Annotated in this window: 59 protein-coding genes and 6 pseudogenes (2 of these 65 cut by a window edge); 41 read left to right on the forward strand and 24 right to left on the reverse strand. The window is 35.5% G+C overall.

Features of this window, described 5'->3' with window-relative positions:
• On the forward strand, window positions 1–74 hold the 3' portion of the coding sequence (cerA, locus tag AC3WVZ_RS01455; protein ID WP_000730997.1) for a phospholipase CerA. 778 nt of this gene lie to the left of the window's left edge; only the last 74 of its 852 coding nucleotides appear in the window; its start codon lies off the left edge, out of view; it ends in the stop codon at window positions 72–74.
• A gap of 76 nt (window positions 75–150) precedes the next feature.
• Entirely contained in the window at window positions 151–1,197 is a 1,047-nt protein-coding gene (gene sph / locus AC3WVZ_RS01460) for a sphingomyelinase C (protein WP_233935909.1), read from the forward strand.
• Here the strand turns inward: sph and AC3WVZ_RS01465 are convergent.
• A complete protein-coding gene (locus AC3WVZ_RS01465) occupies window positions 1,136–2,236 on the reverse strand; it encodes a tyrosine-type recombinase/integrase (RefSeq protein WP_098679598.1) in 1,101 nt (366 codons plus the stop codon). The two genes, sph and AC3WVZ_RS01465, sit on opposite strands and share 62 nt — an antisense overlap.
• A gap of 836 nt (window positions 2,237–3,072) precedes the next feature.
• Between AC3WVZ_RS01465 and AC3WVZ_RS01470 the strand changes: the two genes are divergently transcribed.
• Window positions 3,073–4,266: an AimR family lysis-lysogeny pheromone receptor gene (locus tag AC3WVZ_RS01470; protein WP_065485281.1), complete on the forward strand. Its 1,194-nt coding sequence runs from the start codon at window positions 3,073–3,075 to the stop codon at window positions 4,264–4,266.
• A gap of 254 nt (window positions 4,267–4,520) precedes the next feature.
• On the forward strand, window positions 4,521–4,673 hold the full coding sequence (locus AC3WVZ_RS01475) for a hypothetical protein (protein WP_023523059.1): 153 nt from the start codon (window positions 4,521–4,523) through the stop codon (window positions 4,671–4,673).
• A 7-nt stretch (window positions 4,674–4,680) separates the two neighbouring features.
• On the opposite strand, the gene AC3WVZ_RS01480 is transcribed toward AC3WVZ_RS01475, so the two are convergent.
• The gene (locus tag AC3WVZ_RS01480) at window positions 4,681–5,016 is read right to left on the reverse strand and encodes a helix-turn-helix domain-containing protein (protein ID WP_065485279.1); all 336 of its coding nucleotides are present in this window, start codon (window positions 5,014–5,016) and stop codon (window positions 4,681–4,683) included.
• Window positions 5,017–5,185: 169 nt separating this feature from the next.
• Here AC3WVZ_RS01480 and AC3WVZ_RS01485 point away from each other — a divergent pair, with 169 nt between their 5' ends.
• The 10 genes from AC3WVZ_RS01485 to AC3WVZ_RS01530 all read left to right on the forward strand — a co-directional run bounded on the left by AC3WVZ_RS01485 (window position 5,186) and on the right by AC3WVZ_RS01530 (window position 10,072).
• Window positions 5,186–5,392, forward strand: a complete 207-nt coding sequence (locus AC3WVZ_RS01485) for a helix-turn-helix domain-containing protein (protein ID WP_098679599.1) — start codon at window positions 5,186–5,188, stop codon at window positions 5,390–5,392.
• A gap of 67 nt (window positions 5,393–5,459) precedes the next feature.
• Window positions 5,460–5,648, forward strand: coding sequence for a helix-turn-helix transcriptional regulator (locus AC3WVZ_RS01490; RefSeq protein WP_023523419.1), 189 nt, complete (start codon window positions 5,460–5,462; stop codon window positions 5,646–5,648).
• Window positions 5,649–5,663: 15 nt separating this feature from the next.
• The gene (locus tag AC3WVZ_RS01495) at window positions 5,664–5,819 is read left to right on the forward strand and encodes a DUF6906 family protein (protein WP_233935911.1); all 156 of its coding nucleotides are present in this window, start codon (window positions 5,664–5,666) and stop codon (window positions 5,817–5,819) included.
• Window positions 5,820–6,160: 341 nt separating this feature from the next.
• Window positions 6,161–6,481 (forward strand): hypothetical protein, encoded by a 321-nt coding sequence (locus AC3WVZ_RS01500; RefSeq protein ID WP_233935912.1) that lies wholly within the window; start codon window positions 6,161–6,163, stop codon window positions 6,479–6,481.
• Between the two features lie 254 nt (window positions 6,482–6,735).
• A complete protein-coding gene (locus tag AC3WVZ_RS01505) occupies window positions 6,736–7,383 on the forward strand; it encodes a sigma-70 RNA polymerase sigma factor region 4 domain-containing protein (RefSeq protein ID WP_233935914.1) in 648 nt (215 codons plus the stop codon).
• A 215-nt stretch (window positions 7,384–7,598) separates the two neighbouring features.
• Window positions 7,599–8,489 (forward strand): phage replication protein O, encoded by an 891-nt coding sequence (locus tag AC3WVZ_RS01510; protein WP_233935916.1) that lies wholly within the window; start codon window positions 7,599–7,601, stop codon window positions 8,487–8,489.
• Window positions 8,437–9,264, forward strand: a complete 828-nt coding sequence (locus AC3WVZ_RS01515) for an ATP-binding protein (protein WP_233935917.1) — start codon at window positions 8,437–8,439, stop codon at window positions 9,262–9,264. The genes AC3WVZ_RS01510 and AC3WVZ_RS01515 overlap by 53 nt, the downstream gene beginning before the upstream one ends.
• Window positions 9,265–9,294: 30 nt before the next feature.
• Window positions 9,295–9,570 (forward strand): helix-turn-helix domain-containing protein, encoded by a 276-nt coding sequence (locus AC3WVZ_RS01520; RefSeq protein WP_233935918.1) that lies wholly within the window; start codon window positions 9,295–9,297, stop codon window positions 9,568–9,570.
• A complete protein-coding gene (locus AC3WVZ_RS01525) occupies window positions 9,567–9,833 on the forward strand; it encodes a hypothetical protein (RefSeq protein WP_065484912.1) in 267 nt (88 codons plus the stop codon). Before AC3WVZ_RS01520 ends, AC3WVZ_RS01525 begins: the two co-directional genes overlap by 4 nt.
• A 71-nt stretch (window positions 9,834–9,904) precedes the next feature.
• Window positions 9,905–10,072: a DUF3954 domain-containing protein gene (locus AC3WVZ_RS01530; RefSeq protein WP_065484910.1), complete on the forward strand. Its 168-nt coding sequence runs from the start codon at window positions 9,905–9,907 to the stop codon at window positions 10,070–10,072.
• A 171-nt stretch (window positions 10,073–10,243) separates the two neighbouring features.
• Here AC3WVZ_RS01530 and AC3WVZ_RS01535 read toward each other — a convergent pair whose 3' ends face one another.
• Window positions 10,244–10,714 carry a hypothetical protein gene (locus AC3WVZ_RS01535; protein WP_233935920.1) on the reverse strand — a complete coding sequence of 157 codons (471 nt, stop codon included), beginning with the start codon at window positions 10,712–10,714 and terminating at the stop codon, window positions 10,244–10,246.
• Between the two features lie 1,180 nt (window positions 10,715–11,894).
• Here AC3WVZ_RS01535 and AC3WVZ_RS01540 point away from each other — a divergent pair.
• The 4 genes from AC3WVZ_RS01540 to AC3WVZ_RS01555 all read left to right on the forward strand — a co-directional run bounded on the left by AC3WVZ_RS01540 (window position 11,895) and on the right by AC3WVZ_RS01555 (window position 13,565).
• On the forward strand, window positions 11,895–12,497 hold the full coding sequence (locus AC3WVZ_RS01540; RefSeq protein ID WP_233935921.1) for a DUF6944 family repetitive protein: 603 nt from the start codon (window positions 11,895–11,897) through the stop codon (window positions 12,495–12,497).
• Between the two features lie 152 nt (window positions 12,498–12,649).
• On the forward strand, window positions 12,650–12,781 hold the full coding sequence (locus AC3WVZ_RS01545; protein ID WP_142326415.1) for a DUF3983 domain-containing protein: 132 nt from the start codon (window positions 12,650–12,652) through the stop codon (window positions 12,779–12,781).
• 104 nt (window positions 12,782–12,885) lie between these two features.
• Window positions 12,886–13,050 carry a hypothetical protein gene (locus AC3WVZ_RS01550; protein ID WP_197235180.1) on the forward strand — a complete coding sequence of 55 codons (165 nt, stop codon included), beginning with the start codon at window positions 12,886–12,888 and terminating at the stop codon, window positions 13,048–13,050.
• A gap of 29 nt (window positions 13,051–13,079) precedes the next feature.
• Window positions 13,080–13,565 carry an ArpU family phage packaging/lysis transcriptional regulator gene (locus AC3WVZ_RS01555; protein WP_065484904.1) on the forward strand — a complete coding sequence of 162 codons (486 nt, stop codon included), beginning with the start codon at window positions 13,080–13,082 and terminating at the stop codon, window positions 13,563–13,565.
• 172 nt (window positions 13,566–13,737) lie between these two features.
• Here the strand turns inward: AC3WVZ_RS01555 and tnpC (AC3WVZ_RS01560) are convergent, their stop codons facing one another.
• Window positions 13,738–15,141 (reverse strand): IS66 family transposase, encoded by a 1,404-nt coding sequence (gene tnpC / locus AC3WVZ_RS01560; RefSeq protein ID WP_100910632.1) that lies wholly within the window; start codon window positions 15,139–15,141, stop codon window positions 13,738–13,740.
• Window positions 15,142–15,192: 51 nt separating this feature from the next.
• Here tnpC (AC3WVZ_RS01560) and AC3WVZ_RS01565 point away from each other — a divergent pair, with 51 nt between their 5' ends.
• A complete protein-coding gene (locus tag AC3WVZ_RS01565; protein ID WP_233935922.1) occupies window positions 15,193–15,735 on the forward strand; it encodes a site-specific integrase in 543 nt (180 codons plus the stop codon).
• A gap of 206 nt (window positions 15,736–15,941) precedes the next feature.
• Complete coding sequence (locus AC3WVZ_RS01570) at window positions 15,942–16,091, forward strand: hypothetical protein (protein ID WP_233935923.1); 150 nt, start codon at window positions 15,942–15,944, stop codon at window positions 16,089–16,091.
• 380 nt (window positions 16,092–16,471) lie between these two features.
• Here AC3WVZ_RS01570 and AC3WVZ_RS01575 read toward each other — a convergent pair whose 3' ends face one another.
• Both AC3WVZ_RS01575 and AC3WVZ_RS01580 read right to left on the reverse strand, forming a co-directional pair.
• Window positions 16,472–16,858: a DUF4183 domain-containing protein gene (locus tag AC3WVZ_RS01575; RefSeq protein ID WP_098148348.1), complete on the reverse strand. Its 387-nt coding sequence runs from the start codon at window positions 16,856–16,858 to the stop codon at window positions 16,472–16,474.
• A 70-nt stretch (window positions 16,859–16,928) separates the two neighbouring features.
• On the reverse strand, window positions 16,929–17,255 hold the full coding sequence (locus tag AC3WVZ_RS01580) for a DUF4183 domain-containing protein (protein ID WP_098148347.1): 327 nt from the start codon (window positions 17,253–17,255) through the stop codon (window positions 16,929–16,931).
• Between the two features lie 400 nt (window positions 17,256–17,655).
• Between AC3WVZ_RS01580 and AC3WVZ_RS01585 the strand changes: the two genes are divergently transcribed.
• Both AC3WVZ_RS01585 and AC3WVZ_RS01590 read left to right on the forward strand, forming a co-directional pair.
• Window positions 17,656–17,898, forward strand: coding sequence for a hypothetical protein (locus AC3WVZ_RS01585; RefSeq protein ID WP_425594307.1), 243 nt, complete (start codon window positions 17,656–17,658; stop codon window positions 17,896–17,898).
• Window positions 17,885–18,097 (forward strand): hypothetical protein, encoded by a 213-nt coding sequence (locus tag AC3WVZ_RS01590; protein ID WP_098148346.1) that lies wholly within the window; start codon window positions 17,885–17,887, stop codon window positions 18,095–18,097. Before AC3WVZ_RS01585 ends, AC3WVZ_RS01590 begins: the two co-directional genes overlap by 14 nt.
• An 82-nt stretch (window positions 18,098–18,179) precedes the next feature.
• Here AC3WVZ_RS01590 and AC3WVZ_RS01595 read toward each other — a convergent pair whose 3' ends face one another.
• Together AC3WVZ_RS01595 and AC3WVZ_RS01600 are read right to left on the reverse strand one after the other, a co-directional pair.
• Window positions 18,180–18,887, reverse strand: a complete 708-nt coding sequence (locus AC3WVZ_RS01595) for an IS6 family transposase (RefSeq protein ID WP_233935413.1) — start codon at window positions 18,885–18,887, stop codon at window positions 18,180–18,182.
• A gap of 86 nt (window positions 18,888–18,973) precedes the next feature.
• Window positions 18,974–19,480 (reverse strand): annotated as a pseudogene (locus AC3WVZ_RS01600) (VanZ family protein); the annotation flags it as partial.
• Window positions 19,481–19,651: 171 nt separating this feature from the next.
• Between AC3WVZ_RS01600 and AC3WVZ_RS01605 the strand changes: the two are divergent.
• Window positions 19,652–19,855 carry a hypothetical protein gene (locus AC3WVZ_RS01605; RefSeq protein ID WP_001268332.1) on the forward strand — a complete coding sequence of 68 codons (204 nt, stop codon included), beginning with the start codon at window positions 19,652–19,654 and terminating at the stop codon, window positions 19,853–19,855.
• 127 nt (window positions 19,856–19,982) lie between these two features.
• On the opposite strand, the gene AC3WVZ_RS01610 is transcribed toward AC3WVZ_RS01605, so the two are convergent.
• From AC3WVZ_RS01610 to AC3WVZ_RS01620, 3 genes and pseudogenes are all read right to left on the reverse strand, one after another.
• Window positions 19,983–20,270 (reverse strand): antibiotic biosynthesis monooxygenase, encoded by a 288-nt coding sequence (locus AC3WVZ_RS01610; protein ID WP_233935925.1) that lies wholly within the window; start codon window positions 20,268–20,270, stop codon window positions 19,983–19,985.
• Between the two features lie 179 nt (window positions 20,271–20,449).
• Window positions 20,450–21,262 carry an undecaprenyl-diphosphate phosphatase gene (locus tag AC3WVZ_RS01615; RefSeq protein ID WP_000434794.1) on the reverse strand — a complete coding sequence of 271 codons (813 nt, stop codon included), beginning with the start codon at window positions 21,260–21,262 and terminating at the stop codon, window positions 20,450–20,452.
• A gap of 136 nt (window positions 21,263–21,398) precedes the next feature.
• Window positions 21,399–21,929, reverse strand: a pseudogene (locus tag AC3WVZ_RS01620) (methyl-accepting chemotaxis protein); the annotation flags it as partial.
• Between the two features lie 631 nt (window positions 21,930–22,560).
• On the opposite strand from AC3WVZ_RS01620, the gene AC3WVZ_RS01625 reads away from it, so the two are divergent.
• The 5 genes and pseudogenes from AC3WVZ_RS01625 to AC3WVZ_RS01645 form a co-directional block, all read left to right on the forward strand.
• Window positions 22,561–23,841 (forward strand): 3D domain-containing protein, encoded by a 1,281-nt coding sequence (locus tag AC3WVZ_RS01625; protein WP_059304140.1) that lies wholly within the window; start codon window positions 22,561–22,563, stop codon window positions 23,839–23,841.
• A gap of 112 nt (window positions 23,842–23,953) precedes the next feature.
• A complete protein-coding gene (locus AC3WVZ_RS01630; RefSeq protein ID WP_000154019.1) occupies window positions 23,954–24,172 on the forward strand; it encodes a helix-turn-helix transcriptional regulator in 219 nt (72 codons plus the stop codon).
• Window positions 24,165–24,638 carry a DUF2178 domain-containing protein gene (locus AC3WVZ_RS01635; RefSeq protein WP_053565231.1) on the forward strand — a complete coding sequence of 158 codons (474 nt, stop codon included), beginning with the start codon at window positions 24,165–24,167 and terminating at the stop codon, window positions 24,636–24,638. The genes AC3WVZ_RS01630 and AC3WVZ_RS01635 overlap by 8 nt, the downstream gene beginning before the upstream one ends.
• A 116-nt stretch (window positions 24,639–24,754) precedes the next feature.
• Entirely contained in the window at window positions 24,755–25,387 is a 633-nt protein-coding gene (locus AC3WVZ_RS01640; RefSeq protein WP_233935926.1) for a class A sortase, read from the forward strand.
• Window positions 25,388–25,527: 140 nt separating this feature from the next.
• Window positions 25,528–26,391: pseudogene (locus tag AC3WVZ_RS01645) on the forward strand (YHYH domain-containing protein); the annotation flags it as partial.
• 116 nt (window positions 26,392–26,507) lie between these two features.
• Here AC3WVZ_RS01645 and tnpC (AC3WVZ_RS01650) read toward each other — a convergent pair.
• Complete coding sequence (gene tnpC, locus AC3WVZ_RS01650; RefSeq protein WP_100910632.1) at window positions 26,508–27,911, reverse strand: IS66 family transposase; 1,404 nt, start codon at window positions 27,909–27,911, stop codon at window positions 26,508–26,510.
• 102 nt (window positions 27,912–28,013) lie between these two features.
• On the opposite strand from tnpC (AC3WVZ_RS01650), the pseudogene AC3WVZ_RS01655 reads away from it, so the two are divergent.
• A pseudogene (locus AC3WVZ_RS01655) lies at window positions 28,014–28,238 on the forward strand (YHYH domain-containing protein); the annotation flags it as partial.
• A gap of 21 nt (window positions 28,239–28,259) precedes the next feature.
• Here the strand turns inward: AC3WVZ_RS01655 and AC3WVZ_RS01660 are convergent.
• Window positions 28,260–29,654, reverse strand: a complete 1,395-nt coding sequence (locus tag AC3WVZ_RS01660) for a peptide MFS transporter (RefSeq protein WP_233935928.1) — start codon at window positions 29,652–29,654, stop codon at window positions 28,260–28,262.
• A gap of 252 nt (window positions 29,655–29,906) precedes the next feature.
• Here AC3WVZ_RS01660 and brnQ1 point away from each other — a divergent pair, with 252 nt between their 5' ends.
• Together brnQ1 and AC3WVZ_RS01670 are read left to right on the forward strand one after the other, a co-directional pair.
• Complete coding sequence (brnQ1, locus tag AC3WVZ_RS01665; RefSeq protein WP_065212086.1) at window positions 29,907–31,208, forward strand: branched-chain amino acid transport system II carrier protein BrnQ1; 1,302 nt, start codon at window positions 29,907–29,909, stop codon at window positions 31,206–31,208.
• A 140-nt stretch (window positions 31,209–31,348) separates the two neighbouring features.
• Window positions 31,349–33,070 (forward strand): DUF2339 domain-containing protein, encoded by a 1,722-nt coding sequence (locus AC3WVZ_RS01670; protein ID WP_233935929.1) that lies wholly within the window; start codon window positions 31,349–31,351, stop codon window positions 33,068–33,070.
• Window positions 33,071–33,191: 121 nt separating this feature from the next.
• Here AC3WVZ_RS01670 and AC3WVZ_RS01675 read toward each other — a convergent pair.
• The 3 genes and pseudogenes from AC3WVZ_RS01675 to AC3WVZ_RS01685 form a co-directional block, all read right to left on the reverse strand.
• Window positions 33,192–34,561, reverse strand: a pseudogene (locus AC3WVZ_RS01675) (IS1182-like element ISBth7 family transposase); the annotation flags it as partial.
• A 128-nt stretch (window positions 34,562–34,689) separates the two neighbouring features.
• Entirely contained in the window at window positions 34,690–36,237 is a 1,548-nt protein-coding gene (locus AC3WVZ_RS01680) for a DUF2194 domain-containing protein (protein WP_233935931.1), read from the reverse strand.
• Between the two features lie 181 nt (window positions 36,238–36,418).
• A complete protein-coding gene (locus AC3WVZ_RS01685) occupies window positions 36,419–37,810 on the reverse strand; it encodes an amino acid permease (RefSeq protein ID WP_001164897.1) in 1,392 nt (463 codons plus the stop codon).
• Between the two features lie 281 nt (window positions 37,811–38,091).
• Between AC3WVZ_RS01685 and AC3WVZ_RS01690 the strand changes: the two genes are divergently transcribed.
• From AC3WVZ_RS01690 to AC3WVZ_RS01700, 3 genes are all read left to right on the forward strand, one after another.
• Window positions 38,092–39,384, forward strand: a complete 1,293-nt coding sequence (locus tag AC3WVZ_RS01690) for an NCS2 family permease (protein WP_000487192.1) — start codon at window positions 38,092–38,094, stop codon at window positions 39,382–39,384.
• Between the two features lie 131 nt (window positions 39,385–39,515).
• Window positions 39,516–39,716, forward strand: coding sequence for a helix-turn-helix transcriptional regulator (locus AC3WVZ_RS01695; protein WP_000301182.1), 201 nt, complete (start codon window positions 39,516–39,518; stop codon window positions 39,714–39,716).
• Window positions 39,717–39,720: 4 nt separating this feature from the next.
• On the forward strand, window positions 39,721–40,149 hold the full coding sequence (locus AC3WVZ_RS01700; RefSeq protein ID WP_000706637.1) for a hypothetical protein: 429 nt from the start codon (window positions 39,721–39,723) through the stop codon (window positions 40,147–40,149).
• A gap of 39 nt (window positions 40,150–40,188) precedes the next feature.
• On the opposite strand, the gene AC3WVZ_RS01705 is transcribed toward AC3WVZ_RS01700, so the two are convergent.
• Genes AC3WVZ_RS01705 through AC3WVZ_RS01715 form a run of 3 tightly spaced genes read right to left on the reverse strand, consistent with a single transcriptional unit; the run spans window position 40,189 to window position 42,780 of the window.
• Window positions 40,189–40,626 (reverse strand): GNAT family N-acetyltransferase, encoded by a 438-nt coding sequence (locus AC3WVZ_RS01705; RefSeq protein ID WP_233935933.1) that lies wholly within the window; start codon window positions 40,624–40,626, stop codon window positions 40,189–40,191.
• Window positions 40,627–40,640: 14 nt separating this feature from the next.
• Window positions 40,641–40,898, reverse strand: a complete 258-nt coding sequence (locus AC3WVZ_RS01710; RefSeq protein ID WP_000926991.1) for a DUF4022 family protein — start codon at window positions 40,896–40,898, stop codon at window positions 40,641–40,643.
• A 52-nt stretch (window positions 40,899–40,950) separates the two neighbouring features.
• Window positions 40,951–42,780 (reverse strand): monovalent cation:proton antiporter family protein, encoded by a 1,830-nt coding sequence (locus tag AC3WVZ_RS01715; RefSeq protein ID WP_233935935.1) that lies wholly within the window; start codon window positions 42,778–42,780, stop codon window positions 40,951–40,953.
• Window positions 42,781–43,086: 306 nt separating this feature from the next.
• Between AC3WVZ_RS01715 and AC3WVZ_RS01720 the strand changes: the two are divergent.
• A pseudogene (locus tag AC3WVZ_RS01720) lies at window positions 43,087–44,456 on the forward strand (IS1182-like element ISBth7 family transposase); the annotation flags it as partial.
• A gap of 133 nt (window positions 44,457–44,589) precedes the next feature.
• Here the strand turns inward: AC3WVZ_RS01720 and qoxD are convergent.
• The 5 genes from qoxD to AC3WVZ_RS01745 all read right to left on the reverse strand — a co-directional run bounded on the left by qoxD (window position 44,590) and on the right by AC3WVZ_RS01745 (window position 50,059).
• Entirely contained in the window at window positions 44,590–44,901 is a 312-nt protein-coding gene (gene qoxD / locus AC3WVZ_RS01725; RefSeq protein ID WP_000068425.1) for a cytochrome aa3 quinol oxidase subunit IV, read from the reverse strand.
• A complete protein-coding gene (gene qoxC / locus AC3WVZ_RS01730) occupies window positions 44,902–45,504 on the reverse strand; it encodes a cytochrome aa3 quinol oxidase subunit III (protein WP_000729317.1) in 603 nt (200 codons plus the stop codon).
• Between the two features lie 13 nt (window positions 45,505–45,517).
• The gene (qoxB, locus tag AC3WVZ_RS01735) at window positions 45,518–47,452 is read right to left on the reverse strand and encodes a cytochrome aa3 quinol oxidase subunit I (RefSeq protein WP_000762366.1); all 1,935 of its coding nucleotides are present in this window, start codon (window positions 47,450–47,452) and stop codon (window positions 45,518–45,520) included.
• Between the two features lie 33 nt (window positions 47,453–47,485).
• On the reverse strand, window positions 47,486–48,361 hold the full coding sequence (locus AC3WVZ_RS01740) for a cytochrome aa3 quinol oxidase subunit II (protein ID WP_001176165.1): 876 nt from the start codon (window positions 48,359–48,361) through the stop codon (window positions 47,486–47,488).
• 282 nt (window positions 48,362–48,643) lie between these two features.
• The gene (locus AC3WVZ_RS01745; RefSeq protein ID WP_001075757.1) at window positions 48,644–50,059 is read right to left on the reverse strand and encodes an amino acid permease; all 1,416 of its coding nucleotides are present in this window, start codon (window positions 50,057–50,059) and stop codon (window positions 48,644–48,646) included.
• A gap of 376 nt (window positions 50,060–50,435) precedes the next feature.
• Between AC3WVZ_RS01745 and AC3WVZ_RS01750 the strand changes: the two genes are divergently transcribed.
• From AC3WVZ_RS01750 to gerLB, 6 genes are all read left to right on the forward strand, one after another.
• Entirely contained in the window at window positions 50,436–51,146 is a 711-nt protein-coding gene (locus AC3WVZ_RS01750; protein WP_000734490.1) for a C39 family peptidase, read from the forward strand.
• Window positions 51,147–51,278: 132 nt separating this feature from the next.
• Complete coding sequence (locus AC3WVZ_RS01755; RefSeq protein WP_000382128.1) at window positions 51,279–52,454, forward strand: amidohydrolase; 1,176 nt, start codon at window positions 51,279–51,281, stop codon at window positions 52,452–52,454.
• 1 nt (window position 52,455) lies between these two features.
• Window positions 52,456–52,653 (forward strand): DUF3311 domain-containing protein, encoded by a 198-nt coding sequence (locus AC3WVZ_RS01760; protein ID WP_000719833.1) that lies wholly within the window; start codon window positions 52,456–52,458, stop codon window positions 52,651–52,653.
• The gene (locus AC3WVZ_RS01765) at window positions 52,650–54,122 is read left to right on the forward strand and encodes a sodium:solute symporter family protein (RefSeq protein WP_000125937.1); all 1,473 of its coding nucleotides are present in this window, start codon (window positions 52,650–52,652) and stop codon (window positions 54,120–54,122) included. The genes AC3WVZ_RS01760 and AC3WVZ_RS01765 overlap by 4 nt, the downstream gene beginning before the upstream one ends.
• A gap of 222 nt (window positions 54,123–54,344) precedes the next feature.
• Window positions 54,345–55,823, forward strand: a complete 1,479-nt coding sequence (gene gerLA, locus AC3WVZ_RS01770) for a spore germination protein GerLA (RefSeq protein WP_002023287.1) — start codon at window positions 54,345–54,347, stop codon at window positions 55,821–55,823.
• Window positions 55,824–56,565: the 5' portion of a spore germination protein GerLB gene (gerLB, locus tag AC3WVZ_RS01775; protein ID WP_000802003.1), read on the forward strand. Its footprint extends 383 nt past the window's final position; the window shows 742 of its 1,125 coding nt (coding positions 1–742); it begins with the start codon at window positions 55,824–55,826; its stop codon lies beyond the right edge, outside the window.

Below are 56,565 nucleotides of genomic sequence, written 5' to 3' on the forward strand. Positions count from 1 at the left end.
AGCGTTTAATGGATGCACAACGTGTTACTGCTGGATATATTCAGCTTTGGTTTGATACGTACGGAAATCGTTAAGTATTTAAAAAAGGTCAAATCTCAGAATAGAGTATTTGGCCTTTTTATCACTATACAATACATGGAGGTATGAAACGTGAAAGGTAAATTGCTAAAAGGTGTACTTAGCTTAGGTGTTGGTTTAGGAGCTTTATATAGCGGAACGTCAGCTCAAGCAGAAGTGTCTACAAATCAAAATGATACATTAAAAGTGATGACGCATAATGTATATATGCTATCAACAAACTTATATCCGAACTGGGGACAAACTGAGCGTGCTGATTTAATCGGGGCGGCAGATTATATAAAGAATCAAGATGTAGTTATATTAAATGAAGTGTTTGATAATAGCGCTTCAGATCGTTTATTAGGGAATTTGAAGAAAGAATATCCAAATCAAACAGCAGTATTAGGTCGTAGTAGTGGAAGTGAATGGGATAAAACGTTAGGAAACTATTCATCTTCAACTCCTGAAGATGGTGGCGTTGCGATTGTGAGCAAATGGCCAATCGCTGAAAAGATTCAATATGTATTTGCAAAAGGATGCGGGCCAGATAATTTATCGAATAAAGGATTTGTATACACGAAAATTAAGAAAAATGATCGTTTCGTTCACGTGATTGGGACGCATTTGCAGGCTGAAGATAGTATGTGCGGAAAAACTTCACCAGCATCTGTACGTACGAACCAATTAAAAGAAATTCAAGATTTTATTAAAAATAAAAATATACCAAATAATGAGTATGTGTTAATTGGTGGTGATATGAACGTAAATAAGATAAATGCAGAGAACAATAATGATTCAGAGTATGCATCTATGTTTAAAACATTGAACGCTTCTGTACCATCTTATACTGGACATACAGCGACTTGGGATGCAACGACAAACAGTATTGCAAAATATAATTTCCCTGATAGTACTGCCGAATATTTAGATTATATTATTGCAAGCAAAGACCATGCGAACCCATCGTATATAGAGAATAAGGTGTTACAGCCGAAATCTCCACAATGGACTGTTACATCATGGTTCCAAAAATATACGTATAATGATTACTCTGATCATTGTGAAGTGCACGTTATCAACTCTTTAAAGAGATTAGGTCACAAATTGGTAACGAAAATGATAAATCTTGTTCCATAAATGCAACCACTTCCGCTTGTTTTGAAGGATATAAATGACTATATGTATTTAACGTTGTTGAAACATCCGAATGTCCTAGGCGTTGGGCTACCACCAGTGGACTTACCCCTTTATTTATTAAATATGATGCATGGGAATGTCGAAATTCATGAAGTAGAATTTTGGGTATTCCAGAAGCAACAATATATTTGGCAAAACGTTTATGAAGGGTAGCTGTCGCTATACTTGTATAAAATTCACCAAATACAATATAATCATTTTTTATCGGTGCCCTTAATGTAGCATGTTCTTTTAATGTTTTCAATAAGTCTATGACAAGAGACGGTAGCATAATAATGCGATTTGATGCTTTGGTTTTGGGTTTTGTAATTTGTCTGTTATAGTTGGTTTTATTAATATCAATCGATTTTTCTTCAAAATCAATATCTGCCCATGTTAAGGCTAGCAATTCGCCAGTTCTTGCCCCGCTATAATAAAGAGTCGTAAAAAAAGCTTGATACAGTAAATCATCTACTACATGAATGAATTGTTTAAATTCATCAAATTCCCAAAAGTTTAATCGTTTATTTGATTCTTTTTCAAAGTTGCCAGCAATTCTCGCAGGATTACTTGTGAGACCATAAAATTTTATTGCGAAATTAAAAATTGAGGACAGCACGGTATGAATCTTTTTTAAATAAACAGCTGAATACTTATGAATAATTTCATTTTGGTAGACCATGATATGTTTAGCAGTTATATTGTTAATTTTTGATTTCCCGAATTTTTCTAGTAAATGATTTTCAAGGATGGCTTTAATGGTGTTAATTGAAGACTGTTTCCTCCTCTGACAATACCAATCAAAATAACTATCCGCAACTTGAGCAAAAGTTAAACTAGAGTTCGTTTCTTTTTCAACTAACATTTTAGCTTCCGCTTCACGTGCTTCCTTTTTTGTTTTAAACCCACGACGCTTTACTTGCTTTTGAGTACCATCAAACTGACGGACTCTGACAACGAAGAAATATGTTCCACGTTCTTTATCTTTGTAGATCACCATAGGAATCCCTCCTGTATGTATAAAGATTGATGATTCAATTATTGAGTAGATTATAACTTGTTTGTTACCAAAAGAAAAGGCTCCCAAAATAAATTGAGAGCCTCTCTTTGACTTTAACCACTTTAATTTTAATAACATATTACCTACATGAAAATAAAATTGCCGTTTAAAACAGTATAGCATATTTAAATCCGAAAATACTCAAAAAATAAAATTCCCCACTAGGATTAGTGGGGAGATTGGTGAGGGACACCAATCAGGATGATACAAGTAAGGATAAAATCATAATACCATAAAAATAGGTTGACACATATTGAGAAAAATACGAATTTGCTCATTGCAATATTGTAATTAGAATCGAAATTGGTTGGGTACAATCATCAGAAATTGGCTGACTTCTGGATTTAATTTCGGTAGAATATAATAAAAATGAACCAAGATTCATTAAAAATGGAAAATATCCCAAGATATTTTTATGGAAATAGAACAAATTTCTCGAGACATATATTTATCAAGTTGTAAGGGGTTGGAAGGGAATATAGGTTCGTGATAACATTAATCTTGTATACAGTATAGGGGTTTCTGTTAGTCAATTAGACAGAATAATCATAAAAAAAACAAAATAAATTCAAACATAAAAACTCGCAGAGCGTGTGTAAGAGGTACATCCTACAAAACTTCTCACACCGTTCATCCTAGCTACCTTAGGACAAACATTTGCATCATACGAGTTCCTCGTCAGTGTAACACACACCTAGTAAATTTAGAATGTGTCCTGTATTGAGAAAATTAAAGCTGAGGGCTTTTATGTTATACTGGATGGAGGAAAGATTACTTTGAAGTCGTTACATGTTGAAGTTTGTGAATTAATTGACAGTAGACCTGAGTTAACATATGCGAGTGTTGCTGAGGCTATTGGAGTAAGTCCTCAATATATGTCTAAGTTCAAAAAAAGTGGGACCATTAGTTTTTGCGGTCTCTTGAAATTGTCGCAAGTATTAACGTTGCCTGATGAAAACTACAAAACTACCATGCGTGATTTTTGCTTGAAAGTTGATACCACTGAATTAATCAAACAAAGCTTCGAGTATGCTTCGATTATCAGGGATATGGAATTGTTAAAGCGTTTGATAGGAAAATATCGAAAAGATAAAGGGAGTATTCAGGAATTTGTGGACGTTTATGAAATACTGTATCGATATATGTTAAGAGAGATTGATGGGGAATCACTGATTAAAGAAATAAATAGCCTACGCCAACCTACGGATTGTTGTTTGAGAATATTAATTAGTATTATGAAATGTTATGGTTACTATTTTTCTAAAGAGTTCTCAATGATGATTGGACTTGGTAAAGAAGTAGAGCAGGGGCTGAAACAGTTAAGCGGTGGGCGCAAAGATTTTATCCAACATTGCTATTTTTATAAGGTATATGAGGTTTTAGCGCCTGTACATCTGCGCTCAAATAATAGGGATATGGCGAGAAAATATGCTTATATTATTAAAAATGCAAACGTTGGCCTCAAGGCTAGTTCAGATGCATCATATATAATTGGCATGTCTTATTTACTTGAAGATAAGCAGAAATGTTTATCAATGCTAAAGGAAGGTTATGATTTATCTAAAGGGATTGGTGATCAAGGCTACGAGAATGAAGCATTTTATAATATGAAAATGGTAGAAATGTATTATGCTGCGGAAACAGAAGGAATGGCTAGTGTATTGGCTGACGTTGATAAATATGCTCAAGTTTTTTATCAGAAAGACAATGAAGATTTCATTGTTTTATTTAGGGCAATGAAAGATGGATCAAATGAAAGCTTACATAAATGTCTTCAGCAATTCTTTACTCAAGGTAATTACCTTTTTTCCAGTTTAAGCGCAAGAGAATTATATAAGCGTGGGGAAGATTCTGCTATAATTAAGTGGATGATGGATTATAAACAAGAGGTTGGAGGGAATGAGTTTGAAGAAGCAAATATTGATATTTTCAGCGATGTTGACTTTAATACTGATACCATTTGTCTCTAATAAGGGATTAGAAGAAAGAAATTTATGTAAATCTGTTAATTATATGGATGTTAGGCCAGGCGGTTGAATTATAGGGAACCACTTAATGTATCTCATTAAGTGGTTTTTTATTTGTCAATATATTTTGCTGAAAAAAAACAATTTGTTTTTGGGTTAATCTGAAGATTTTTATCGGAACTAGTAATAAAATTATAGAAAAGGGGCTAATTTACAGTAGGTGTTGAGATAATCGTTTATAGAGGAGATTAGATAATATGAATAAAGTAAACGGGGAAAAAATTCAACAGGAATGGCAAAACGTAGAAGAAAAAATTAAAACGATGTTAGTACTGGAACAAATTTTTAGTGAGGATGAAGAGTTTATACATATGGTCAATAAAATTAAAACCATGATTAATACTCAATAATCATGGTTTATTTTTCGTGTATTTTAAGTAAGTCATCAATTAAATTTATAATCGTTTGCTTTGTTTCGGATGGCATATTATCAAGACGCTTCATAAGTTGGGCAGTTTCAGAATTAATCTTTTCAGTTTGAAAAGAAGGCTCGGTTTGTAAACCTAATAAATAATCTATCGATACACCTAATACGGTAGCTATTTTATAGGTATTTTCTCTCGAAGGGCTTTTTCTATTAGTTTCGTATAAGGATATTGCAGAACGATTAACATGTAAAGCGTCTGCTAACTCTTGTTGTGAGATATTTTTTTTAGTACGAATCGCTTTGATACGGTCTCCTAATGTTACCATTACTAACACCCTCCGGTTAACTGAATTAAACATTTCTATGATTATAATAACTAAAATAAGTAAATGAAGCAATGCTTTTTTAGTAAAACCATTAAAGTACATAAAAAAGGTTTGCAGAAGAAAGTATTTTGTTATATGATGTTAACAGAAGTAACTTAGGGGGATGAAGATGAAAAAATTTAATGGTAAGAAGCTTTATTTATTAAGGAAAAATAAAGGTTTTTCACAGAGAGAATTAGGAGAGTTATTAGATTGTAGTCATTCTTTAGTAAACCTGATGGAAAATGGTAAATTGCAACCCACAACTGCGAAGTTATTGGGGATTTCAAGTATCTTTAAGGTTTCTATAGATGAGTTGTTTATTGATTTTTTTTAATTTTATAGTTAACAGAGGTAACTTAAACTGTAGAATCTAGAAATTATTTTTAAAAGGAGCGATCCCCATGCATAAAAACCTATACATCGCTAGAAAAGAACAACGCATGACACAAGAGAAAGCAGCAAATTTGATTCACATTGCACCGAGAACCTATTTTGCTAAAGAACACGGTAAAAGTGATTTCACCCTAAAAGAGGCTCAAAAACTAGCAAAATACTTCAAAACAACAGTGGACGAGCTGTTTGAGAAATAGAGGGAGAGGAAACAAGTGAAAAACGGTAAACGACCAACGAAGCGAGAGAAGATACATATTAACTCGTATAAGTTAAATCTAGAAAATTGGTTGATCTATAAGAAAGCAGATGGACGACTACATTTGGTGCATCGTCATACGAACTCAAGACGAGTTATTCCAAGTGCGTAGGGTTTGTGAAAAAGAAAAAGGACTCTAGCGGAATGCTAGAGCCGTCAACATGGAATGTGAGTATTCTACACGAATGTATTATAGCATAACTTTTCTAAACCTATATAGATAAATAATATGCAATTATGCATGAATCATAAGAAAAAGCCCTATAAAGGGCTTTTCGATACCATCTAATGGGCGGTTAATGAGAATATGGTATCTATGCAATAGAATACAAGTTAAATGAGTGTCAAAGTATTCTATTTATTTTTAAATTATCATGAATTCTTTTAAAAAGACACTGGTAAAAGTGTCCAATTAATGTGTGCTATTGCATGTAAAGAAGAGGAGAAACCATCATGACTAAACCAGTTCTAACAAAAGACTTACAAAAGAAACAAATACTCGATGAATTCTTACAGCACTGTGAAAAGAAGCAAGTCGAAGCGCTAAAAAAGAATAATCCCTATCAGTTTTGCATCTGGCTCAAAGAAGCTCGATTAGCTCGAAGGGAATTGGCGGCACTCTATCGTGCAAAAGAAAAGTATGATGAGGAACGTACGCATATAAAAGGGATTGTAACACATTTAAGAAGTAGGGGGATTGATGCTTCAGTTGTGGAGAGAACACATTTTAGTACGCTTTGTAGGAAATCAGTTGCATGTGAAAAAGCCCTATAAAATAGGACTCCTTCTGTACATAAGTCATACTACTTGAATTGCATTGACATTCATCACAGTTAGTATATCAGATATATTCTGAATTATCTTCATGTAAATGCTTCCAGAATGACGAAAAGACCTAGAATTAGGTCTTCTCATCGGCAATATCAGTCTAGAGCAGTATACCTAACAGGAGTGAGTTAAGTAACCGGAATGCTCTTATAGTATAGCAAACTATGATAACTAAAAACAAGAAAGGATGGTAAAAGGAAATGACGGCACAAGAATTATTTGAAGAAAAACAACATGTAGTAATTGCAGCAATAAAGCAACAATTTGGAAGTATCGCAAGAGCTAGGCAGATTGCAAAAATGAATAATATGGAGTTGGATGATTTAATGCAAGTTGGCCATATGTATTTATGGGAGCATTGTGTGAGGTCTGATCCAGAGAGAGGAGATACCTTCAATGCATACGTGATGAAAGGCATGAAATGGGCAATGAGTGATGAAATTCACTTGAAAGGAACGCCTTTTAAAATCAGCAGACGAGTGAGTTATGAGGATAGGAATAAAATGAATATTCATTCGATTGATTTGCATCGAGAGGAGGAAGTAGAAAATGGATTTTATGCCGTATCACCAATTAATGTGGAAAAAGAAGTAATGGTATCAGTAGGAATTCAGGAAGTCACAAGTATATGGGAAGAAGAGGAAAAAACAATTATTATGCATGTTGGGTATGGTTTTACCGAACAGGAGATTGCTGTGAAATTAGAGATGAAAAAATCTACTGTTCATACGAAAAAGACACGTGCATTTTTAAAAATGAATCCAAATTATAAGCCAATGAAACAAAAATCCTTTTTTTCAGGGAAAAGGATGATAAAGAGAAACCACCAGTTGGGGCTGGTAATCTAATAAAAATATATGTGTTGTTCATCATAACACATGTTGCATGCGAGATGCAAAAAAGACCTGTTTTCACAGATCAAGAGAAAGGGTAATTCGTGAAAGAATACGATTTAATCATGATTGTAACAGAAAGAATATTCAATTGATTGGGTCGAGAAATATGAAATAACTAGAGAATAAAAATATCTAGAAAGATTGTTGGTTAGAGAAGGGTGACGGGGATGAATATCAATGTGCTGAAAGTCGCAAGAATAAACCTCCAAGGTAACACCTTAGATCAGGGGTGGTTTAAGTATCTTACTTTAGAAAATGGTAAGCCCTATATGGTTGCAATTACAATACTTAGCGAGATTTTTTATTGGTATAAACCAACTGAAATAAAGGATGAAAGAACGAATGAAATCCAGTATAAACAAAAATTTAAAGCAGACAAACTTCAAAAAAGTTATCAACAATTAGCTGATTCATTTGGTTTTACCAAAAGACAAGTATTAGAGGCGTGCAAATACTTAGTGAAAAGAGAATTAATCGCCATTGAATTTCGTACGATCATAGTTAACGGAAAGAGGCATAACAACGTGATGTATGTAGAACCAATCGTGGAGAGTATTGAAAAAATATCTATTTTATATCAAGACCCTATCACATCAGAAAGTGACACCCTCCCACATTATAACGAGAGAGGCTCCCGCATTAAAACGGAGGAGGCTCCCACATTGAAACGTGGGACAAATACAAAGAATACTACAGAGATTACTACAAATAAAAAGAAGTATTGTCACAAGTTTGAAACTTGCGACGTCAATGCAGCAAAATATTTGTTTGAAAAAATTAAAAGTAATAATCCGAAGCAAAAAGAACCTAATTTTGATTCTTGGTCTAATGATTTTAGATTAATGCGTGAAAAGGATCAACGTGAATTACAAGAGATAAAAGATGTGATTGATTGGTGCCAAGTAGATTTTTTTTGGCAAGGAAACATCTTATCTCCTAAAAAGCTACGTGAAAAGTTTGATCAACTAACAATCCAAATGAATGCTAGAAAAGGGGCAAAAAATCATGGAAGCGGTAGGAAGAGCGATGACGAGGATTTTGAATACATCGGCTTGTAAAGAGGGCGACGAAGGTTATACTTGTGAACACTGTAGCGCTTTTATTAAAGCAATCGTAGTAGAAGTACCAGCATTACGAATAAAAAATAAAGTATTTCCCACGTGCGAATGTGTAGTAGAGCGTGCAGAAGCGAAAATAAGAGAGTATCAAAATTTCTCGAAGCAAAGGGAAATTGAAAAGATATTTAGCATTCATAACGTGGGAAATCGTTTTGATAAAAGTACATTCTCAGCATTTCTAGAGCGAAATGGTTCAGAGACGGCGTGCCAGTTAGCGACACAATATGTACAAGTTTTTCCAGGATGGCAAGGAGAATCACTTTGGTTATGGGGAGAACCTGGCAATGGGAAAACACATTTAGCAGCCGCCATTACAAAAACATTGACAGAGCAAGGATACATCGTCGTATTTCAAAGTGTCCCAGAATTGCTTCAACGTATCCGTAGTACGTTTAACAGTGAAAACAAGGAGAATGAAACGCAAATTATGAGAGCACTATTAGAATGCGATTTACTTATTCTTGATGATATCGGAGCTGAGAAAGCGACGGAATGGGTGGAAGAAAAGATTTTTAATATCATTGATGGACGTTATCGAAAAGAGATGCCTACTTTGTATACAAGTAATTTAAAGCCGAAAGAAATGTTACAACAAGTGGGGAAGCGATCTTATGATCGTATGGTGGAAACGAGTTTGACAATTGAAAATAAAGCAACAAGCTATCGAAGAGAGATTGCTAAACAAAGATTACAGCGTTTCGGAGAGAGTTCTTAATATATGCCAATAGGAGAGGAGTGTAGGCTTATGAAGGGTTTACAGTTAGAAAACTATACAATTTCAGCTCAGCAACGAAAGTACATGAAGAATGAGCGACGTAACTTGTACATTGCTTTAGAAGAGCTAGACATGCTGTGGGATGAAGATGAAGTAGTGCAAGTGAAAGAAGCATGGAACAACAATGAAAGTGTATTCACAATTGGTGAAAAAATGCAACGTGATCCAGATGAAGTTGCGCTACTGATTATGGATTTAGCAAGAAAAGGTGTGATTGGAAAAAGGGCGTTGGGGTTAGGGGCATGAAACAGCTAACCTTTGAAGATGTTGTAGGAAACCTGGATTATGCTGCATGCAGCACGTCTGAACAACTCCTTTCTAGTCATTTGGTTACACCAACTTACGCAGTAGAATTTTTTGACCAAGATGAAAAGCAGAAGTTACATTGGTTTGAAGTAAATACAGAGGCTGAAGCAAAAGAAGAAGCGGAAAAAACGTACGGGAGAATTCAAATCATTCAAGTATATGTGTCCAATCGAACGTTGAAAGAAATTATGGAGCTAGATTAAGGTTTTTTTTCATCAAGAGAGCTCTTGTATTTCGTGTAATAGACAAACATATGCAAAGGAGACGGATATAAATGAAAAGTGAAATAGACATGAAAACAAATGGCATCTACATTGTGGAAGATGGGAAAATCATTTTTTTTAAACCGCCAGAAAGCAGATATGGACAACAAGTTGTTCATTGGGTAGATGGAAAAGTGTCTCATACACAAACCACATCTACTGTTAAGTTTAAGCGATAAAATTTGAATTTTATATAAAAAAAGATGAATCAGCAATTGTTCTAGCTAATTCACTAGTTCTATCAATTTAAGTAATTTTTATATGTAGTTATATCAAAGTTCTAAGAGACGAGTTAAAAAAACCTCAACAAGACTACAAAGAAAAATTAATATAGAAGGAATAAGGTTTTATTAGGTTAATGCTACAACAGCAAGAGTTAACCCCAAAGTATTTAATGAATCAGAATAAGGTCCTACATGAACAGTAAGTGTACTTGTTATACCTGAAGGTGTAGTAAAAATGGCGGGTGCTGATACAGAGGTATATCCTGCAGTGTATCCTAAAGAAGTGCCTGAGCCAATGAGGGCATTATTATTCAGATACATAGTGATACCTGCGAAATTGCCTCCGGGTTGAATAATTACTTGTACTTCATAGATTGCCAAATAGGTTCTTCCACCTTCTAGCAAAACGGTTGTTGGTGGTGTAAATGAGATTGCCGTACCATTAGAATGTACCACGGTATCTAGTGGAATTGCAGAATTTACAGAAACGATTGTTGGGGTAGTCTGAACAACATTTAAGCTGTTAGCTGTAGGAGGTGGACAAGAGCAAGGACAAGGTTTATGAATTTTTGAGTTCTTATCATTTTGATCATTCACAAATAATCAAGCTCCTTTTTGTGTATCTATTTTATTTTTAATGCGTTTGTAAAGATAAACCGAATTGTATTGGTGAGTCAGTTCTTAAAAATATTTGATATATTAGGGATCTCAAATTGTATTCAATACATATATATGAATGTTTTTTGAGAGCAGTACTGTAAATTAAAAACACAATAAAAGAGTTATTTTATACAGAAAAATAAAAGAACCCGCTGATGCTAAACGGATTCTTTTGTAACAGGAACACAAGGAACACCAGGAAGCTGGTCCAGAGCAACCCAGGTATTCACTTGGATGATATTACTATATGTAAATTGGATAAAACGGTTCATGGAAATGAAATTCTTATTTGGCATAAAAAATAGGAGTGCTTGACCAGAGCACTCCATGACGCTAACAACTATACCTATAAGAGTATATGAGTGCTGTAATTAAATATTCTTAATTCTTATTCAAACAAGAAAGAGCGCACGGAAAAGCGCTCTTTGATCAAGATCTATATGAAAAAGTATCGGCAATTAAATCTTATGTATGCTTTCAGTTTATGTGCAAGTTTAAAGAAAATTTTTATTTCATAACAAGCGAAAAGGGCACGCATATAAGCATGCTCTTTGACAAGAAAGGTAGATTTTTATGAGTGGAGAGTTTCCTCATACAATAGCATATGCTTGTCTAGTTAAAAGGTGACAAGTTTTTAATGAAAACATAAATGTTTGTTTGTAAAAAGTGTGACCGAAATAATATCAAAAATTTATTTTATACAACAAAGCAAGCTAGCCGAAATAGCTAACTGCCCTGTTGTACAATTTTAGAGGTTTCAATCAATACAGATATATGTTGTAACAAAAAGTTACATCTATAGTATAAACACATGTCAAAGTAATATGCATGAAAGAAAACGAAACAAAAATTTCATTTTGTTTTATTTTAAAACCAAAAAAGAGCACTTAATAAAGTGCTCTCGTGACGAGTCTCATTTTATAACGACTATTTTATAAAGAAAGGAGCTCAGCATAGTATATGTTAGTCCAGTTAATTGAGTGCTTCTTACAAATAAAGAGCAGCTAGCAAAAGCTAACTACTCGTTTCTCCAAGGGGGAGAGAAGTAGGCCATTAACATGAAGCTGTGCCAATTCATATCCTGTAAGTACTAAATTAATGACGGAGTAGATTGAGAATGGATGATCCGATTAAGGAGATAGTTGGCGCTTGGTTTGTTGCAGTAGGGACAATTATTGCTGCGATTGGGAGTACACCTTTAAAAAAATTGAACAGCGGATTAAGAAAAGACTTGAATGTATGGGGGAATGTATTACAGGCAACGGGGAATGGTCTGGAAGCTGATGGACAAGGAGAAATATCCCTTGAATTGATTGGGAACGAAATCCAATCAATTGGTAATGTAACGGTTCTAACAGGACTCATTATAGAATTTGAAGATGAAACACAGAAAAAATTAGTGATTGCAGGAAATTGGATACAAGCATTAGGTGGTGTTACATCAATAGGTGGGGAAATAGAGGAGAGTTCCAATATAGATGAATCTTATAACATTATCGGGAATTTGTTACAAGCGACTGGTAATTCATTACAGGCAATAGGTGGAATAGATGAATTGAAAGCTAGTCGGGATAAAGTAGAGAAAATTTCGGAAGGCGATGAGGAGGGTGGCCAGCTTATAGTGATTACGGGGAGTTGGGTCCAAGCGGTCGGTTCAGTAGTTTCATTAATCGGTCAAATAAGAGAAGAAATCCAAGAGATAGAGGAAAATAATTCATAGAAAACCTAATAAAATAATCCTTTTGTGAGGGAAAGGAATTTATAAAATAGGTACAATTCACATTTTAATTATTTTTGAATGTAATGGTATCAAATTAGTTAAAACGCCCGAAAATGGACAGTAAGGGTGTTTAAAGAGAAGGAGTGATGGGTTTGAATAAGATGAAGAAAAAGAAATTAAAAAAAGCAATCGCTCGTCGTACAAAGGCTGTACAAAAAGAAGAGCAAGAAAGACTAGATAAAGCTTGGAGAAATCTTTTTATACAGCCTAGCATCATGAAATAAATATAGTCCGGCTAGAAAACTAGAGGACACCAATTTTTAGAGCAGCAATCAAGCTGTTTTAAGAAATGGTGTCCTCTTTCTTATTTTGTAAGGGGGATGGAAAAATGAAAGCACTAAGAGATCAATTACGTAAATGGGAAAAACAAACTAAACAAGCAAAAAAGAAAAAAACAAAAGAGAATTTTAGCACGCGTGAAATTGAGGATTTAATGGGGATGCATAGACCTTGTTATGAGCGTAGACGTGGAGCGTTAAGGCAAAAGCAATAAAAAATAAAAAATAAAAGGAGTGGTCTGGAATGACGAAGCAATTATCTTTCTTACCAAAAATCGATAGAGCAGCAACACAAGAGAAAGTAGAGGGTATTCTTGAAAGTGTACGTATATATAAGCAATTTGGAATGATGCGTAAGGAAATGAAAGTCACTCCTTCTTATGAAAGGAGAGAGCATGGTCCTACACATGCAGTTGGCAAACCGTTAGAGGATGTAGCAATCTCTAATATGCAACAAAGTAAGCGGGAAGAATGGTTAGAGAAAATGGCATTTCGAGTGGAACAAGCATTAAGTCGATTCGGAAACAGTACAGCTGGAAAAAATCAGAGGGACATTATAGTTAAACGGTATTTAGAAGACGAAGATGTGTGCGATTATATGGTGTATAACGAAATTGGCATGAGTGAACGTACGTATCGACGTGTGAAAGCGAGAGCGTTTTATAAATTGGCCTTTGCTCTTAGATTAGAAGTTTATGAAACTGAAGAAACTGGAGGGAATGAATCATGAATTTTGTTCAGCCCATACGTGATTCAGAGCAAATACAACAAATCAAAGAATATTTGTAACTACTCAGCTTCTTCAAATAAAAAAACAGGCCAAATACATGTTTCCGATTCGAAAACATGAAAAGAAAATACTCCAATCAGAGAAAGAATCTATGCCAAATAGAGAAATTCTCTTATGAAGTCGTGTTATTCCAAGGAACCGTTCTAGTTTCTATGACTTGGTTTATCGCTTGTAAGACCGATTGTTTTTGTTTTTTCATGGTACTCATAAAGCTTCGTATCTGACAAAAAGATTCTGCGCCTTTCTTACTTCGGAAAGTCCCAGACACTTTCTGTTTTACTTTCGTCATCCGAATATCCCGTTCTGCTTGATTGTTATCAAATGGAATGGCTGGATGTTCTAAAAACGCTAGAATTCTGTCAGAATACTTGACGAAGCGATTCCATAAATTTTGAGAAGGCGTCTGCTTTCCTTTCTTCTTTTGTTTCGTGGAAAGAATCTGTTGTTCTTTCAATATGGATTGATACATAATAAACAGATTCTTTTGCGTCGCTTTTGGCATGGTACCTTCGGATTGCTTTTTCATCGTCAACGCTTGCGTTAGAAATTTCTGCATCTGTTGTGCCCATTGTTCTCCAGTACTATCTATAATTCCTTGTAAATCTCGTAAGAGATGGGCATTACATAAAACGTGACGACAATCTGTATACGCATCATACGATTTCCAACCATCATGCATCGCAATTCCAGAAAAAGATGGCAAGATTTCTCCAGCATCCATTGCTTCTTTTCCACGTTTTTGATGAATATGTTGCAATGTCACCTCCGGTGTACTGGCAGTATGTAACCATTGTGTTTTGTTTTCTACACGCATACCAGTTTCATCAAAATGGACAACAGGAGACTGCAGAATCTTTTCCTTTACTTCTTTTATGAATGGCTGCAATTGAGAAGCGAAAGCCTGTGTATGATTTACCAGGGTTCCTTCGCTTATAGAATGTCCAAAACAATCCTGAAAGAATTCTTTTGTTCGCTTCAAAGAAATGCATTGATAATGCGTTAAATAGGGAATCAGTCTTTTTATATTTGGACCATATTGAACAGGACGAGATACTGTCGAAGGAAATTGGGCTTCTTGGATAGAATGGCAATGTGGGCATTCTTTCTGTTCTACTTTATGTTCTGTCACTTCGATCTGAATAGGTGGTAAGTCATACACTTGGCGAATGCGATACCCTTTTACAGGCTCGTGGTTCAAGGAAGTATGACAACAAGTACAATATGTAGGAGAATGTGTAATCGTATGATCTGGAGTCGCTGTCAAACCAAGAGTATGTCCCTTGTGGCCCAACTGGCCACCCGTTTGACGATGAGACGGTTTGCGCAAACTTTTTGTAACGGGCTTACCCAAACCATCTGTAGAAGGTGGCTTATGACTATTTTTGGAGTTTTTTTTTGAAGCATTTTCTAGTTCTTGTATACGTTTTTCTAACTTAGAAAATGTTTCTTCGAATAAAGAAATAACAGCTTCAGGTCCTTTTTTATATGTATCTAAAATAATTTTTCGATCGACCATAAGATTCACCTCCCCTGTTTGATATACTCAGTATTTACAAATGGGAGGCATATGAAACTAGTAAAATTTAAAAAAGACACCGAAAGGTGGCTGAGTAGTTACGAATATTTAAAAGAAAAGAATGCACGTAACTATATTTTATTTGTAATGGGAATCAATACAGGGTTACGTATCAGTGATATTTTAAAACTAAAGGTTGGAGATTTAAAAGGTAGTCATATCTCAATGCGAGAAATGAAGACAGGTAAGCAGAAACGCATACAAATAACAGCAGCACTAAAGAGAGAGCTTCGATGGTTCAATGAAAACAGAGAAGATGATGAGTACCTATTAAAAAGTAGGCAGGGAAAAAATCGTCCAATCGGTCGTAGTATGGCATATAAGATACTAAGTGGAGCGGCAGCAGAGTTCGGATTAGATGAAATAGGAACGCATACGTTGAGAAAGACGTACGGGTATCACATGTACATGCAAACGAAAAACATAGCATTACTCATGGAGATATTCAATCACTCGTCAGAGAAGGTCACACTACGTTATATAGGTGTAAACCAAGATGCGATGGATAAAGCAATGACTAGGTTTAAAATCTAATCATTGCTTTTTTCTTTTTAAATCTATACAGTTACTCATAAATTTCGTACTGTGTAACTCAAAAGAGAAAGTGAAATGAAATCAATGATACCAAGGGATTTGGCGAAGGGGTCAGTTACACACAATTAAACATATGGGTAATTGGAAGGTATAAAATATGCACATGACGTATAAAAGTTATATAGAATGAATGAGAGGTGGAACAGATGATGTGTGAAGAGTTATTACAAGCATTGGTTCAATATCAAATGCAACAGAGAGAAAACCCTAATACATTAAGACTAAACCCAGATTATTATAGAATGATACTTGAGCAATTGGCATATCCAGAATGGCTAATTCAAAAAAAATCATGAATTTGGAACAAACATTTTTAGGAGCTTCAGTAGAATTAACAAATGAAATTAAAAAGTTTGAAATAAGTGGATAAAGAGTGGCAGAATCGTGACCACTTTTTGGCAGGAAAAGTGTCGGGTGTTTTGGAAGAAACGTGTTATATTTGTATGGTGAGAAGATTTGGAAAATGTAATTCATAAAAATTTCGTTAATCTTTTATCTAGACGGTTCATGATGAAAGTTTCTAGATTTGAAATCAACTGTCCATGATACAAGGGGAAAGGTATGCGTGATAAAATGGTGTAGAATAAGATTACACAGAAGAAAATAAGTATGGGTGCAAATTTCTATCTGAAAAACTGTTGCAACATAAGAAAAGGGCCTTTTACAGGCCCTTTTCTTATGTTGCAACAGTCGTAGTTGAATTAGGAGTGAATTGTACAATTTCTAGTACGATAGGTGTACCAGCTAATATAGTGTCAGTTACTGTTCCCGGAACGGCAATTGCTAATGAACCAACGCCTGTAGCTCCTGCTGTATAAGTTGAAATTCCTTCCATTTGCAATACGCCATTGACATATACGTTAAAATAACTATTGTCTGTAACCAAGGTTGGTAAAGTAGTTACAGATGCTCCAGTATCATCTAAAAAATCAGCTGCATCAATTGTTAAGGTACTGCCGCCTGTAATAGGTGCTGTTGTGACGTAAAAGAAACGAGAATCCGCTGGATCAATCGTAGTTGTAGTAGAACCAGCGACCGCGATTTTCATAAGTTGTAAAGCCATCGTATAACCTCCTTTTCTCGCAAAAATTGTTTTCGTTACAATATATGCTAGTCAAGGTATATTGTGATTACTAATACAGAGTAAGAAATTGGAGGGTAAGGGGTGTCCCAGGTATAGGTGCTGTTTCGGATAATAGAGTTAACTTTCCTGTTTCTACCGAATACGTATTTAAAGGTTGAATGACACCATTTACAAAGAAGTTGATATAAGATACAGCGCTCGGTGAAAGGATAGGAGAGCTATTATAGGCTGTTATGCCGTCAGAGTTTGTATAGACTAATTGATTTTGTTTTGCAAGAGCATGGTACATGACATTTTGAATAGCGTGATGTGTAGGGAAAATAATAGAAAGTGGCCGTTTTGGATTACAATTAGAATATTTAAATGTATTCTTCATAAGAATCATCCCCTTTCAGACAAGGATACAATATTGTATGAAAAAGCATGGAAAACATGTATATGTTAAATGGAAACAATGAAAGTTAATTATCATGCTATATGCATAAAATATGGTATAAAATATGGTATAAAAAAATTAAATTAACCAAATATAATTAGTTCGAATTCAGATTATGGAAATTATGATAGTGGTAGCCATGCATCTTTTTTTCATCCCATTCATAGTATGATGCAGGAAGTTCATTGGATAGTTCGTCAAGTTGCGAGTAAGTAGCCGAAGGACTATTTTTTACTTTAGGAGGAGTATGAAGGAGGGGAATAAAACCAACAACATGAAAGGTGGAATTGTTGAATTAAGAATGCAAGTTATTGGACTACAACAAACGATTGAAGAATGAATACAAAGAGTAACAATATTGGCGGATAGATTAGCAACGAAAGCTGATATAACTTATGTTCGAGGAATAGTCAAAGAATCTGTAGGAATTAAAAAGATTGAATATATCAAAGCGGTAGGAATGGATTGTAAGGTTGGTATTTCATTAGGCGGGAAAGTAGTAGCTGACTCTATAATTGAACACACAGCTGATCCCATCCAAGGTCGCTTGATTAAAGGAAGTGAGATAAATGAAATTAACTAAACAAGAACAAGCGGTTGTAATTGGTACATTCATTTCAATGTTAGGACAGGATCTTGTAAATGAGCGTATCGATAAACAGAAGTTAAAAAGTGCAATTCCAATCTTTAATGAGTTGGAAGATAACACAACACCAAAGCAAAAGAGAGAAGCAATGATTAGTTTACTTAATAAAGCGGTGGATGAATTCTTAAAACAATAGCCATAAAAAAGGAAAAGCGGTTCTGGTGCAAAGAAAGGATACGTTCCCAAGAAATAATGAGGATTCCTATTGGAATCATTCTTTACGCTGTTAATCCAAATAATTGATGAATAAATTCTTTTTGATTTTGAACAGACTGATCCCGTAAATCAACCTGTTCTTTTTTTATCATATGCATGGCTTCTACTCCTGCAAGTATACATGTAGCGGTGCCAAAAGATTTAAATCCTAACATAGAGCGTACACGTTTTTTAATGAATCGATGGTCTTGCTCCACTACGTTATTTAGATATTTTATCTGCCGAATTTGAGTGCCTAACGGCACTTTTTTCTCGCTCTTTAATTTAGTGATGGCAACTGGATAAGCAGGATTTTTATCAATTGTGATTGTACGAGGTTTTGAGACATGAAAAGACTGCAAAGCCTTTTTAAAGAATCGCTTTGCAGCCTTATGATTTCTAGTTTTACTGAGATAGAAGTCAATCGTATTTCCTTCAGAATCAACCGCACGGTATAAATACATCCATTGCCCTTTTACTTTTATATACGTTTCATCCACTCGCCATGAATCATTTGTTTGTTTAAGATGACGTCGGATCCGTTGATCCAGTTCCGGTCCGTATTGATGGACCCAGCGCATAATCGTTGTATGAGCTAAAGATAATCCTCTTTCTTCCATCATTTCCACCAAATCTCGAAAACTTAGATTGTACCGTAGGTACCAACGTACAGTTAATAAAATTATATCTGGTTGGTAATGCTTCCATTTAAACAAATTGTCCTTTTTCATACTGATCACATCCCTTTTGTAGAGTAATCGTATCAGTATGTCCAAAATTAGAAGATTACTTGCAATTAACCTAATTTTTTGCACCAGAACCCACAATTGTATATACCGTATAATCCAGTCACTTGTGTTAGCTCGAAAAATAGTGAAAGGAAAAAGGAAATGCAAATTGTTTGTAAGAAACTACGTCGGAAATAATAACGTAAGTAAATACCGAATGGAACAGTTAATAGAACATTAAATGCAACTTGTAAAAACGCAGACTCTTTTAATAAGTAGAAATAAGTAGCTGGTTTCGTTAAAACTGCCGATGTATGACTACTAATCTCTTGTATGAAATAAAATGGTGAGAGTTGCATGTGTTGTGTATTAGCTGGTTGTAGGCTACAAGTATCAAACGTTTGTGGTAACGGCAAAATAACAAGAAAATAGGCATTTAATAAGTAAAGTAATAATGAGTATAAAATAAATGAGCGCCATTTATTTAAATAACCGTATTTTCGATAATTAAATATTAAAAAAGGGATTAAAAGAAACATTGCTAAAAAGGGGAATAAAATAAATGCTGTTTTTACTGGAAATAAATATGCAGTCAAAGTAAAACTCCTTTCAATGAAAATTCGTTTATCATTATAGCGCTAAAAATATTTAAATACAAAGTTAAAATCTTTCGAAATAGAAATAATTACTAATTTTATAGGAATTAAGTTATAATAAATTTAATATGAGGATATTATGATTATGTAAGTTGAGAGAGGGTACAAGAGATGCGATATGAACTTTTTTCTGTAAGTGGGGATCATATTACGACTTTTGAAAGTGCATGGCGTTTTCAGGAGGGAGAACAGATTTTTGTTCATGATGATCAAACAAAAAGAAACTTTATTATTATTCGTCTGACGCATGATGTATTTCAACAAAATAAACATGTTATTCGTTTGTATTGTCAAGAGAAGAAAGTGTATGCATAAGAGAAGCCCTCTTACAGTATGAAAAGTAAGAGGGCTCTTTATCCCGCTATTTGTGGGAAGCACAATTGGTGAGGATTAAAGTTTCACTTTATCATTTTGCCCCTCGTAAGGAATAAAAAGAGAAGGGTTAATGCACATAGGTAGCATTTGATTTGGAAGAAAGTATATAGCCTTGTATTTTGTGCTTCAAAGTTACATGGCCTTCTCTTTGAGAAAGCCATGTATGGTAATCTTGTTGTGTTTTCCATAACAGACGAATCATATATTCTGCCTTATCATTTGTACGATGAACATGTGAAAACTCTATGTTAATACAACCGTTCGTTCCGGGAGAAGGATAATATTGTTTAAGCCCATAAAGAAGCTCACTTTCATATCCGTACTTAATATGAATGAGTTTAGTAACAATAAACATATAAACACCTCTTTTACGATAATAGTAGGAAAGATAGCTTTACTATAATAGTGAACTTAAATAATATCATACTATTCAGAAAATTCAAAGTAAATGATAGATTTTAACTTAATACAGGTGTAAAAAAGCGAGTCATTCTATTACACTAGATGACTCGCTTTCAATTTGTAAGTTTTACTTTATAAGAAAATAAGAGTAAGTACACCTACGATAATACAATAGAAAGAGAAATATTTTAAATTTCCTTTTGCCATAATGTTCATAAACCATTTTAGTGAAATATACGTCATGATAAATGTTGCGATGAATGCAACGACATATGGTACGAATAATGTGTCTAGATTTGGATCATTTGCAATGTCTGTAATGCTTAACAATAAGCCACCTAAGCTAACAGGAATGTATAGTAAGAATGAGAAGCGAAGAGCTGTTTCTTGCTTCATACCAAGTAACATTGCTGCTACGATTGTGGCACCAGATCGGCTTATTCCGGGAATCAGTGCGCAAGCTTGTGCTAATCCGACGATGATTGCATCTTTCATAGAAAGGTCGCCATCATTTTTACGACCGCGTAAATTTCTAATAATCCAAAGGCCGACAGCAGTAATAAGAAGGGAAATCCCAACCATCTTCACACCTTTTAAGTACTGATCGATGTAATCTTTAAATAAAACACCAATAACACCTGCTGGAATGGTTGCAATAACAAGATAAATAATAAAGAAGAAATCTGATTTTGCGTCTTCTGCTCTTGTAAATATATAAGAGAGACCATTCTTCGTTAGACGAATTAAATCATTTCTATAAATAAGTAATACAGCTAATAATGAAGCTGAATTAACAAGTAGTTCGAAGCTAAACCCTTCTATTTTTAGTCCTAGCAAATGTTGTGCTAAAACGAGATGACCACTTGAAGAAATCGGAATTGGTTCTGTTAGTCCTTGGAACAGACCGAGAATTAAATATTTTAAAACGTAGTAAAATTGTTCCATAATAACCTCCTTGTTTATTAGTTGAAAGAAACAACTTTTCCATTATAACAAAGATATGGATGAATATTGAAAAGAAATAAATATTCGAAATAAAATAAAAATCCCTCATAGCAGTATAAGGGATTTTTATTTTTAATTAAGAATTTACTGTTCCTTGAAGACTTTTAGACAATTGAACATCGACTTTTTCAGCATCATGAATATGATTCATAATAGTAGTATTTAATTTTTGGAACATTTGTTGTGTGTTAGCGAATTCTCGTAATATGTCATCATTACAAGATTTTTGGTTTTCAATAGCCTTAATAACATTTGTAGCACCATTTTGTAACGTTTGAATCATAACTAAAATATTTTCAATTCTAGCGTTTGTATCGGCGCTCATTTCTACACCTTCATCGACTAAATGTAAATTATCTTTTGTGTTATCGTATGCTTTTTCAATTTCTTCTTGAATTTTTTTCGTTAAGTTGCCTATGTTTTTTGTACTTTCTGCTGTACTTTCTGCTAGTTTTCTTACTTCATTGGCAACGACAGCGAATCCTTTACCGTGTTCTCCAGCACGTGCGGCTTCAATACTCGCATTTAAAGCAAGTAAATTTGTTTGTGCTGCAATGTTTTGAATGACTTCTACAATTTGCTCGATTTCCTTTGAGCGTTCGCTTAGATGATTCATACTATTAGACGTGCGTTGGGATTGTTCACCTAATTTATTAATTACAATAAGTAAGCGGTGAACGGATTCTTTTCCTTCATTAGAGCAGTCAATAATTTCTGCAATAGACTGAATTAAGCTTTGTTCCTTTTGCAACATTTCATTATTTAACTCATTGGAATGTGTCGTACGTGTTGAAACATTTTCGAAACATGAACTTAATTGTTGAACTAAATTTTGAAGTGTATTGTGTTGGTTATTTACAAGTTGATGCTCTTGGACAACGCTTTGTACACGATCGTGGATAGTAGAAATAGTCTCTTGTTTTTCAATATCTTTTTGTTTTAATTCTGCTTCTAATTCTTGTATACGCTCTTCTAATTGAGCAATTGTATGTTGGAGTGATTTTTTTTGAGTAAACATGTATTTATTTCAACCGCCTTCGAAAGTTATATTTTCTCTATATTTGGATTTTAGCATCTTTTGTATTTTTTAAATATAGGAATTGTTAAATATTTAAGAATCTATTACATTTTATTCATAATTCTCTTTTTTTCGTCACGAAAAATAAACTGTATTTAATCGTTTTGTAAACAAACTGTAAAATAAATCATGTATAACTGTATAAGAAGGGAGTCGGATTATGAACTATTTTAAGCGAATCAGCTGTCTAGTATTAGCAGGAATTATCGGTCTTTCTAGTACAGTCGCTGTTAAAGCAGAGTCAAACGACGAGAAACTTAACAACATGCAACAGCAATTGCAACAAAACGATGCAGAAATGCAAAAGAAAGAGCAAGAGAAGCAAGCTGTTAGTAAAGAAATTAAAGGTATCGAAAACGAACTACATAATTTAAATAATACAATTGCAAAAAATAAAGAGGATCAAGCTGCTATTCAACGTAAAATCGATGAAACACATAAGCAGATTGAACAAAAAAAGGAAGAAATTGTCGTTTTAGAGGATAAAGTCCTTGCTCGTAAAGATATTATGAGAAAACGTATGGTTTCTGTTCAAAACAGCTCAAATACAAGTTTAGTAGTAGAAGTTGTAGTAGAGTCAAAAAACTTTGCAGACTTCTTACAACGTATGAACGCAGTTTCTACTATTCTAGAAGCTGATAAAGAAATTTTACGTCTACAAGAACAAGATCTTCGTCAAATTGAAGAAGATAAGAAAACAATTGACGAAAAAGAAGCATCTTTAGTAGTAGACAAACAAAAATTAGCAAAAGCGCAAGCTGAACTGCAAGATAACTTGAAAAAACGTCAAGATAACTTACAAACAGTTCAAGCTAAATATAATGAGGTTGCAAGTCAACTTAATTTAGCAGCGGAAGAAAAAGCTAAAATTGAATCAAATATGAAGGCAGTACAAGAAACAATTGCTCGTGAACAAGAAGCAGCAAGAATTGCGGCGGAAGAGCGTGCAAAAGCAGAAGCGGCTGCAAAAGCAGAGCAAGAAGCTTTAGCGAAAGCACAAGCGGAAATTGCTGAAAAGCAAAAGCAAGAAAAAGCTAATAAACCAGCTGAACCAGTTGCTAATAATAATTCGAAGGTAGAACCTGCAAAACCTGCACAACCTGAACCATCTTCTAAGCCAACTGCTGGTGGGAAAGAACTTTATGTACATGCAACAGCTTATACAGCAGATCCAGGTGAAAATGGCTATGCACCAGGTCAACAAGTATATTCTGCATGGGGAGGCTATAATCTAACTGCAAACCCAGGAATGAAGTTGATTGCGGTGGACCCATCTGTTATCCCATTAGGTTCTCGTGTATATGTTGAAGGATACGGAGAAGCAATTGCAGCAGATACTGGTGGCGCGATTAAAGGTCACAAAATTGATGTTTTAATGCCAGATAAAGCTTCGTCTAGTAAGTGGGGCAGAAAAAATGTTAAGCTTACAATTTTAAACTAAAACGTAATCCAACTTTACAATACGTAAAGTTGGATTTTTTTGTAAGAATAATGTTAAGTTGGGTTTACATTTTGTTAAGGATAGCATACAATGATGGTGAGAGGTGGTAAATTTGACCATTTTAAACAGAGTAAAAGAATTAAGAGCTCGTTTTAACTTTACACAAAGCGTATTAGCAGAAAAGGTTGGAGTAACGAGACAAACAATTGCAGCAATTGAAAAAGGGGATTACGTTCCTTCGTTGTTATTAGCACTTACGATTTGTGATGTGTTTCAGTTAAAGATGGAAGATGTGTTTGTTTTAAATAAGGAGGGGGAAGAGGATGAATAGAATTGTTTTTTCTTATATTATAAACGTGCTTTATACTGCTTTAGCATGCTGGACACTTGTTGAATTTTATAGTGTCATTACAGAGTTAGCAGATATAATTAAAAACGAGAAATTCCCGTTTGAAGTAGCGGTTAATGGAGTACCATTCATTTTATTATTTATTGGAGCAATTATAGTTACAATTTTTTATAGAATTCAAAAGAAAAAATATAAGAATTTATCTTTTTGGATGTATCCATTATTATTTCCACTAGAAGATGAACGTGAAAAAGCGATTACGGATAAAGCTTGCCGAACAACATTTGTATCGTTATGGTTTGTGTTACCTTGTGCAGTTGGATTTTTAACTTTTTCGCCTATTATTAATGAATATCTTCCTGGATACCCATTATATATTCTATTTTCGATTTTCTTTATTCAAATGACAGTATTTCACGTATCACTATACAGAAATAAATTAGCTTAAAAAGAAACCTTCTTGCACCGGCAAGAAGGTTTCTTTTTAGCTAATACTTGTACATATGGCGATATTATTTTATCATTTTATATAGAGTAAGATTTTGTAAGGGAAAGGAATTGTATATGAATAAGCAAAGAATTTATAGTATAGTAGCAATCCTTCTATTTGTTGTAGGTGGCGTGTTAATTGGAAAGCCATTTTATGATGGATATCAGGCTGAAAAGAAACAGACTGAAAATGTGCAGGCTGTTCAAAAGATGGATTATGAAAAGCATGAGACGGAATTTGTAGATGCTTCCAAAATTAATCAACCAGACTTGGCGGAAGTAGCGAATGCATCATTAGATAAGAAACAAGTAATTGGTCGTATTTCGATTCCAAGTGTTTCAGTAGAACTGCCTGTTTTGAAAGCTTCTACTGAAAAAAACTTATTATCAGGTGCAGCGACAGTAAAAGAGAATCAAGTTATGGGAAAAGGGAATTACGCACTAGCAGGACATAACATGTCTAAAAAAGGTGTTTTATTTAGTGATATAGCTTCTTTGAAAAAAGGCGATAAAATTTATTTGTATGACAATGAAAATGAATATGAGTATGCGGTTACTGGTGTATCTGAAGTAACTCCTGATAAGTGGGAAGTTGTAGAGAATCATGGGAAAGATGAGATAACACTTATTACATGTGTATCTGTAAAGGATAATTCTAAGCGTTATGTTGTTGCTGGTGATTTAGTAGGAACGAAGGCGAAGAAGTAAAAAAAGAAGGTGAACTCTTTAAAGAGTTCACCTTCTTTTTTACTAATGTTGAGAAATTATAGAATATTTTGGTTGATATTTAAGTATTCTTCTATTTATGTATAATAAAGTTAGAATTCTACATTTTGGGAGGAACAAGAGTGAGACAACAGGTGAAGAAACTTCTTTTAACAACGAGTATAGCGTTATTGGTAGCTCCAATTTCAGCTTATGCGCATCCAGGGCGTACAGATGCTAATGGCGGACATACGTGTCGTACAAATTGTGAGAAATGGGGATTACAGTACGGGGAATATCATTATCACAATAAACCAGCTTCTAGTAGTGGTGCAACGAGCCCAGCTCCTAGCCAGAATAATAATAGTGCTGTAGAAGCTGAGAGACAAGCAGAAGCACAGCGCAATACTGAGGCTGAAAAACAACGTAATGCAGAAGCACAGCGTAAAGCTGAAGAAGAGAGACAACGTGTAGCCGAGGAACAAAGAAAAGCTGAAGAGGCACGTAAACAAGAGGAAGCGCAGCGCCAAGCTGATATGGAAAAAGGTCAACTTGAAGGTCAAAAGAATGGAGAAACTGATTTTAAAGCAGGAAAAAATGATGCAGAAGTGCATGTAGCTGGAAAATCTGATGCATATAAACAAGCGTTTAAAGCGACTTATGCAGCCGCATGGTCTTTAGAAGAGCAGAAGAAAACGCATTTTGAAAAAGGAAAAGAACAAGGTTTAGCGCAAGAGACGATGGACGATAGTCAAGTTGCTCCAGAGTTTAAGGTAAACTTTGCAGACGGGTTCAAAGTAGGGAATAAAGAAAGAGTAGAAAAAATTGAAAAAGAGCAAGCTGAATTAGGGGAAAAGACAGGGAAAGAATTAGCTGAAAAGAATCCTGGAAATAGAGAGAAAGAAGTATACGTGAAGGCATATGAAACAGCGTATGAAAAAGGCTATAAATCTACAAAAAAGGCAGTAGAAAAAGCTGGCTATAAGTATGCATTTGAAAACTATGAGTAACTACTCAGCTTCTTCAAATAAAAAAACAGGCCAAATACATGTTTCCGATTCGAAAACATGAAAAGAAAATACTCCAATCAGAGAAAGAATCTATGCCAAATAGAGAAATTCTCTTATGAAGTCGTGTTATTCCAAGGAACCGTTCTAGTTTCTATGACTTGGTTTATCGCTTGTAAGACCGATTGTTTTTGTTTTTTCATGGTACTCATAAAGCTTCGTATCTGACAAAAAGATTCTGCGCCTTTCTTACTTCGGAAAGTCCCAGACACTTTCTGTTTTACTTTCGTCATCCGAATATCCCGTTCTGCTTGATTGTTATCAAATGGAATGGCTGGATGTTCTAAAAACGCTAGAATTCTGTCAGAATACTTGACGAAGCGATTCCATAAATTTTGAGAAGGCGTCTGCTTTCCTTTCTTCTTTTGTTTCGTGGAAAGAATCTGTTGTTCTTTCAATATGGATTGATACATAATAAACAGATTCTTTTGCGTCGCTTTTGGCATGGTACCTTCGGATTGCTTTTTCATCGTCAACGCTTGCGTTAGAAATTTCTGCATCTGTTGTGCCCATTGTTCTCCAGTACTATCTATAATTCCTTGTAAATCTCGTAAGAGATGGGCATTACATAAAACGTGACGACAATCTGTATACGCATCATACGATTTCCAACCATCATGCATCGCAATTCCAGAAAAAGATGGCAAGATTTCTCCAGCATCCATTGCTTCTTTTCCACGTTTTTGATGAATATGTTGCAATGTCACCTCCGGTGTACTGGCAGTATGTAACCATTGTGTTTTGTTTTCTACACGCATACCAGTTTCATCAAAATGGACAACAGGAGACTGCAGAATCTTTTCCTTTACTTCTTTTATGAATGGCTGCAATTGAGAAGCGAAAGCCTGTGTATGATTTACCAGGGTTCCTTCGCTTATAGAATGTCCAAAACAATCCTGAAAGAATTCTTTTGTTCGCTTCAAAGAAATGCATTGATAATGCGTTAAATAGGGAATCAGTCTTTTTATATTTGGACCATATTGAACAGGACGAGATACTGTCGAAGGAAATTGGGCTTCTTGGATAGAATGGCAATGTGGGCATTCTTTCTGTTCTACTTTATGTTCTGTCACTTCGATCTGAATAGGTGGTAAGTCATACACTTGGCGAATGCGATACCCTTTTACAGGCTCGTGGTTCAAGGAAGTATGACAACAAGTACAATATGTAGGAGAATGTGTAATCGTATGATCTGGAGTCGCTGTCAAACCAAGAGTATGTCCCTTGTGGCCCAACTGGCCACCCGTTTGACGATGAGACGGTTTGCGCAAACTTTTTGTAACGGGCTTACCCAAACCATCTGTAGAAGGTGGCTTATGACTATTTTTGGAGTTTTTTTTTGAAGCATTTTCTAGTTCTTGTATACGTTTTTCTAACTTAGAAAATGTTTCTTCAAATAAAGAAATAACAGCTTCAGGTCCTTTTTTATATGTATCTAAAATAATTTTTCGATCGACCATAAGATTCACCTCCCCTGTTTGATATACTCAGTATTTACAAATGGGAGGCATATGAAACTAGTAAAATTTAAAAAAGACACCGAAAGGTGGCTGAGTAGTTACAACTATGATTTAAAAGTTCCTGCTAAGTATGAAAGAAATGAATTGTTAAAGAAATGGTTTACTGAAGGATTTAAATCGAATAAAAAAGCAGCGGAAATTCGAGAAGAAGGGTATAAAAAGGGAGACAGCTGGTTCTCATTCTTCTATAAGAGTTTCGTACCAAGTGAATATAAAGAACATAAAGAGCTGTACGAACAAGCAATCGAAAAAGGTAAAACAGCATAAAAAAAGATGAGGAGAAATTCCTCATCTTTTTTTATCCATCCATTTCACTAATTTCTTAGAAATTAATAATAAAACACAACCTAGTACAATTGCCACAGCGCCAATAACTGTGAATACTTCAGCGTATCCAAGTGAAGTTGTGAAGCTTGCAAGTTGTCCGCCTAAAATGTTGGCGATACCTGAACTTGCTAGCCATACACCCATTAGTAAAGATGCTAATTTTACCGGAGCAAGCGCACTAACCATTGATAGTCCGACAGGTGATAAGAATAGCTCACCTAACGTATGGAAAAGATACGTAAAGACGATAAACAGTAAGTTTGCTTTTTCTGTAATGTTATGTTCATCACTACCTGTTTTTAATGTAGCGATAACGAGAATGATATAACCAATACCGAGCAAAATCATACCAAGTCCCATTTTAGTTGGGATTTTTAAATCACCCTGCTTGCGAGTTGCAAGTTTTGCCCATAATGCAGAAATGACTGGAGCAAGTAAAATAATAAATAATGGATTGACCGATTGGAACCAAGATGTTGGAACTTCCCATCCGAACACAGAGCGGTCTACAAATTTGTTTGTATATAATGTTAATGAGCTACCAGCTTGTTCAAAGCCAGCCCAGAAGAAGACAACGAAGCATGTTAAAATGACGATAACTGCGGTACGTTGTTTTTCTTTTTTTGTTAATGGTGTATCTCCTACTGATGGTTGTCCAGCAGCTGTTTGTAAATCGCGAGTTGGTTTTTTACCGATATTACCAAGGAAGCGATTTGATAGTGTTGTAAATAAAATTTGTCCAATGATCATTCCGATTGAAGCGGCTAAGAAACCGTAACGGAATCCGTAATGTACAACGCCATCAACTGTTGTTTTGAATAAATTTTCTGATAAAAATCCGCAAACGAGTGGAGCTAAAAATGAACCGACGTTAATACCCATATAGAAAATGGTAAATGCACTATCACGTTTTGGATCGTTCTCTTCGTATAATTCTCCAACCAGTGTAGAGATGTTCGGTTTGAAGAATCCGTTACCGATAATAATAAGCGCTAATCCGAGGTATAGGCCTAATTGGTTTTGCAAGGCAAATAGTGTAAGGTTACCGATTGCCATTGTTATACCACCAATTGTGATTGCTTTTCGTCTACCTAGAAAACGGTCTGTTAAGTATCCACCAATCATTGGTGTGAAATAACAGGCTCCAGTATAAAATCCGTAAATAGAGAGTGCCCATGCGGGACTAAACCCAAGACCACCGCTTACTAAAGCTGTCGTTAAATATAATGTTAATAATCCTCGTAATCCATAGTAACTAAATCTTTCCCACATTTCTGTAAAGAAGAGTAAGTATAAACCTGGAGGATGTTTCTTTTTTCTTTGTTGTTCTCTTTCTAGTTGTATCGCTGATTCCATGTTATTTTCCTCCTGACACAAACAAAAACAAAGTTAATAATTTTGTACATTTAATATTTTACTTTATTAACTATTATAAGTCAATAAAGGTTGATTTTTCAGAAGAAATTGGAAAAGAGGAATAGCTATAGAATGGGTGTTTCTTTTGTGATAGACTATGGACTATGTTTTCTTTGTAAGGAAGCGGGTTATTGTACTTTTTTATATGTGAAATTGATTTCATAAAAGATGAAATTAAAGAAGGAGAAAGAAATGAAATTGTTACAGAAAAAAGAAATTTTACTTATTAGCCTTATGTTATTCTCTATGTTCTTTGGAGCAGGGAATCTGATATTTCCACCTTTCCTTGGGTATGAAGCAGGAGAACATGTTTGGATTTCATTAGTAGGGTTTATTATATCAGCAACAGGTCTTCCTATATTAGGTGTTATCTCTATTGCAAAAGCAGGAAGTTTTCAAACGTTAGCGGGTAGGGTTCATTCTTCATTTGCAATTATTTTTCCATGTATCGTGTATGTATTTATTGGACCTGGGCTTGGTATACCCCGTGCGGGAAGTTTAGCTTTTGAAATGGGGCCAGGTCAGTTATTCCCTGAAGCAGGAAACGGATTATTATTGTTTTACACAGTTATTTTCTTTAGTATTGTTTACTGGTTAAGTTTATCCCCATCTAAATTAATGGGGTTGTTTGGAAAAGTCTTGACGCCGTTATTATTATGTATGATTGCACTCATTTTTATAAAGAGTATGTTTACAACAGTAGGAGATATGAAAGAACCAATAGGGAACTATGGCCAAGCTCCTATGTTTCAAGGGTTTTTAGATGGATATTTAACAATGGATGCGTTAGCTGCTTTAATCTTTGGAATTGTTATTGCAAATGCATTACGTGCAAAGGGTATTGAAGATGATAAAGGTTTAGCGAAATATATGAGTATTGCTGGAATTGGGGCAGGACTATTATTATCTATTATTTATGTCATCCTTGGATATGTGGGGGCAATTAGTGGCTCATTAGGAACATTTGATAACGGTGCGAAAGTGTTAGCACAAGTTATGATTACATTATTTGGACAGGGCGGAGTCGTTTTATTAGGTCTTATTTTTACTATCGCGTGTTTATGTGTTTCAATTGGACTTGTTACGTCTTGTAGTCAATTTTTTGCGAGTGCATTTCCGAAAGTATCTTATAAATTGTGGGCATTTATAGTAAGCGTTGTTAGTATGATTTTAGCTAATTTAGGGTTAACGCAAATTTTAAAAGTATCAGTACCAATTCTTGGATTTATTTATCCAATTGCGTTAACGCTTATTATTCTAGGGTTATTCCATCAGTATATTGGAAAGTATGCATACGTATATGCAGTAACTGTTTTGGTTGTAGCGATATTTAGTGCAATTGACATTTTAAATAAAAATGTAATGATGAATCAGTGGACGTCAGCATTAAAATACATCCCGTTTTATACAGAAGGTGTTGGGTGGATTGTTCCAGCTATTGTAGGCATGTATCTGGGTTTTATCGTTAGCATTTTTCTAAATAAGAATAAATGAGTAAAAAGGTGTTTTCCTATTTTGGGAAGACACCTTTCTTTTTTTGGAAAAATACTATTGAAAATGAATAGACTAAGAGTATGATAAAGATAATTGGTAATATATAGGTTCAATGAGAGTTACGAATAAGGGGGGAGCGTATGAAGAAGGATTTGGATAAGAAAATAGAAGCACTCGAAACGGCAATTGAAACAATTCAAGAAGCACTTGCTGAATTAAAAGTAAAGCAGAGGGAAATAGAAGTAGAAAACGCTCAGCAACATGTTAGTAAGAACAAGAAAGAATATATTGAAACGGTAATGGAGGAAAAGCCAAAAGAAGAAATAGTTAAGATAAAAGAGCCTTTGCAAGAACCTGAGTTAAAACAAGTAGATATATCGGCTTTTAAACCAGAGCCATTTAATATTATTAAGTTTTGTCAGACGTGGTTACCGCGTGTATTTGTCGGTATTATGTTGCTTGGAGTGATCTGGTTATTTAAAGCAGGGGTAGATGCTGGTTTATTAACACCAGCGATACGAATTGTGTTTGGTATCGCATTATCTATCGGGTTGTATTATATAGGAGATATTCAAATTAAAAGAGAGCGGCAAGCGTTAGGATTAGTATTAGCTGGAGGAAGTATTACCGGGATTGTTCTAACGACGTTTGTAGCACATTATTTATATGGATTTATTCCGGCAAGTGTCGCGTTTCTCTGTAATATTGCATGGGTTATTTTAGGGATTTATTTAGCGAAAAGATATCAATCGGAATATCTCACTATTTTCGTAGCGGTCGGTGCGTTCTTCGTACCATTCTTGTTAAATAGTACGACTCCTAATCCTTATATTTTCTTTGGATATGAGACAGTATTAACACTTAGTTTATTATGGTATGCGTTGAAAAATCGTTATAAATACTTATATATGATTTCTTACGCTGTTGCTGCCATTGTCCTTTTCGTTTTCTTTGCTGTTATGTCAATGTTAGTAGAGAACTTGCAAATACAGTTAACGATTGTATATGGTTTGATTCATTTACTATTATTTTGGCATATGTTTACGGAGAGAAGTTTTATACTAGAACCACGTTTGGCGATATTTAGTGCGAATGCAGTGTTCTTTATACTAGCTATTTCAAAAATACCTGATTTTACAACATGGGGATTAATTATTAGTGCACTCGTGCATGCCGCTATGTTCGTATGTGAATATAGGAAAAATAGACATTCTACATTTACAAATCTCTTATTTGGTTTCGCAATGGGAGCATTTAGTTTAGCAATTTTATATGAGTATAGTTTAGTGAATGCAGCGATTGTACTATTGTTACAAGGTTTCCTCGGCATGGTCACTTCTATTAAAGTAAAACAACAGATAAAATTGTATGTTAGTGCGACGGTTTACGCAATTGGAATGATACAGACTATTTTTAGCCCGTTTGATCAATTTATTTCGGCAGGCTTTGTTGCTCATCTTATTTTAATAGGAACGTTCTATTATTGCATGAGAGAAGCGAAAGAAGTATTAGCGAGCTTCGGCAAATATATGTATTCTATAGTGCTCTATTGGTTTATGATAATTGTATTTATTACAATTACGAGAATCGGTGAAGTTTTATCTGCAGATGGAAGCGTAATTAGTGTATCAGTATCGTTATTATGGATGGTATATGCATTATTTGCGGTTTGGTTTGGAAGAAATAGAAATATGGATGAAATATTATATGCTGGTTTAGTCGTTTTAGTCGTAACGGTAGGGAAGTTATTCTTACTTGACTTACCAGAGGTATCGATGATGATTAGGGCAGTGTTATTCCTAATCGTCGGTAGTATAGGTATCGTTATTTCAAGAATGTTTTTCTCGAAGGAAGAGAAGTGAGAAGAAGGCAATCCATGTATGGATTGCCTCAGAGTGTTGGGAAACCCTTTAGGGTTCCCAACACTCTGGAATCTTTTTTGATTTTAGCGAATAAAAACAACATAAAATAATAGAATTTTAAAAAATAGCCCTCCACCTGACCCTTTTTGGTCAGGTGGAGGGCTATTTTTTTCATGTTTTGACAAGCTGCGGTGAGATAAGCTTGCATTTGGACAGACTTCAGCCCTCGAAACCGGGCATAGCGGTAGCCATGTAGTTCTTTGGCGTCTGCAAAGCTTCGCTCTATAGTGGAACAGCGTACTTTATACAACCTTTTCCCTGTAGCTGTTAGCTTGTTTTTTCTAGCAATATCCTTATATTTCTCCCACACATGATGAGTGATAACTTTTTGTTTTTGTTTCTTTGAAAAGCACACCTCACGTAACGGACAAACAGCGCAGTCTTCTGGATTCGATTTGTATTGACGGTATCCTTCACGATCAGTTGTTACATATTCTAGAATACATCCCATCGGACAAGCGAAAACATTCATTTCTTCTACATATTTAAATTGGCTTTTCGGTACTTCTTTATTCCGTTTTCCAAATCGGCGATACCCCATCACCATAAATATATTCCGTTCTGATAGTTTCTTACAGATATATCCTGTAAAATAGCCAGCATCAAGGGCAACAGCTTCTACTTTGAAGTCGAATTTATCAATCTGAGCTTGGAGGCGTGCTAAATACGGCTCGGAATCTGCCATATTTCCAGCCGTTACATAGGTATCTGTAATAATATTGTACTTCGCATCAGTCGTACGATGATCCAAGAAATGAAAACCATTTGGTTTTCCATCTCTCATTAAAAATCCACTATCTGGATCCGTTGTACTTATACGAGTTTTTTTGGTAGGGGTATCACTTTCCTTTCTAGGTTTTAATTCTTTTTTCCATGTACCTCACGATCTTCGATTACCGCAGCTTCTAGCTCGTCTATATAAAACTTTGCTTTTTCTTTTTTATATTTATGTACAAATTTATTTTTATTGGCATTGGCCTTAATATGTGTAGAATCTGTCATCAGTGCACGTCCTCCTACCATCCGGTGCTCCGTCGCTTGTCTCACAATCTCATCAAAAATTTCTTCGAAAATATTTGTATGAATAAAACGAGTACGACGATTCCAACTGATTGTAGAGTGATCCGGAATAGTATCCGATAGAGAAAACCCTAAAAACCAACGGTAGGCAATATTCGTTTTAATTTCCTTTTCCAATTGACGCTCAGAACGAATACCGTAAAAATATCCAATAAACATCATCTTAAATAAAACAATAGGATGAATGGACGGGCGTCCATTGTTTTCACAGTAATAAGGGCGTAACTTCTCTTCAATAAAATCAAAACTAATTGTCGCTTCAATTGCACGAAGGAAATGATCTTGTGGAACCAACTCTTCTACAGAAACAGATACACGCTCATCACGATGATTTTTTAAAGCACCCATCATAAAAAATCTCTCCTTTTCCTCTTTTTTATCAGTGTTGACACATAAAAAGAGGTTCAGACACAAAAACAGGCTGTGGAGAAGACTTTCTCCACAGCCTGAGGCAATCCATGTATGGATTGCCTTTTTTATTATTTCTTATTAATCGTTACGGTTTCATTATATTTCGTTGTTGTATTTTGGCGTAGACGAAGCGTTGCTTGTCCAGTTGTATTTGAATCAATCTGTACATTTACAACTTTCTCAGCAGAGCCTAAGCTGTTTGTTGTGAAAGAAAATGCACTACTATATCCGAAAGTAGATGGGCAAGTGCCGTTTGCATTTTGTACTTTAGCCACTTGTGTTCCACCAGTAGTGAAGATACCTAAAGAATAGTTGTTATACGTTGTATTAGGTAGTAAGTTATTTACTTGAATCTTCATTTGGAAAATTTCATTGTTTGGTAGAATGCTAGGGTGTGTAACGACGTAGTCGCTTGTTGTTACCGCACCGTTATAACCGTATGAACCTGGTTTAAAAGTATTTGTATTAAACCATTGATAACCTGCATTTGGTGCACTCCAAGGTTCAGGTTGTGGTTCTGTTGATAAGCTTGGCTGTTCAAATGTTTGTAGAGCTGTAGGTGAATCAAGTTGTAAACCATTTACTTGATCTAAACTTGTAAATGTCTCTTTATTTGATAACCAATTTACGATGTTTTCTAATAAAATCGCATCGTTTTCTTCTTTATAACCATCGTAAGTTTTCTTTGTTTGGCCAGAATCTTCACGAACGTATTTTGGCGTAGCATCTTCAACAGGAGAAGAGTCACCAATAAAGGCAGCTTTTCCAAGTCCTACTTTTGCGATAGCAGCATATGGGCCTTCTGCAATACCACCGCCATTATAAACGCCACTATCAACAGCGTTATTCCATTTTGATGGATTTTCTGGAAGGTAAACAAGTCCTTTTGCTAGTTTTGGGTTTGTAATTGCTAGAGTAGAACCAGCATGCATTGCTACAGACGAAACACCTTTTGTAATTCCGAAAGATTGTTCAGGCGATACAATTGTTTTCGCTGAAACATCACCAAGTGCATTGTAGCGGAAGCGAATACCGAAGTTGTCAGAGAGCCAATCAGAGCTTTCTACTCCTTGCATAGCTTGTGAATTAGCTTCTTCATTAGACATTCCTTTTGCTGGATTATCCCAAGCACCGCGTCTATATCCATTAAATACTTCAGAAGAGTCCCAGCGATTTTTATTACGATCTGCATTGTAATGATCAGCAATAAAGAAGATACTACCACCATTTTTTACATATTGTAACATAGCGTCCTGCTCAGATTTTTTGTAAGGAATATTAGCTTCTGGAACGATAAATACATTGTAATCTTTTAAGTCTTCGTACGTAATAGGTGTTGATTTACGAAGTTCCTTTACGTGATATCCGTTTTTTGCAATGCCGTTTCCGAAGTCAGAAAAGCCGCCGTCAATAACCCAGTCAGCTGTCCCAGCAGTTTGACCGTGTGTATTATCGAATAATACTTTCTTCCCATTGTTTTGATTTACAACTTTTGCAGCAATTTCAGGAGCTGGGTCTACAGAGCTTTCGGCATAAGTAGACGATATGAACGAGGTCCCTATACTTAGTGTAATTGCTGTTGCTAAAGAAAATGTAATCCATTTTTTATTCTTCATAGAAGAATCCCCCTAATAATAAATATATGTGCTTTAATAATGTAATTTATTTTTCTGTAAAAATAAAGACGGAAAACATAAAAAATATTAAAAAATTGTAAAAATACCGTGAATTTTGTTGAGAAATATTTATATAGATATAAAAACATCCCTTCCAAGTAATAAGGAAGGGATGTTTTGCTTAACTAATTTTTGAGTTAGGTGTTTCATCAATCTTATGAAACCCTTTCATGTAATATACGATTGCTAAGCCGATAAGCCAAATTGGGCCGACAATCAATGCAATTCGTGTATCTTCTGAATACGCCATTATACCTAATACTAATACAAGGAAAACGAGTGAGAAATATGAGCTTAATGGGTATAAAGGCATTTTATACGATAACTTTTGTTTATTTTGAGTAGGCAAGCTTTTACGGAATTTAATTTGAGCGACTAATATAATTCCCCAAGTCCAAATTGCACCGAAAGTTGAAATGCTAGTAAGCCATGTAAATACCTTTGCAGGTACGAGATAGTTTAATATAACACCAATTAGTAAAACGATAGCAGTTGCTACAATTCCTTGGCTTGGAATGCCATTTTTATTTAAACGACCAAATCTTTCAGGAGCTTTTTTCTGCTGAGCTAATGTATATAGCATACGGCCTGTACTAAATAAACCACCGTTACAAGAAGAAAGAGCTGCTGTTAATACGACAAAGTTAATAATACCTGCTGCTTTTGCGATACCAATTTGTTGGAATGTTAATACGAATGGACTGCCTTTCTCACCAAGTTCGTTCCATGGATAAATTGCCATCATAACGAATAATGCCCCAACGTAAAAGAGTAGAATTCTCCAAAATACGTTATCGATTGCCTTTGCGAGTGTTTTCTTCGGATTTTGAGCCTCACCGGCTGTAACACCGATTAATTCAACGCCTAAATAAGCGAATAGTACCATCTGCATGGAGAGTAGTAACCCAGAAAATCCATTTGGGAACCAGCCACCATGTGACCAAAGATTTGAAATACCAGTAGCGATACCACCGTTTCCGAATCCGAATAAAATAATACCAGCTCCGACTACTATCATACAGATAATTGTGACAATTTTAATGAGAGCAAACCAAAACTCAAGTTCTCCAAATACTTTTACCGATAAGAAGTTAAAAGCGCTCATTAATAATAGAGCAAGTAATGCCCAAGTCCAGCGCGGGATATCTGGGAACCAGTACTGCATGTAAATACCAGCTGCTGTAATTTCAGCCATACAAGTAACAACCCATAAGAACCAGTAATTCCAACCAGTAATATAACCAGCGAGTGGTCCAATATAATCATATGCATATTTACTAAAAGAACCAGCAACAGGTTGTTCAATTGCCATTTCCCCAAGCGCTCGCATAATGAAAAAAATAACGAGACCGGCAATCATATAGCCTAGCAAAATAGAAGGACCTGCTAGTTTAATGGCGGAAGCGGATCCTAAAAATAGCCCAACGCCAATAGCTGAACCCAGTGACATTAAAGTAATATGTCGTTCTTTTAAACCACGATTTAAAGTTCCAGATTTGTTTGTGTGCTGCATAAGAAGAATCCCCCTTGTAGAGTGAACGATATTTGAATGCGTTTACTAAATATTTAACTATTTCAAATTATAAAACATTTCTATCTGTTATGCTACAAAAATAATCATAATGAACTGTACTACATCTGTACTTGTCAGACTTAAACTTAAAATTCTAACTATTAGGGAATATATTGACTCTTCTTTTTATTGATTGTTAAGATTAAGTATTATATTTTCTCACATACTAGTAAGAAAAAGAATGTGTGATAATAATTCAGGTGTAGGAAGGGTACATAAGCATGTTTCAATTACAAAAATATAACACTTCTGTGAAGCAAGAGTTTTTAGCTGGCATCACAACTTTTTTTACATTTGCGTATATTCTTGTCATCAATCCAAAAATATTATCTGATGCAGGTGTACCATTTGACCAAGCGTTTACAGCAACAATTATTGCAACCGTTGTTGGAACAGTAGGTATGGCGATTTTCGCGAATTACCCGATTGTTATTGCTCCAGCTATGGGAATGAATGCATATTTTGCTTATTCTGTTGTACAGAAGGCAGAAGGGATTACATATGTAGTTGCCTTTTCAGCTGTATTTGTAACGGGGATTATTTTTCTTTTATTATCTTTTACTTCGTTTAGGCAAAAGTTAATTTTAGCAATTCCTGATAGTTTAAAGCATGCAATTGCAGGTGGAATTGGACTATTTATTGCTTTTATTGGATTGCGCCTTTCTGGAATTATCGTGGATCATCCGTCTAATTTAGTTACGATTGGTGATTTTCATTCTCCAGCTGTTATTTTAACTTTAATTGGTTTAATATTAGCGGCGGTATTAATGACATTGCGTGTGAGCGGTGCATTATTTATTAGTATGATTGTGACAGGAATTATTGCCTTCTTTACAGGGCAATTGAAGTTTGCTGATAAAATTGTGGCGATGCCTCATTTACCAGAGGGTATCATCGTTTCAAACCCAATCAATGCCTTTTCAGATGTAATTGAATACGGATTATACGGCGTTGTATTTTCATTTTTACTTGTACTTTTATTCGATACAACAGGTGCATTACTTGGTTTAATTAAACAAGCAGGTTTAATTACAGACAATACAGAGAAGCGTTTTGGTAAAGCGTTTATTGCAGATGCAATTGGCGGGACTACAGGTTCTATCTTTGGAACAAGCCCAACAGCAGCGACGATTGAATCGTCAGCAGGTATTGCTGCAGGTGGTAAAACTGGGTTAACAGGGATTGTAGTTGTTGGTCTAACAATTATAACGGCATTTTTTAGTCCTGTTATTGCTTCTTTATCAAGTGTAGCCGCTATTACAGCTCCTTCATTAATTATAGTAGGTAGTTTAATGGCACAAAGCATTCGAGATATTAATTGGAATGAATTTGAAGATGCGTTACCAGCATTTTTAATTTTTATAGGTATTCCGTTAACATCTAGTATTGCGAATGGAATTGCAATTGGATTTTTAGTGTATCCAGTCTTGAAAATTGTGAAAGGGAAAGGGATGGAAGTGCATCCGTTACTCTACTTATTTACAATTTTATTTGGATGTCATTTATTCTTATAATATAGGAGAGGGGGCTTCTTATGAGGGGCTCCTTTTTTGTGTATAATAAAGTGAAACTATAATCAGTCACGCAAAATATAAATTACTTAATGGAATATATATGTTACAATATGGATGGAGGGGGAACATGAATGGCTGTAAGTAAAATAAAAGTCGCGCGTGTTCAGTTAGATTTAACACAGCAACAATTAGCAGAAAAAGTAGGCGTTACAAGGCAAACGATTAGTTTAATTGAGAAGGGCAAATACAATCCGTCTTTAGATTTATGTTTGAAAATTTGTTATGCAGTAGATAAAACTTTGAATGATTTGTTTTGGGAGGAAAAGGAGTGATTCGATGAAAATTGTGAAAGATGAACGTTTAATGATTGAGGGGTTAAAACATATTAGATTAGTTTTCATCTTACAAAATATTTTCATACTAGGTATTGTTTTTTATCGCTACGTTTTGCAAGATGCAGGATATGAAAGTGTTTCGGATTTATTAATGGTATTTATGGGTGGGATTGTAGTTATTAACTTTTTAAATCTGAAAAATTCAGTGGAAGTGTATGAGCATACAGGGGGAGTATCACGTAGCTATTTCATGAAACTATTATTAATTCCTGTAAGTATTGTTATTGGGATTTTAGCTATTTGTATCGTTGTAACACCAGATATTTCGATAAAGGAAATTAGTATGACAGGATTTATTATGTTTGCTTGTTTTTTAGTTCCTAGTCTGTTTATATACATATATATGAAAAAGATAAAAAGTGAAGATTGAAATATAAGAAAAGCTTTCCCGTATTGCGGAAAGCTTTTCTTATATTCTTTTATACAGTACTTTATGAAGGCCAATTGGTTCAATTTCAAAGATTTCACCATGTTCTTGGAGGCCTAAGCGCTTGTAATAGTCAGCTACAGTAATTCGGCCATTACACCATAGCATATTTGCTTGACGCTCTTGTAAGATTTGTTCTGCTTTCTGAATTAAGGAGCTTCCAGCGTGGTTGTTTCGAAACTCAGGCAATGTGGCCATTCCTCGTAGACGATAATGCATACCTGCTTGTAAGTCGGGATGCATTTCCTTTGAGAAAGAAGCGATACTAATAAGTTGATCGTTTATAAATGCGCCTAAGTGGAAGGTGTCTGTTTCATAATCGGAAGGGTATTTACAATCTGCTAATGTTTGATTGGGGCGTAAAATTTTTTGACGTAATACGTAAGTTTCAGATCCCTCAATATTTTTCACGGTAATCATATTAACATCCTTTCTTATAACGCTTTTTCTGTTAATTGTATAAAGAAATAGGCAGGTGCGGCGAGAAGTCCGAGTATGCTAGCAGTTCCGAGAAGGAGTGAAAGTAGGAGGCAAGAATATTTTATTCCATTCGATTTTTTCCATCCGTAACTACAAATCTCAATACTAACACCGATGAGAATAATGGCAACGAGTATTTCGGCTAATAATAAGAGAGCTAAAGTTATAATAGACATAATGTAATCCATCCCCATAATATGTGATAGTAACATTTTACCATATGAAATGGAAAAAATGCCCCTCAATTATGTGAGGGGCATTTTTTTATTCTAATATGTTTTTTAGTGTATCGATATGTTCTTTTGAGCCTGTTACAAGTAATGTATCACCGTGTTGTAGTCTTGTATCCCCATGTGGGATTAATGCTTTATTTCCACGATAAATTTGAATGACTAGTACATCACCTAAAAACGGAAGGCGACGAAGTGCAACGCCGTTATATTTATTGCTTCGTAGTTCAACTTCACGGACTGTTTCGTTTGCTGTTGTAATTAAGCGAACGAGACTAGGTTTATCAATAAGCGCACGTAATAAAATACGTGTAGAGTTAATTGTTGAGAATACAGCGATATGTTCTTGCGTTGCTTTTTCTTGTAGAAGTGGATCTTCTACACTTGCAATAACATGTTCAACACCTAGCTCTTTTGCATGTTCTGCCAATAATAAGTTTTGTTCATCACCACTTGTTGCAACAACGACGCGATCTGCATCAAATGCTGTTTGTTCAGTTAATGATGCGATTGTGATGTCATCTAATTTCACGATAGGGAAGTCATGTGATGTCGCTTCTTCATCATTTATTTTGTTTTGACGCATCATATATAGCGTTACGTCATAATCTTCTCGTTTTAAATCTAGTGATAACGGAAGGGTAATTCTGCTCGCGCCAATAATAGCTACTTTTGGTTTTGGTGTTTCTACTTTTGGGAACATTTTTTTAAACAATATAGGTGCAAAAATACAAGTAATAACTGCGCTTAAAATAAGAGAGGCAGATAAACTTGGACTGATGATCTCCAGTTTTTCACCAATTTGTGCAGCCGCAATAACTAAAGAAAGTGTCGATGTTAATAAGATTGCACTTCCAAGTACGATATTACGTGGATACCATTTTCTTAAGACGAGTGATGGTAAGAGTTTCGAAATAAAGAGTCCTACAATTAAGATTGGAATCATTAGCATGCTAGAAGGTTCTTTGAAAATAGACCACACCTCTAGATTTACACCAACCATTACGAAGAAAATAGGGATGAAGAAACCATAGCCGATAGAATCAAGTTTTTCCACCATATCTTCATTTGGTGATAATAACGATACAAGTACACCTGCTAAGAAGGCGCCTAAAATATTTTCTGCTCCAACAGATTCCGATAACCCAACTAAGATTAAAATGAGTGCAAAAACAGCTCGTGTATCAATTTGTACACTACCAGCTTTTAAACTATCTAAGTATGGAATGTTTTTAAAACGTTTTGCAACGAAGTAAATAACAATACCAGCGCCGAATAGAAGAAGAAGAAGCCACATGCTTTGGCCGCTTTCGGAATTTAATCCGACGAATACAGCGAGTAAAATCATTGTAACTAAATCCGCAATAACAGCGACTAATAAAATGATTTGCCCAATTGCTGTTTTTCCTAAGTTATTCTCTTTTAATGTTGGTACAACAACACCTAAAGAAATAGTTGAAATAATTAAAGTCATGAACATTGCATTATCTACGAATCCTAGCCATACGAATAGTAATGATAGGGCATAAGATAAGATGAAAATAAATAAGAAGATAATGCTTGCTGCCTGAAATGTATTTGGTTCGTTTGTCGTATTTTTTTTCCCTTTTTGTTTAAAGATAGAAAAATCAATTTCTAAACCGCTTAAGAACATGAGGAAGATAAATCCTAATGTTGATAAAACTTGAAGCCATATATCTGGCTCAATAATATTAAACCCACTTTTACCTACAAAGATTCCTGCAATAATTTCTGCAACGACCACAGGAAGTGCTTTTAATTTAAAGCGTTGTAACAAAAGGGGAACGAAAAACGCGATTGCAACGACAACCATAAGTGATAGAACAGAAGTATGATGTTCCATTGCGTTCTCTCCCTTCAAATAAATATAGTACCTATTTAGCCATATAATAGGTAGAAAAGCAACGCATATGGATTCGATTTCATAAAGAAAGACTTTTCTTAACATTTGTCATAATAAGTATATTTTTCATGATTATGCTGTTAATTCCGTAATGTGGATGTAATAGAGGGGATAAAAAAAGACTGCTGAGGAATCTCAGCAGTCTTTTCAGGCTGTGGAGAAAGTCTTCTCCACAGCCTGTTTTTGTGTCTGAACCTCTTTTTATGTGTCAACACTGATAAAAAAGAGGAAAAGGAGAGATTTTTTATGATGGGTGCTTTAAAAAATCATCGTGATGAGCGTGTATCTGTTTCTGTAGAAGAGTTGGTTCCACAAGATCATTTCCTTCGTGCAATTGAAGCGACAATTAGTTTTGATTTTATTGAAGAGAAGTTACGCCCTTATTACTGTGAAAACAATGGACGCCCGTCCATTCATCCTATTGTTTTATTTAAGATGATGTTTATTGGATATTTTTACGGTATTCGTTCTGAGCGTCAATTGGAAAAGGAAATTAAAACGAATATTGCCTACCGTTGGTTTTTAGGGTTTTCTCTATCGGATACTATTCCGGATCACTCTACAATCAGTTGGAATCGTCGTACTCGTTTTATTCATACAAATATTTTCGAAGAAATTTTTGATGAGATTGTGAGACAAGCGACGGAGCACCGGATGGTAGGAGGACGTGCACTGATGACAGATTCTACACATATTAAGGCCAATGCCAATAAAAATAAATTTGTACATAAATATAAAAAAGAAAAAGCAAAGTTTTATATAGACGAGCTAGAAGCTGCGGTAATCGAAGATCGTGAGGTACATGGAAAAAAGAATTAAAACCTAGAAAGGAAAGTGATACCCCTACCAAAAAAACTCGTATAAGTACAACGGATCCAGATAGTGGATTTTTAATGAGAGATGGAAAACCAAATGGTTTTCATTTCTTGGATCATCGTACGACTGATGCGAAGTACAATATTATTACAGATACCTATGTAACGGCTGGAAATATGGCAGATTCCGAGCCGTATTTAGCACGCCTCCAAGCTCAGATTGATAAATTCGACTTCAAAGTAGAAGCTGTTGCCCTTGATGCTGGCTATTTTACAGGATATATCTGTAAGAAACTATCAGAACGGAATATATTTATGGTGATGGGGTATCGCCGATTTGGAAAACGGAATAAAGAAGTACCGAAAAGCCAATTTAAATATGTAGAAGAAATGAATGTTTTCGCTTGTCCGATGGGATGTATTCTAGAATATGTAACAACTGATCGTGAAGGATACCGTCAATACAAATCGAATCCAGAAGACTGCGCTGTTTGTCCGTTACGTGAGGTGTGCTTTTCAAAGAAACAAAAACAAAAAGTTATCACTCATCATGTGTGGGAGAAATATAAGGATATTGCTAGAAAAAACAAGCTAACAGCTACAGGGAAAAGGTTGTATAAAGTACGCTGTTCCACTATAGAGCGAAGCTTTGCAGACGCCAAAGAACTACATGGCTACCGCTATGCCCGGTTTCGAGGGCTGAAGTCTGTCCAAATGCAAGCTTATCTCACCGCAGCTTGTCAAAACATGAAAAAAATAGCCCTCCACCTGACCAAAAAGGGTCAGGTGGAGGGCTATTTTTTAAAATTCTATTATTTTATGTTGTTTTTATTCGCTAAAATCAAAAAAGATTCCAGAGTGTTGGGAACCCTAAAGGGTTTCCCAACACTCTGAAAAGACTGCTGAGGAATCTCAGCAGTCTTTTTCATGTACATTACATTGAGAAGAAGATCCATACAGTTAAACCAACTGTTGCAGTTGCAACGAAGAAACTGTATATCATTGTAAGAATTTGAACTCTTCCTTCTCCTTCTTTTAAATGCATGAACATAATTAATTGTAACAATGCTTGCGCAACAGCCATTATGATAATAGTTGTTAAGACTGTTGAAAGTGGCAATGTTGTGTAAAGTGCCACGTATAACGCTAGAAACGTTAATGCAAGCGATAAAATAAATCCGAAAACGTGTGACCAAGGGAATCCGCTATGCGCATGTCCGTTTGCTTGATTGTTGTTTTGAGCCATTTACGCCACCATCCCGTTCAAGTAAACTAGTGTGTAAATAAAGACCCAAACAAGATCAAGGAAATGCCAGTATAAGCTGATAATGAATACTTTACGAGCTGTAACTGGTGTTAAACCTCGTTTTAAAATTTGGATAATAACACAAATTGCCCAAATGATACCGCCTGTTACGTGGGCTCCATGCGTTCCAAGAAGAACGAAGAATCCAGATAAGAAAGCACTTGTTTGAATTGTTGCGCCTTCACCAATGTACATAATGAACTCTTCGATCTCGAAGAATAGGAAACCTGCACCTAAAAGTAATGTAAGGACGAACCATCCAAGCATCGCTTTTTGGTTATGCTTACGCATTTCATGAATTACGATACCGCATGTAAAACTACTTGTTAAAAGTAGTAATGTTTGAATTAAAAGCGTTTTAAGTTCAAACAATTGCGCTGGTGTTGGGCCATCTGCCGTACGACCAGCAAGGACTAGATAAGAGGCGAAAAGTGTTGCGAACAGCATAATTTCAGCCCCAAGAAAAATCCAGAATCCTAGGATATTCAATCTGCTTTGTTCGGATTGATATTCCAAAGGTAAGCTTTTATCTAAAGCCGCCATGTCATTTCACCTCTCATGCTATATGTTCTGTTTTTTTAATTTCATCAACACTGATATAGTAGCCTTCATCATAATCGAATGAACGATAGATTAAGCAAGCTAAAATACCAATACCACCGATTGCTGCAAGCCAGAACCAGCTAAATACTAATGCGAAACCTGCAAGACCGAAGAATCCAGACGCAATAATAGGCACACCAGAGTTACTTGGCATGTGAATTGGTTTAATATCTTCTGCTGCTGGTGTAACTGTTTCTCCGCGTTTTTTCATGTACCAGAAAGCATCAGCTTCTTTAATTTCAGGAAGCTTCGCGAAGTTGTAATGTTGTACAGGAGAGTGAGTTGCCCATTCAAGTGTACGACCATCCCATGGATCTCCAGTTGTGTCACGTTCACCGTGACGTGCACTCCAAATTACGTTGTAGCAAAGAAGTAGGAAGCCGATACCCATCATTACCGCACCAACAGATGCGATTTGGTTTAGCCATCCCCATCCAAGACTTTCAGAGTAAGTGTACATACGACGAGTCATACCGTCTAAACCTAAGAAGTACATTGGGAAGAAACAGATGTTGAATCCGCTCATAAAGATCCAGAATGTCCATTTACCTAGGCGTTCATTTAACATATGACCAGTCATTTTTGGATACCAGAATGTGAATCCAGCAAGCATAGCGAATACTGTACCTGCGATTAATACGTAGTGGAAGTGAGCGATTAGGAAGTAGCTGTTATGGTATTGATAATCAGCTGCTGCCATTCCAAGCATAACCCCTGTAACCCCACCGACTACGAAGTTTGGAATAAATGCCAATGACCAAAGCATTGGAACTGTAAAACGAATACGTCCTTTATACAGTGTAAACAACCAGTTAAAGATCTTAACCCCGGTTGGAATCGAAATCGCCATTGTCGAAATCGAGAAGAATGAGTTAACCGCTGGACCTGCACCCATCGTGAAGAAGTGGTGAAGCCATACGACGAAACTTAGTAAAGAAATTGCAACCATTGAGTATACCATTGCACTGTAACCGAATAGACGTTTACGTGAGAATGTACTAATGATTTCAGAGAAAATACCGAATGCCGGTAAAATAACGATATATACTTCAGGGTGACCCCATACCCAGAACAGGTTGGCCCATAACATTGGCATACCGCCGCTCGCCATCGTAAAGAAGTGAGCATCGAATAGACGGTCAAATGTCATTAATGCAAGAGCAACTGTTAATACTGGGAAAGCGAAAATGATGATAATTGTTGTAATTAAGATTGACCAAGTAAACATTGGCATTCTCATTAAAGTCATACCAGGTGTACGCATTTTTAAGATAGTAACAAGGAAGTTAATACCGGTCATTAGCGTACCGAGACCTGAAATCTGTAATGCAATTGCGTAGTAGTTATTTCCTACGCCCGAAGTAAACTCTGTACCTGCCATTGGGAAGTAAGAAGTCCACCCGGCGTCTGGAGAACCACCGATTACGAAAGCGATGTTGAATAACATTGCTCCGACAAAGAATAACCAGAAACTTAAAGCATTTAAGAACGGATATGCAACGTCACGAGCACCAATTTGTAATGGTACTACAAGGTTCATTAATCCCATAACGAATGGCATTGCCATGAAAAGAATCATTACTGTACCATGTGTTGTAAAGATCCCGTTATAGTGTTCAGCGTTTAAATAAGTTGTTTCTGGGAATGTTAACTGTGCACGGATCATTAAACCATCCATACCACCACGGAATAACATGATAACCGCAGAAATAATATACATAGCTCCGATTTTTTTATGGTCAACAGTTGTTAACCATTCGTCCCAAAGCCATTTCCATTTTTTATACTTTGTTAGTACGAAAATGATTGCTAATGTCACAAGAACGATAGAAGCGTCTGCACCGTAAATAATCGGGTCACCTGTGACAAAGAATTCATCAAGCTTCACTGTGTTCACTCCAATCTGTTGGAATAATAGCTATTATTTTTTGTTTTTGTAGTAGTTGTAATCACAATATTCAAGTGATTTTGGATCTACATAACTTAAGTGGTGACTAGAGAATGTCATACGACCAACTACACCAGGTTTAACAATTTCGTTGTACTTAGCTTCTGTTAGTTTAGGAGCAGTTTCTTGTACTTCTTTAACCCACTTGTCATATTTCTCTTTAGTTTTTGCTTCAACTTCGAACTCCATGTGTGTGAATCCTTCACCAGAGAAGTTCGCACTACGGCCTAGGTAAGAACCTGGCTTATCAGCTTGTAAATAAAGATCCATAATCATGCCATCCATTGTGTACTTCATACCACCAAGTTCTGGTACCCAGAAAGCATTCATTGGGCCGACAGAAGTCAGTTTGAATTGAATTGGTACACCAGCTGGGATGTTTAAATAGTTAACGGTTTCAATTTTTTCCTCTGGGTAACTGAATAACCATTTCCAGTTTGCAGATGTAACATAAATTTCAACTGGTTTAATATGTTTGGACTCTTTCGGAACCTCTTCCGAAGCATAAGTTGCTTTTACTGTTGGAATCGATAATGCGATAACGATAATAACAGGAACAAGCGTCCAAATAATTTCTAGTAATGTGTTACCGTGTTGTTCAGGTGGCTCATAGTCCATATTCTCTGGTTTTTCACGATAACGAATCAAGATGACTGTAAACAGAATGAATACAATTGCGATAATTAATGACATAAGCAAGAATGACCAAACAATTAAATCATACTGTGCTTTTGCAACAGGTCCTTGCGGATTTAATACTGCGAGTTTTTTATCACAGCCACCGAGGAACAGAAGTAATGATAACGGAAGAAGCGAAGCCAACTTCCAAAACGCTTTCTTTAGTTGCACGATTGAAAATCTCCTTTCTCCTTGGATTGAAACTATGCCAATAAAACAATATAAACCTATTAATTTATAGAAGGCAATAGTTTTTGATATATTGTTAAAAAATAGACACAAATGCACACTTTTTAAGGTGAATATCATTTGTAACTTGATTACATTGTAAACTATTTTCCAGAGAAAAACGTGATTGTGAAAATTTTAAGATAAATAAAGTTATACCAGGATATCCAAGAAATAGAAAAAAGCTATCTTATCATAAGAAAGATAGCTGAATATTTTGTATATTTAGTTTATTTCTTGTATGACAGTTCGTGGCTGTTCAAGTGTGACAATTTTTTTATATTTAACTTGATATAAAATGTAACAAATAATCATAAATGGAATGCCACAATAAAGAGCAATTCTTTGATCTGGAATGAAAGCCAAACTAACAAATGTAATGAAATTCAGCGAAAACGCTACGATTGGAACTAGTGGATAGAGCGGTGTACGATATTTTAAATCATTTATGTTGCCACCGTTTTTCACGAAATTTCTACGGAAGAAAAACTGTGAAGCGGCGATTGACATCCAAACGACAACGGCAGCCATTGCTGCAATAGATGTTAAAACTAGAAAGACAGTATCTGCCGCAAATACACTTGTTAGTAAGGACAGGCTAGCGAAAATTAGGCTGAAAATTAATGCATTTAGCGGTACACCTTTTTTAGTTAATTTCGTAAATGCTGGACTTGCCATTCCTTGTTTTGCCATCGCCCACAGCATACGAGAATTTGCGTAGAGACCAGAGTTAGCAACGGATAATACAGCTGTAATAATAACAAAGTTCATAATGTCTGCTGCATATGGGACACCGGCTACATCAAATACAAGTACAAAGGGACTTTCGACTAGATTAGCCTCTTGCCATGGGAGTAAACCTACAACAACTGATATCGCTAAGACGAAGAAGAAGAGAGTTCGCCAAATTGTGTTTTTAATTGCTTTTGGAATTGTTTTTTCAGGATTTTCACTTTCGCCTGAAGCGATTCCGATTAATTCTGTTCCTTGGAAGGAGTAATTTACTGTAATCATCGTAAGAAGAACAGCTAATGCACCATTTGGAAATAGCCCGCCATTTTCAGTGAAATTATGAAGCATTGGAGCTGGCTTTCCATTAAAGTCTAGTAGACCGAACATAACAGCGCCGCCAAGTACGATGAAAATAACAATTGTTGCGACTTTTACACTTGCGAACCAAAACTCTGCTTCTGCATATGCTTTTGCTGATAAAGCGTTTACGAGGAAGAGTGCTGCTGCAAATGTAACGCACCAAATCCAGGAAGAAACGTCTGGAAACCAGCGTTTCATTAAAATACTTACAGTTGTTAACTCTACGCCAACTGTAACAGCCCAATTTAACCAATACATCCAACCGACAACAAATCCAAAACCAGGTGAAATGAATTTGCTTGCATAACTTTGGAATGAACCTGCTTCTGGCATAGCGACGGATAATTCACCAAGACATAACATCGTTAAATACATAACAAATCCACCGACTAAAAATGCGAGAATAGCACCACCAGGTCCGGCATTATGGACAATTTGACCAGATCCCATAAATAACCCGGTTCCGATAACACCGCCGAGTGCAATCATAAATAGGTGTCTACTTTTCATTGTTCGTTTTAAATCTGTTTGTTCAATTTGTTGATTCATATGCCCCTCACCCCGTATTTTCTTGAATGTGTGAACTTCGTTTTATTCTGAGTTTTTAATCATTAGTGGGGGATGCAACACACACTCGGTTTATTTGCTATGAAATGAATGGAGTATGTAAAAAAACGAACTATGACTAAATACTCTAAGAATGTTTGTTAACATGGTGATATCTTCACTATGTTAACAATTTTGATTTTAGCAAAATATTCTGTAAATGTATATTTATTTTTCTTTTTATTAAAAATAATTAGAATTTTTATAATTAATTCTATGAGCGATAATTCACATGATCTTTCTAGCAAACTAGTAAGAAGAAGGGTACAATGATAAGAGGTGTATCTGTAAAATAATAATTAATGGAGTTTTGTTTATAATGAAAAAGTTAAAATATCTTTTTGTTTTTGGGATTATACTTGCTGCTGCATTTTTTATAGGAAAAGATAAAATCATGCAAAAGGCGCAAGTTCTACGCTTAGAGTTTCTATCTGAAATGAAAGAAGCAGCTATGATTGAAGATGTTCCGTTTATTAAACAATTACCAGAATTGCCCAGAGGGTGTGAAGTGACAAGTTTAGCTATGTTGCTGCAATATAAAGGTGTACAAGTAGATAAGATGCAACTTGCTAGCGAAATTCATCGTGTTCCATTTGAACAAAATGGTTTGCGTGGAAATCCTTACGAGGGATTTGTGGGAAATATTTATACAAAGGCAGAGCCTGGATATGGTGTATACAATAAACCAATCTTTGATTTAGCAGAAAAATATGTTCCTGAAAAAGTAATTAATTTAACAGGTAGAGACATGCAAGATATATATAAAGTAATTAGTTCTGGCTCTCCGGTATGGGTCATTATTAATACGACGTTTAAGCCGCTAGCTGAAAGTAGTTTTGAAACATGGAATACGAGTTCAGGCGAAGTGAAAATTACATATTATGAGCATAGTGCAGTAGTAATTGGATATGATCAAAACTTTGTATATGTAAATGATCCTCTTAAAAATAATCCACGTTTGGCTGTTCCGCGAACAGAATTTGAGAAAGCTTGGGAGCAAATGGGGAAACAAGCAATTACTATTTTATAATAATGAAAAAGTCATCTTTGGGATGGCTTTTTCTTTTTGGTTTGTTAACACTGAAAATTCAGAATATTCTTTTAAAAGTTAACGATTCACGTTATAATAACATTTAACTTGGTGAAGAAGGGGAGAAGAGAAATGGATGTTGCAAAGGAACTTGTTTTGTCAAAAAATCAGTTAGTTGAGTGGAGAAGGCATTTTCATAAGTATCCAGAGTTATCTTTTCAAGAAGAGAAAACATCGCAGTTTGTGTTCGATATACTTCGGAAATTCCCATATTTAGAAGTGTCACGGCCGACTAAATATAGTGTGATGGCAAAGCTAGTAGGTAAACATCCGGGCAAAACAGTTGCGATTCGAGCCGATATGGATGCTCTTCCTATTCATGAAGAAAATGAGTTTGATTTTATTTCTACATATAAAGGTGTAATGCATGCATGTGGTCATGATGGACATATAGCGATATTACTTGGGGTTGTACATAAGTTGGTAGAAGAAAGAGAGAAGATTAAAGGGGAGATTCGTTTTCTATTCCAACATGCTGAAGAGAATTTTCCTGGTGGTGCAGAGGAGATGGTTGCTGCAGGTGTAATGGAAGGTGTGGATTATATTATTGGTGCTCACCTTTGGGCGTCGTTAGAGGTTGGGAAAATAGGTGTTATTTATGGTCCTGCAATGGCTGCACCGGATGTTTTTAAAATTAAGATAGAGGGAAAAGGTGGACATGCTGGAATCCCTCATGAAACGGTGGATAGTATTGCAATCGGAACACAAGTCGTTTCGCAACTTCAGCAAATTGTATCTCGCCTCACGAATCCATTAGATTCTCTCGTAATATCTGTTACGCAATTTCATGCTGGGACAACTCATAATGTAATACCAGAGCAAGCTGAGATTGAAGGGACAGTAAGAAGTTTAAGACATGAATTACGAGGTGAAACAGAGAAGAAGATTGAGCGGATTGTGAAGCATATTACGGAATCTTACGGAGCGAAATATACATTTTCATATGAATATGGATATCGACCAGTTGTAAATGATTATGAAGCTACAGAGCTTATTGAACAAACGGCATTACAACTTTATGGAAGGGATAGAGTTGTTCGTTTACAGCCGACGATGGCTGGAGAAGATTTTTCGGCGTTTTTACAAAAGGCACCGGGGACATTCTTTTTTATCGGAGCGGGAAATAAAGAGAAAGGTATTATATATCCTCACCATCACCCTCGTTTTACGATTGACGAAGATGCATTACCGATTGGAGTGGAAGTCTTTGTATCAGCCATTATGAACTTTATAAGTAAAGGAGAATGAGATGAAGAAAATACACATTCTAGCGCTTATCCCAGTTCTTTGTTTAGTAGTTGGGCCAATATTTGCGAATTCAGTTACTCCTTACGTATTAGGGATGCCATTTTTATTATTTTGGGTATTATTATCAGTGTTTATTACATCTTTTTGTATGGGGCTTGTGTACGTGTTTGATCCTGCTAATAAGGAGGATGTAAAATGACTGCATTACTTATCATTATTTTATTTTTGTTTCTCGCACTATTTTTAGGGATTCGGGCACAACATGGAAAAGATATGAATTTAGAACAATGGTCAGTTGGAGGAAGAGGATTTGGCACTATTTTTGTTTTTCTCCTTATGGCAGGTGAAATTTATACGACGTTTACATTTTTAGGGGGAAGCGGCTGGGCGTATAGTAAAGGAGCACCTACCTTTTATATTTTGGGATATGGTGCTTTAGCTTATCTTTTATCGTATTTTTTATTGCCACCCATTTGGAAGTATGCGAAAGAGCATAACCTTGTTTCACAGTCAGATTTTTTTGCGAAGAAATATAGAAGTAAAGCGCTTGGACTTATTGTTTCGATTGTTGGTGTTGTTTCCATCATCCCATATCTTGTTTTACAGTTAAAAGGACTGGGAATTATCGTTTCAGAAGCTTCTTACGGAAGGGTGTCACCTGTTGTTGCAGTATGGATCGGTGCTATTGTTATAACTATATATGTAATGGTTTCAGGTATACATGGTTCGGCTTGGACGGCTGCTTTGAAGGATATTATGATACTGTTTATCGTTATGTTTTTAGGTATATATTTGCCGTATCATTATTATGGAGGATTTCAGCCGATGTTTGAGGCTGTAGAGGCAGCGAAACCGGGATTTTTATCTTTACCTGAAGAAGGAATGAGTATTTCTTGGTTTGTTTCTACTATTATATTAACGGCCCTCGGTTTTTATATGTGGCCTCATACATTTGCTTCTGCTTTTTCAGCAAAAAATGAAAAAGTATTTCGTAAAAATGCAGCAATTATGCCATTGTATTCTTTAGTTTTACTTTTCGTATTTTTTGCAGGATTTGCTGCTATATTGCAAGTTCCTGGGTTAAAGGGAGCGGATGTAGATCTTTCGTTATTCCGTCTTGCTTTACAAACTTTTGATCCTTGGTTTATTGGAATTATTGGTAGTGCGGGAGTATTAACGGCATTGGTTCCAGGGTCTATGCTTGTTATGGCGGCTTCTACACTGTTAGCAAAAAATATTTACCGAACGATAGTCCCGTCTGCTTCAGATAGACAAGTTGCTAAGATGGCAAAATTATTTGTGCCTGTAGTAACGCTCGTGGCAGTTTTATTTACATTTAAAGGAGGAGAAACAATAGGAGCACTTCTATTAATGGGATACAGTATCGTTACACAACTTTTCCCTGCACTTGTATGTAGCTTGTTTCCACGTCAAATTATTACGAAGCAAGGGGCGATTGCAGGAATGGGAGTTGGGCTATTAGTGGTCGCATATATTACCTTATCTGGTTCAACTATAGCCACGATGTTTCCGAGTTTCCCGCAGTATATAAAAGATTTGAATGTAGGTATAGTCGCATTGTTAATTAATATAATTGTGATGTTTGTAGTTAGTGGATTTACAAAAGGTGTATTTATAAAGAAAAACACTATAATAGTAGAAAAGTAATTCGTTTATCCTGCATTAACGGGCAGTAAGACCCCCACCTCAAAATTCAGCGGAAGCAAAGAAGTTAGGTGGGGATTAAACTGTCCGTAAAAGCCCGATTGGTGAGGGTTGATTAAAGTTTTACTTTATTAGAGCTATCTTTGAAAAGAGATAGCTCTTTTTTTGTATATATTTCCTTCTATTAGCGGAATCTAACTAAAAACTTGTTGAAAAGGAAGCTAGGTGGGGAAATTGTTAGAGCTTGAAGGTAACTTATTTGAAGTTATGAAAGAAATTAGGGATGAGTTAGGTTCACCTAATGATTTAACAATTAGAGAAGTTGCTCTTGCTGGGAGTTTTACACGTTGTGCGGTTGTGTTTTTATGTGGATTGACAGATAAGGATAATGTTTATAAATATGTCATTCGCACACTGCAATACGAAGAAATTATAAATGAGGAAGCTGTTGTTCAAACGTTATTGGATCGTTTTATTTCTATCGCAGAAGTGGGCGTAAAGACGAAGTTTCCAGATATTATGAATGCGATATTAGCGGGAGATACAGTTATATTAATTGATAATATTCAAACCGCTATCGTTATTAATAGTAGGGCCTGGGAGAAGCGAAGTTTAGAACCACCAGTGACAGAAGATTTAATACGCGGACCGAGAGTTGGATTAAATGAAGATATTAATGTGAATAAAATGTTAATCCGACGCAGTTTACGCGATCCAAAGTTGAGGTTCCAATCTTATATTATGGGGAAGCGATCGCAGAAAGAAGTAACCCTAGTATATATAGAAGATATTATTAATCCTCACATTGTAAAAGAGCTAGATCGCCGTCTTCAATCAATAGTGACAGATGTCGTTTTGGAAACAGGTACGATTGAACAATTAATTCAGGATAATAATTTATCCCCATTTCCACAGTTTTTGAATACAGAGAGGCCTGATAATATTATAGCCTCATTAGCGAAAGGGAAGGCGGCAATTTTAGTAGACGGATCCCCGTTTGCTCTTATTGCACCACTTGTGTTTGTTGATATTTTTCAATCTGTAGAAGATCATTACGAGCGCTGGGTGATTGGAACGTTATTAAGATTTTTACGTATGGGTTCAGGCATAATTGCGGTTTTGTTACCAGCTATGTATGTAGCACTTGTATCTTATCATCAAGGACTTATTCCTTCTAAACTGGCTTATTCAATTGCAGGTGCGAGGGAAGGTGTTCCGTTTCCTGCATATATTGAAACGTTAATGATGGCCTTGACTATGGAATTAATACGAGAAGCTGGAATCCGATTGCCGAAACCGATGGGACAAACGATAGGGATTGTAGGAGGTCTTGTAATTGGAGAAGCTGCGGTAAATGCAGGGATTGTAAATCCGTTTTTAGTTATTATTATTGCAGTTACTGCGATTGCTACGTTTTCGCTTCCTGTATATAGTATTACGATTACGTTCCGAATTTTACTTTTCGTCTTTGTATTAGCTGCAACGGCTTTTGGGCTGTATGGAATCATTCTAGCTCTGATCGCACTTGCTATTCATATTACAAATTTAACAAGTGTTGGTATACCGTATACAACTCCAATTGCTCCTGCATTTTATAAAGATTGGAAAGAAGAATTTATTCGCATGCCAAAATCGATGTTGAAAGATAGACCAGAGTACTTACAAACAAAAGATTCTACAATACGTCCAAAGGAGCGAAAATAAGTGAAACCATTTGAGTATGGCGATGAAGAGATTGGATCTCGTGAAATTGGGTTTGCGGTATCATCGACCATTATTGGTATAGGGGCATTGTCTATGCCAAGAGATATCGCTAACCAAACTTTATTTTCGGACGGTTGGATTATCTTGCTTTTGGGTGGATTGATCTGCGCAGTTTTAGGTTGGTTTGTGACGAGGGTGGCTATCTTATTTCCAAAACAAAATTTTGTTCAATATACGAGTGCGCATTTGACGAAGCCTGTTGCATACACAATTAGTAGCATTTTAGTATTAACGTTTGCTGCTTTGACAGCATATGAATCGCGAATGATTTCAGTTATTTCTCAAACGTATTTATTTAGTGATACACCGATACAACTACTGTCTTTCTTCTTCTTATTAGTTGTTATTTATGGCATAGCAGGATCAAGAGCAGCCTTATTAAGGTTAAATGTTATATTCTTACCTATTGTTTTAATTGCGATAGTGCTTCTTTCTTTATTAAATATAAATTTAGTGGAAATCAATAATTTACTACCAGCTTTTCAAACGAAAGTAAGTCAATACGCTGTTGGAGTTAAAAATTCTATTTTTACGTTTATTGGATTTGAAGTAGCTCTGTTTTATGCGGTGTTACTGAATGATAAGACAGCGAAAAAAGCGCCGATGGCAGTTGCGAAGGCGGTGATGGTAAACGTGTTGTCATACATTTTAATTTATGTAACTTGTATTAGTGTTTTTACGT

The sequence above is a fragment of the Bacillus sp. CPT56D-587-MTF genome (assembly GCF_058792335.1).

What these genes read in the sequence shown, in the direction of transcription:
- AC3WVZ_RS01465 (WP_098679598.1), bottom strand. Translation starts at nt 2,236, where the DNA reads ATGGTGATCTACAAAGATAAAGAACGTGGAACATATTTCTTCGTTGTC.
- AC3WVZ_RS01475 (WP_023523059.1), top strand. Translation starts at nt 4,521, where the DNA reads ATGAATAAAGTAAACGGGGAAAAAATTCAACAGGAATGGCAAAACGTA.
- AC3WVZ_RS01480 (WP_065485279.1), bottom strand. Translation starts at nt 5,016, where the DNA reads ATGGTAACATTAGGAGACCGTATCAAAGCGATTCGTACTAAAAAAAAT.
- AC3WVZ_RS01485 (WP_098679599.1), top strand. Translation starts at nt 5,186, where the DNA reads ATGAAAAAATTTAATGGTAAGAAGCTTTATTTATTAAGGAAAAATAAA.
- AC3WVZ_RS01490 (WP_023523419.1), top strand. Translation starts at nt 5,460, where the DNA reads ATGCATAAAAACCTATACATCGCTAGAAAAGAACAACGCATGACACAA.
- AC3WVZ_RS01500 (WP_233935912.1), top strand. Translation starts at nt 6,161, where the DNA reads ATGACTAAACCAGTTCTAACAAAAGACTTACAAAAGAAACAAATACTC.
- AC3WVZ_RS01505 (WP_233935914.1), top strand. Translation starts at nt 6,736, where the DNA reads ATGACGGCACAAGAATTATTTGAAGAAAAACAACATGTAGTAATTGCA.
- AC3WVZ_RS01510 (WP_233935916.1), top strand. Translation starts at nt 7,599, where the DNA reads ATGAATATCAATGTGCTGAAAGTCGCAAGAATAAACCTCCAAGGTAAC.
- AC3WVZ_RS01515 (WP_233935917.1), top strand. Translation starts at nt 8,437, where the DNA reads ATGGAAGCGGTAGGAAGAGCGATGACGAGGATTTTGAATACATCGGCT.
- AC3WVZ_RS01520 (WP_233935918.1), top strand. Translation starts at nt 9,295, where the DNA reads ATGAAGGGTTTACAGTTAGAAAACTATACAATTTCAGCTCAGCAACGA.
- AC3WVZ_RS01525 (WP_065484912.1), top strand. Translation starts at nt 9,567, where the DNA reads ATGAAACAGCTAACCTTTGAAGATGTTGTAGGAAACCTGGATTATGCT.
- AC3WVZ_RS01530 (WP_065484910.1), top strand. Translation starts at nt 9,905, where the DNA reads ATGAAAAGTGAAATAGACATGAAAACAAATGGCATCTACATTGTGGAA.
- AC3WVZ_RS01540 (WP_233935921.1), top strand. Translation starts at nt 11,895, where the DNA reads ATGGATGATCCGATTAAGGAGATAGTTGGCGCTTGGTTTGTTGCAGTA.
- AC3WVZ_RS01550 (WP_197235180.1), top strand. Translation starts at nt 12,886, where the DNA reads ATGAAAGCACTAAGAGATCAATTACGTAAATGGGAAAAACAAACTAAA.
- AC3WVZ_RS01555 (WP_065484904.1), top strand. Translation starts at nt 13,080, where the DNA reads ATGACGAAGCAATTATCTTTCTTACCAAAAATCGATAGAGCAGCAACA.
- tnpC (WP_100910632.1), bottom strand. Translation starts at nt 15,141, where the DNA reads ATGGTCGATCGAAAAATTATTTTAGATACATATAAAAAAGGACCTGAA.
- AC3WVZ_RS01565 (WP_233935922.1), top strand. Translation starts at nt 15,193, where the DNA reads ATGAAACTAGTAAAATTTAAAAAAGACACCGAAAGGTGGCTGAGTAGT.
- AC3WVZ_RS01570 (WP_233935923.1), top strand. Translation starts at nt 15,942, where the DNA reads ATGATGTGTGAAGAGTTATTACAAGCATTGGTTCAATATCAAATGCAA.
- AC3WVZ_RS01575 (WP_098148348.1), bottom strand. Translation starts at nt 16,858, where the DNA reads ATGGCTTTACAACTTATGAAAATCGCGGTCGCTGGTTCTACTACAACT.
- AC3WVZ_RS01580 (WP_098148347.1), bottom strand. Translation starts at nt 17,255, where the DNA reads ATGAAGAATACATTTAAATATTCTAATTGTAATCCAAAACGGCCACTT.
- AC3WVZ_RS01590 (WP_098148346.1), top strand. Translation starts at nt 17,885, where the DNA reads ATGAAATTAACTAAACAAGAACAAGCGGTTGTAATTGGTACATTCATT.
- AC3WVZ_RS01595 (WP_233935413.1), bottom strand. Translation starts at nt 18,887, where the DNA reads ATGAAAAAGGACAATTTGTTTAAATGGAAGCATTACCAACCAGATATA.
- AC3WVZ_RS01605 (WP_001268332.1), top strand. Translation starts at nt 19,652, where the DNA reads ATGCGATATGAACTTTTTTCTGTAAGTGGGGATCATATTACGACTTTT.
- AC3WVZ_RS01610 (WP_233935925.1), bottom strand. Translation starts at nt 20,270, where the DNA reads ATGTTTATTGTTACTAAACTCATTCATATTAAGTACGGATATGAAAGT.
- AC3WVZ_RS01615 (WP_000434794.1), bottom strand. Translation starts at nt 21,262, where the DNA reads ATGGAACAATTTTACTACGTTTTAAAATATTTAATTCTCGGTCTGTTC.
- AC3WVZ_RS01625 (WP_059304140.1), top strand. Translation starts at nt 22,561, where the DNA reads ATGAACTATTTTAAGCGAATCAGCTGTCTAGTATTAGCAGGAATTATC.
- AC3WVZ_RS01635 (WP_053565231.1), top strand. Translation starts at nt 24,165, where the DNA reads ATGAATAGAATTGTTTTTTCTTATATTATAAACGTGCTTTATACTGCT.
- AC3WVZ_RS01640 (WP_233935926.1), top strand. Translation starts at nt 24,755, where the DNA reads ATGAATAAGCAAAGAATTTATAGTATAGTAGCAATCCTTCTATTTGTT.
- tnpC (WP_100910632.1), bottom strand. Translation starts at nt 27,911, where the DNA reads ATGGTCGATCGAAAAATTATTTTAGATACATATAAAAAAGGACCTGAA.
- AC3WVZ_RS01660 (WP_233935928.1), bottom strand. Translation starts at nt 29,654, where the DNA reads ATGGAATCAGCGATACAACTAGAAAGAGAACAACAAAGAAAAAAGAAA.
- brnQ1 (WP_065212086.1), top strand. Translation starts at nt 29,907, where the DNA reads ATGAAATTGTTACAGAAAAAAGAAATTTTACTTATTAGCCTTATGTTA.
- AC3WVZ_RS01670 (WP_233935929.1), top strand. Translation starts at nt 31,349, where the DNA reads ATGAAGAAGGATTTGGATAAGAAAATAGAAGCACTCGAAACGGCAATT.
- AC3WVZ_RS01680 (WP_233935931.1), bottom strand. Translation starts at nt 36,237, where the DNA reads ATGAAGAATAAAAAATGGATTACATTTTCTTTAGCAACAGCAATTACA.
- AC3WVZ_RS01685 (WP_001164897.1), bottom strand. Translation starts at nt 37,810, where the DNA reads ATGCAGCACACAAACAAATCTGGAACTTTAAATCGTGGTTTAAAAGAA.
- AC3WVZ_RS01690 (WP_000487192.1), top strand. Translation starts at nt 38,092, where the DNA reads ATGTTTCAATTACAAAAATATAACACTTCTGTGAAGCAAGAGTTTTTA.
- AC3WVZ_RS01695 (WP_000301182.1), top strand. Translation starts at nt 39,516, where the DNA reads ATGGCTGTAAGTAAAATAAAAGTCGCGCGTGTTCAGTTAGATTTAACA.
- AC3WVZ_RS01700 (WP_000706637.1), top strand. Translation starts at nt 39,721, where the DNA reads ATGAAAATTGTGAAAGATGAACGTTTAATGATTGAGGGGTTAAAACAT.
- AC3WVZ_RS01705 (WP_233935933.1), bottom strand. Translation starts at nt 40,626, where the DNA reads ATGATTACCGTGAAAAATATTGAGGGATCTGAAACTTACGTATTACGT.
- AC3WVZ_RS01710 (WP_000926991.1), bottom strand. Translation starts at nt 40,898, where the DNA reads ATGTTACTATCACATATTATGGGGATGGATTACATTATGTCTATTATA.
- AC3WVZ_RS01715 (WP_233935935.1), bottom strand. Translation starts at nt 42,780, where the DNA reads ATGGAACATCATACTTCTGTTCTATCACTTATGGTTGTCGTTGCAATC.
- qoxD (WP_000068425.1), bottom strand. Translation starts at nt 44,901, where the DNA reads ATGGCTCAAAACAACAATCAAGCAAACGGACATGCGCATAGCGGATTC.
- qoxC (WP_000729317.1), bottom strand. Translation starts at nt 45,504, where the DNA reads ATGGCGGCTTTAGATAAAAGCTTACCTTTGGAATATCAATCCGAACAA.
- AC3WVZ_RS01745 (WP_001075757.1), bottom strand. Translation starts at nt 50,059, where the DNA reads ATGAATCAACAAATTGAACAAACAGATTTAAAACGAACAATGAAAAGT.
- AC3WVZ_RS01750 (WP_000734490.1), top strand. Translation starts at nt 50,436, where the DNA reads ATGAAAAAGTTAAAATATCTTTTTGTTTTTGGGATTATACTTGCTGCT.
- AC3WVZ_RS01755 (WP_000382128.1), top strand. Translation starts at nt 51,279, where the DNA reads ATGGATGTTGCAAAGGAACTTGTTTTGTCAAAAAATCAGTTAGTTGAG.
- AC3WVZ_RS01760 (WP_000719833.1), top strand. Translation starts at nt 52,456, where the DNA reads ATGAAGAAAATACACATTCTAGCGCTTATCCCAGTTCTTTGTTTAGTA.
- AC3WVZ_RS01765 (WP_000125937.1), top strand. Translation starts at nt 52,650, where the DNA reads ATGACTGCATTACTTATCATTATTTTATTTTTGTTTCTCGCACTATTT.